We start from the raw sequence: 57,671 nt of genomic DNA on the forward strand, positions 1-57,671 counted from the left end.
CGGCGACTGCGATCCCGGCGCCGATCAGGTCTGTCAGCGCATGTCTGTGAGGAGAGTGTTGAGTTCGGCCTCCTGTTGCGCCGGCGACATCGGCGGGTTCGGGTGGTCGATGCCGAAGGTCTTCAGGACCTGGTCCATCTGGGCGTCGATGAACGTCCAGCCGGTGTTGTCCAGCGGCTGCAACGAGGCCTGGTCGGCATCCCAGAGATCCCGCAGCGACTGGGCAGCTGCGTGGGCCCCGGTCGCGTTCCCCGACCGTGCGTCCTTGAGCGAGGTCGCTGCAAATGCCTTCAGTGCGGCGACCTTCGCGGGCGGGAACTTCTTCACGGCCTGTCCGGGGGCGAGGTGAACGGTGGAGGTGGCGTCGGTCTCCGGCGCCGGGCCGACGTGAGGCTGGCTGTGCGCCCAGACCAGCAGGCCCCCGGTGGCGACCGCGAGGAGACCGAAGCCCGCCAGAGCGATGCGCTCCCTGTGCAGGTTGACGGTGACCTGCGGGGTGTGCGTGGCCTCGTAGGTTTCGGTCACGTCGGAGCGCGTCACCGTCAGGTAGATGACAGTCGCCAGGATCAGGCCGAGGAAGATCAGGCTGGTGGTGAAGGTGCCCAGAGCGAGGCCGGTCGGCTCGCCCGGCTGAGCGACCTTAGGCGAGCCGAGCCAGTCGCCGATGTTGGCACCGAGTGGGCGGGTCAGGATGTAGGCGAGCCAGAAGGACAGCACGGGGTTCGCGCCGAACTTCCACAGCAGCGTGATCGCCGCGATGAGGCCGAGCGGCAGCAGGACCGAGACTCCCGGGCTCCAGCCGGTGAGCTCGAGGGTCCAGTCACCGGTTGCGGTGCCGAGCGCGAAGGTGACGAGGACGGCGAGCCAATAGAACGACTCACGCGGCAGTGTCGTGACCGAGTGGATCGAGAGGGTCCGCTCGCGCAGCCACCACACGCCGAAGACAACGGCTAGCAGGACGGAGAACACGGCGGAGCTGATCCACAGCGGCACGTTGAGCTGGTCGGTCAGGATGTCGGTGTACAGCGTGCCCGTGACACTGACAACGACCACGGTCAGCCAGTACGGGAACGGGACGTACCGCTTCAGCCGCAGCTGGACGCCCAGAACCACCACGAACACCGCGGTGAAGATCCAGGCCGTGTTCACCAGGCCGACGCCCAGCTTCATGTTGATCCAGTCGGCGAAACTCTCACCGACGGTCGTGCACAGGATCTTGATCACCCAGAACCAGATGGTGACCTCGGGAACCTTGTTCAGCATCAGCCGCCCGCTGCGGCGGGTGCGGGCATCGCTTGTCGTTGTCATACGGCGAGGTTGGCCCGGCCAACCTGCACACAACCTGACTACGTGATCGCCTACGGTGTGGGGAAGTTCACCTCGACGCGCCCGTGACCATCCGCGATCGCACGGACTGCCACTCCCGCGGTCGCGGCGAGACGCCTTACCACGGCCAGCCCCAACCCGTGCCCATTGCCGCTGGTCACGCCGGCTTCGAAGACCCGGTCGACCTCCGCCGGGTCGAACCCCGGGCCGTCGTCGAGGACGTCGACCACGACGCCCTGGGGCTGGATGCGCGCCGTGACCCAGACGCGCGAGCTCGCATGGCGCAAGGCGTTCTCCAGCAGGGGTGACAACACAGCCACGACGAGTTCGGTTGCCACGGCGACATCGACGTCGGTCGGGATGGCGAGTTCGATGGAGCGACCGGCTATCGCCCGTCGTGCCGCCGCCCTGAGATCGCAGCGGGTATCGCCGTCGATCCGTGTGCGGGCGGCACTCAGAATCGTCGTGATCGCCGTGTTCAGACGGTCGACCTCGGTCAGAACAGACTCGGGTGCAAGATGGTGACCGGAGAGCTGCGCCAGCTGTGCCTCGCCCCGCAGGGCTGTCAAGGGCGTCCGCAACTCGTGGGCGATCTCTTCGGTGAGCCGGCGCTCGTCGGCGAGCGCGTTGTCTATGCGGTCAAGCAGGCGGTCGAGCGTTCGCCCGAGCTCCCCGAATTCATCGCGGGGAACGCCGAGGTTGAATCGGCGCCCGGGTGCGTGATCGCCCCAGTCGTCGGCAAGAGCGGCCATTTCGTGAACCACCCGCAACGCACGACCCACCACGAGGTACGCGACGACCCCTGCCAGCAGGATCGTGATACCACCCAAGATGAGCGACATCCCCAGGCTGCGCTGCTCTGACGTCTCGTACGGCGTCAGATCCACCCTCACGACCGCCACGACGCGGTGGCCTTCGAGCCGGATCGGCTGGGCATACAGCAGATATCTGCCGATCGTGGTGGTCTGGGACTGCCCGGAGTCGGCAAGCGCCTCGACGCGGCCACGAAGGCTGCCAGGGACGATCCCGTCAATGAGGTGCCCATCGGCATACACCCACGAGACCGTGTCCAGCGCTTCGTTGCCGCTCTCGATCAGCACGACGTGGCCACCGCGTACGGTTACGTTCGCCGCCACTGCCTCTGCACGCGTATGCGCCAGAGCGTTCGCGTCAGCATCGGTCACCCGGCTCAGCAAGACGTGCGAGACCACCACCAGCACCGCGGCCACCGCTGTTGCGATCAGAACTGCGAGCGCGACGACTCTCCCGCGAAAGCCCGTCACTCCCATCGATAGCCCACCCCACGGACCGTCGCTAGGCGATCGGCCACGCCCAGCGCGCCGAGTTTGGTCCGGAGCCGGCGAACGAAGGAGTCGAGGGTGTTGTCGCTGACCTGCGCGCCATGCGGCCAGGCGGCAGCGACGAGGGCGTGGCGGCGTACAGCGTCGCCCTGTGAGGCGATAAGCCTGCCCAACAACCGAAACTCGGTCGGCGTCAGGCTCTCGCTTGCCGAACCGTGGCTTACGACATGTTTCGCCGGATCGAGAACGACGCCCTTCGGTGGGGTCGTCGCGGTTGTTCTGCGTAGCAGGGCGCGGACCCTCACCAGCAACTCCGGGATGTCGAACGGTTTCGTCATGTAGTCGTCGGCTCCCGCCTCGAAGCCGCCCACCTTGTGATGCATGCCATCCAGAGCGGTGAGCATCAGCACCGGGGCATCGAAGCCACGTGCTCGCAGCGCCAAGCAGACATCGCGACCGTCAGCGTCCGGGAGCCCTAGATCGAGGACGACCAGGTGAGGGACCGGATCAAGGTTTCGCAGCAGGCTGTCCGCCGTCGAAGCGACTGCGACCCTGTGGCCGTCGTGCTCGAGTGCGCGCTTGAGCACGTCGCGGACTGCCGCGTCGTCCTCGCACACCACGATAAAAGCCACACTCTGACCCTAGGTTACTCCGGCGAAACTTCTCCATTCTCCCTGGTCAGTGTCCTGCTCGTGTGCGATACCCGTAACGGCTTCGTGTACCTGCACATCGTCATGGCCGTCGACGGCGACCGCGCCATGCCTAACACCGGTACCCATTTCGCCCGCGCCAACATCATCCCAGTCGGCTGACAATCAGCCGGTTCAACACGGTGGTCCGCGGCAGTCATGGGGTCGTTGACTGGACCATCGCCCATCCTGAGATGTAACCGCACTGGGCGGTGGGCACAGTGGGCCGTCCTCGCAACAATGAGCCCGGCCGCCGCATATCGTTCGTCTGGATGCTGTGCGGAAGTCACCCGAGGTCCCCCCGAGGACCAGGAGCCTGGTCAGCGCCGTCGTGTCCCGGCGTAACCCAGGATCGCTGACCAGATCACAGGACGGAATCGGCCGGCCCTCGCCCCGGTCAGGCAGCCGAGGCTCAGCTGCGCCATCGAAACGAAGTTCGATACCGACTCACCCAGCATGGTCGCCACGATTTTGATCATCCAGAACCACGCCTCGATCATCGGTACATCGCTCACGGTAACCATGCCACCGAAACTCCCGCCCGAAGGCTGGCCTCACGTGTCGATCACGCAGGCCTGCAGCGCCTGAAGGCCGCCGATGCAATGGGGCACTCCCAGGAACTGCCGGCCGGACACCCCCGTCTTACCTCGACTGGGTGGCCAGGGCCAAGCGGAGCCGTGCCCCGGCAACTCAGCTCAGGGGCACGCTCATCGAGTGAATCGCTCTTTTGCGGTAGAGGGAGCGCTGCCGGATGCGCCGGCCGGAGGCGTGTCGGGGAGTGCTGCGCCGACCGGTCCGGCAACCTGACTTGTACGATCCAGCCGGCTGCGCTCGGCGATCAACGACGAGAGAGCGAGCGCGGAGACCGCCGAGACGATGCCGCCGAGGAACAGGCAGGAGCGGGCACCGAAGGCGTCGGAGACCAGGCCGACGAGGGGAGCGCCAATGGGTGTGCCGCCGAGGAGGACGAGGAAGTACACGGACAGCACGCGGCCGCGTAGGTGCGGCTCGGCACGCAGTTGCATCACGGCGTTGGCGGTGGTGGTGACGGTGACCGCGGCGTAGCCGGTGGGAATCAGCAGCGCCATGAATGTGCCGTAGCCAGGCATCAGGCCCAGCGCCGCTTCCAGTACTCCGAAGACTGCGGTCGCGGTGACCAGGCGCCGCACGGTGGGAGGCCGACCGCCGTGGGCCGCAAGCGCCGCGCCGAACAGGCTGCCTGCGGCGTAGGCGGCCGAGAGGCAGCCAAAGGCGGCGGCGCCGGAGTGGAAGACCTTGATAGCTACGAGGGAGATGGTCACCTGAAAGTTGAGCCCGAAGGTGCCCACGACGGCGATGAGAGTGAGCGGCAGTAGCAGTTCCGGCGTGGCGGTGATGTGACGGAGCACCTCGGTCAAGCATGGACCAACGCGCTGAGGCCCGCTGGGCTCGCGCGGGGCGCCGGCGGGAACACTGATCAGCCCGTACAGGACCGCCACGTAGGAGACGGCGTTGATGAGGAACACCGGGCCAATGCCCATAGCGGCGACGGTCAGGCCAGCCGTGGCGGGGCCGAGGATGCGGGCGACATTGAACTGGGCGGAGTTCAAACCGACCGCGGCCGGCACTCGCTCCCGGCCGACCAGTTCGGCGACGAAGGCGCCTCGGGCGGGGCTGTCCACGGCGGTGGCGGTGCCGAGAGCCAGGGCCAGCGCATAAACGGACCACAGGTTCACCGCCCCCGTGACGGTCAACAGCCCCAGCAGCAGGGACTGCACCGCCATGGCGGTCTGCGTGATCAGCAGCAGCCGGCGCTTGGGAAACCGGTCAGCGAGGACGCCCCCGGTCAGGCCGAACAGTGTCTGGGGCAGGAACTGCAGCGCGGTCACGACACCGACCGCACTGCCGCTGTTTCCGGTGAGGTGCAGGACCAGTAGATCCTGGGCGGCGCGCTGCATCCAGGTGCCGATGTTGGAGGTCAGCTGGCCGAGCAGATAGCGGCGGAAGGGTCGGATGGTGAGCGTGCCGAGCGCCATGCTCGAAGCCTTGCTTTTCCTCCGTGCTCCGACTTGGTGATCCGTGCTCATGCCGTCTGGAAGGCGTGGGCGTCCTCGACGGGAGCGTCGGGGACGTCGACGTGGTGGAAGGTCGGGTGGGGGTGCATCAGGAACTCCTGGTGGGAGATGTTCCATGCGTAGGCGCCCGCCATCGCGAAGGCGATCCGGTCGCCTACCCGTAGCCGGTTAACCATGGCGCGCCGGGCCAGGACGTCCTTGGGCGTGCACAGCTGCCCGACGAGGGTCACGGGCTCACCGCGGGCCTCGGGGCGGGTCCAGGGCTGGTGCCAGGAGTCGTCGGGAACAACCTCGAAGGGCTGGTTGTGCCGCTTCGCGGCGGGTGTGCGCAGATGGTGTGTGCCTCCGCGCAGGACGGCGAACGCCTCGCCGCGGCTGAACTTGATGTCCAGGACCTGTGTGATGTACCAGCCGCAGTAGGCGGTGACCGAGCGGCCCGGTTCGATTCGCAGCGTCAGGTCGGGGTGGCGCTCCAGGGTCCGGCGCAATCCGATGCCAAAGGCCGGCCAGTCGAAGACGCGGCGGGAGTCAGCGTAGTCGACGTCCATTCCGCCTCCGATGTTGACCTCGGTCAGGGTGATTCCTCGTTGGTGCGCCCAGCGGTCTGCCCAGCCCATGACCTGGTCGACGAGGGCCAGGTGGGCGCGCGCGTCGAGGCCGCTGGCCAGGTGGGCGTGGAGCCCGTGCAGCCGGATACGCCCGTCGGCGGCGATGATGTGCCGGCATCGGTCCAGCTGGGAGGGGTCCAGACCGAAGGGGCTGGGCCGACCGCCCATGGCGAGCGCGACCGAGCGGACCGCCACCGGTACGTTGACGCGCAGGAGGACGTCGGCGGTACGGTCGCCCAGCAGGGTCGTCAGGGTGCGCAGCTCGTGTTCGCTTTCAATGTGGAGGCGTTCCGCCCCGGCGTCCAGAGCCTGGATCAGTTCGGCCGGGGTCTTGCCGGGGCCGCCGAAGGCGATCGGCGCGTCGGGTAGGAGGCTGCGGATGTGGCGGATCTCGCCGCCCGAGGCCACTTCGAACCCGTCGATGTGCTCGGCGAGGGCATGCAGCAGGTGCGGGTCGGAGTTGGCCTTCGCTGCGTACAGCAGCTCGACGCGTCTCGGCAGCGCGGCCCGGATCGCGCGGGCGTGCTCGCGCAGGCCGGGCAGGTCGTAGACGTATGCGGGCAGGTCGTCGTCGGACAGTTGGTGGACGTGGTGCAGCAGGGCGGGTCTCACAGGGAGACCTCGCGGGGGAAGTCCGCGCTGAGCGGGCTGGTCAGGGGGACGTAGGTGGCGTGCCGGTCTGCCTGGCGGGCCCAGCGCAGAAGGAGGTTGGCCTTGGCGGGCAATGGCACTCCGCAGAGCAGGGCACGGAGCCGTGGAGGTTCGGCCGCGGTGCGTGCGTAGGCGTCGAGGTGGTCGCGGACCAGGCCCCACAGGGCCGGCTCGCGTGCCGGCTGGAGGTCGGCGAGGGCGCCGAGCATTTCAGCGACGTGGTTGACCAGGAGGCAGTACGCGACCCGGTTCCAGCCGCGTTCGGCGTCGTAGGTGACAGGCCCGCTTACGTCTTCGGGCAGAGCGGCGAGGGCGCGCTGGTGGTGGCTGGGCAGGAGTTTCGTGCCCTCCAGGTCGCGAAACAGCATCTGAGCGGGCATGCCCGCTGCGTTCACCCCGACGACGACGTTCTGAAGGTGAGGTTCCAGGACGACGCCGTGGTCGAGGTAGGCGGCCAGTACGGGAGGCAGGAGCAGCCGCAGATACGCGTCCCACCAGGCCAGGACGTCTCCGTCACCACGGGCGAGCAGGTGGGAGACGTGGGCCGCGCTGGTGGGGTACTCGTCCGCGACCGCGGCGGCGAGCAGGGGTGTGACGCCGGGACGCAGGTGAGGGCGCAGGCCGGAGCGGACGATGACGCCGAAACCCTCCAGCAGGGCGGTGTCGTCGTCGACGGCGAGCGTGCGATAGCCCGGCTCGGCAAGCAGCGCGCAGCCGGGGAAGCGGTCGGCGATCCGGGCCATGACGGGCTGGATGAGCTGGTTCAGGGCGACGGCACCGGACAGTTCGTAACGGGCGTGCTTACGGACGCAGTTGGTGAGGCGGACGTTCAGGCTGAACTTTAAAAAGGTGTCCGCGTCCGGCTGGTACAGGGTGCGCACCGATGCCGTCGGCACCCACTCCGGCCCGCTCAGGCCGGTGTCCACGACCTCGCCCGCATCCATCGCCGCGCGCAGCAGGTGGTGGTCACTCAGAAGCCGGAACTGCCAGGGGTGCACCGGCAGCGTCACGAAGTCCGGGTCCGCCCCCGGACACAGCGCGTCGAGATCCCTCAGGTCACCCTCCTCCCGCACCAGGTGGCGACGCAGGGCCAGATGGCGAAGCCGGAAGCGGGCGCCGGTTTCTGGCCCGTAGGCCAGCCAGTCCGCTGGGTCCCCGGTGCGGGCTTTGGGCGTGGGGTGGAATCGGTGGCCGAACACCAGGGCCTGTTCCGAAGCGACGTAGAGGTCCGTGTGCGGGGTTGCGCCGGCCCGGTGCTCCAGGGCAGTGAGGATGGTCTCGCGGCTGTCGCAGACCTGGTCCAGGAATTCGTCGTTGGCCGTGCCGGTGCGCTGCTCCAGTTCGTCCTGGACGCAGCCGGCCAGTTCCCGCCAGCCGATGGTGACCCAGCCGTCGCTGTCGAGCCGCTCGGCCGGGCCCTGGAAACGGTGGGCGCCGATCAGCGAGACTCGGCGCAGCCGGGTGCGCAACAGCAGGCCACGTCGGGGCAGGCGCAGCAGGAGGTAACCCTCGTTCACGGTCACCTGGTGCTCAGGAGCGGAGACCTCACGGATCAGGCAGTTGAGCAGTGTGTGAGCGGTGACGACATCGGCCGTCTGCGCGGAGCTGTCGGTGGAGGTGACGGTGGCAGTGGTGGAGGTGGTCATGCGGTGGCTCCAGTACGTCCGAAGTCGTGTGTCGGTCGTCGGCCGGCCGTCGTGCGGCCGTGGAAGGACCGGTTGGACCGGTCGTCGCCGTGGCCGCACCCGGGGCTGCGGGGGTCAGCGGTGCTGCGCGAGAGGATTGGGGACGGGAGTCCACTGCGCCGTGCCGGTGTCCTCGGCCAGGCGCATAGCGATGGTCGCCTTCAGTGGCAGTGTGTCGCCGAAGAAGGCTGCCGCGTCCCCGTCGTCGGGCAGATCGCTGTACACACGGCGGCCGGCCTCGGCCACCGTCTCCCACAGCGTCCCGGGATCGGCGGCCCGGGTGCGGGCGAGGACGTCGACCAGTTCGCTGAAGACCCCGCTGAGCAACCCGCCGAACAGCTTGGTGCGCAGCGCGTCCAGGTCGTCGCCGGCGCGGGTGCCTTCCAGCGGCGGCAGTGTGAACCCGCAGGCGGCCAATCGGCGGGGACTGACCCGTACCCCGTCCAGGTCCCGGTACAGCACCCGCACCGGCCGTCCGTTTCGCAGCACTACCAGCGTGTTCTGGCCGTGAGCCTCCAGGGCCACCCCCATGGACAGCAGCGTCAGCGCGGGAGGCAGCACGAGCGCGGCGAAGTCCGCCAGCCAGCGCACAGGGTCACCTGCCACCAGAGCAGCGCCAGTGGCGTGCACCGCGGTGAGCGGCACGGCGATCTCGCCGTCGTCCACGTGACACTCGGTGGACTCCCTGACCATCGCGGCCAGGCTCGCTGACGCCCGGCCGTCCACCCGTACCGTGCCGCCGCCCAGCTCGCACAGGACCCGCAGGCTGCCACCGAACCCGGCCTTGTCGACGACCGCCGAGACCAGCTCCGACAGGGGCGGGCCGTCGGCGACCTCGACCGGTGAGATGGTGCGGCGGTAGTTGGTGACCTGTACGTCGAGCGCGGTCTTGATGTGGCAGCCCGCGAGATCGGCCAACGGCGCCAGGGTGCGCAGCGACAGCAGCGGCCGGGCCGGCAGGGTGTGCCGCGTCACGGCGAGGTCGCGGTGGCGTACCAGCACGTGGTCCCGCTGCCAGGGATGCACCGGGACCAGGAACGTGTCCCCGTCACGCAGCTCGGCCGGCCACGTGCCGGCCTTCTGCAGGCGGTCGGCCGGGACGGCGAGGAGGGCCAGCTGGATCACCGGATGGTGTTCGGGCGCGTAGGCGAGCACATCGGCGACCGACATGCCGGTGCGGGTGCGGCAGCACGGGTGCTGGGGGTGGCCGTCGACGACCGCCTGCTCCGCGTCGTTGGAATCGCGCAGCGGATGCGGTCCTGCGGCGTTCGCGGCGCGGGCCAGAGCAAGGTTGACGACACTGTTGTCGAGCTCCGCGGCCAGCCGGCTCGCCGCGGCGCTACGCGACTTCAGTTGCGCGAGCAGCTGTGCCGGGTCACAAAGGGGCCCTTCGGGTCCCATGACGGTGAAGTCCTCGGGGATGTGGGCGAACCGCTGGGCATACGCGTCGGGGGCGGTGAGACGGCCGCCGCTGTCCAGAGTGACCACCAGCGCTTCCGCCTCTCGCCGTCGGCCGGTCACTCCGGGAACCGGCTCCCGGGCGAAAGCGCCCCACAGCCGGCCCAGCACGGCGGCGCGCGCCGCCGGGAGCGCGTGCAGGAAGGGCTCGACAAGGTCCGGGCGCACCGTGCGCAGCTCTTCGAGTGCTGCCTGAGACATCAGCACCGTCCCGGAAGAGAAGGAGACGGATGATTCGTAACGGCGTTTGAGTCTGTATTCAACATCCCTATTTCCTGATAATGCGTGGGCGGTTCCTTCGTTCGGCGTGCCTGCGACCCGCCGCACCATCGACGCTACGGGGGAGCGAGTAAGCGAATTCCCAGTGCACATATAGCGAGTGCCGCGAGGAAGGGCACAGTCCGGGAGAACTGCTGCACTCCAGAGCTTTCCTGTCCCGCGTTCGGATCAAGGTGGCCAGCACGCCGCAGCAAAGAACGGACAGTGGAACAGCACGGCTGTTCTACGAGGTCAGGTCCAGTAAGTAGGCGGCGCCCGGCCGGTCGGCAGCTCTTGGTCACGTCCATTCGACGCGACCGAGATCCGGGGTTCTTAACTGTTTGCTGGCCACTTGCTGTCGACTCACTGTATGTCCGCGCACGCGCCTCGCCTCCGACTGCGCCATCCGACGGAATTCCGAAAAGACCATCGGGGGCCTTACCTGCGCCGATGTCCCGGAACCGACTCGGGCAGGATCACCGACCCGGGAATGCACCGGCGATTGGCCCGCACGGTACGCATGCAGTTTGCGAGCCTGACAGCATGCACGTGTTGCTGATCGGACGACGAGCGGGTGGCCGAACCGTTGATGGAAGGGCTGTGCCGCTTCGGGTTCACCGTGGAACACGCGCGAACGGGTGCCGACGGCCTGTCCGCCGGGGAACCGGAGATAGTGCTGCTGGACCTGGGGCTGCCCGACATGGACGGCATTGACGTCTGCCGGGAACTGCGGGCCCGTTCCGCCGTCCCGATCATCATGATCACTGCACGGGATTCCGAAGTCGATCGCGTGCTCGGCCTGGAACTGGGCGCGGACGACTATCTGTCCAAGCCGTTCGGAATCCGGGAGCTGGTGGCCCGGATCCGCGCCGTCACGCGCCGGACCCGCGCTCTGTCCCCGGGCCCGTGCGGTCCCGTGGCGGAGTCTTCCAGCGGCCCGGACCGGGACGGTGTACCGGCTGCCCAGCGGATCGGGCCCCTGATCATCGACCGCCGTACCCGTCAAGTGCACCTACACCAGTCGCCCATCGCCCTGGCTCCCAAGGAGTTCGATCTCCTCGTCTGCCTCGCCGAGGATCCCGGAGCCGTCTTCTCGCGCCAACAGATCCTCGACACCGCCTGGGAGCCGCACTACTTCGGCCCGACCAAGACGCTCGACGTGCACATCGCCGCCCTGCGTCGCAAACTCGGTGATCCCTCCTGGATCGAGAACATCCGCGGCATCGGATTCCGTCTCGTACCGCCGCCGAAAAGGGCCGACGCTACCTCCCAGGCACCGCTCGAACAGCCCCGCAGAGGTGCCCGATGACCCACCGCCTCCTGCTGAGCTACCTCAGCCTCATGGCGCTCGTCCTGCTGGCCCTCGAAGTGCCGTTCGGTTTCGTCTACGCCCGCAGCGAGCTGAACCGCTTCTCCCACACCGCGGAACTGGGCGCGGTGACACTCGCCTCGGTATGCGAGGAGAAGCTTGAGCACGGGCTGGCCTCCGATCTGCCCCAACTCGCCCGCAGCCACGCTCGGCGCACCGGCAGCAGCGTGGTCGTCGCCGACCGGAGGGGCATCGTCCTCACCGACACCACGACCGCCACCACCGTGGGACGGAACATCTCCTCCGAACCGGACATCGCCGCCGCCCTGAGCGACCGGCCCGCCACGGGCATCAGGATCGTCCCGGGCGGCAAAGTCCTGTTCGCCACCGTGCCAGGGGCCTCCAGCGACACGGTGCCCTGCGTCGTGCGGACCCTGTACTCCCTTGGCCCACTCGCCCAGAAGATCCACGCCACCTGGATAGTGCCCGCCCTCGTCGGTCTGGGCGTGCTCGCCGTGGTCGCTCTCATCGGCTTCGCACTGGCCCGCTGGATCACCCGACCCCTACGGGCCCTGGAATGCGCCACCAGGCAACTCGCCGACGGCCGCCTCACCGACCCTCCGGCCACCGACTGCGGGCCGCCGGAACTGCGGCAGCTGGCCACCTCCTTCACGTGTACGGCAAACCGGCTCCAGCACTTGCTCCACGCCCAGGAAGCCTTCGCCTCCGAGGCGTCGCACCAACTGAAGACCCCGCTGACCTCACTGCGCCTGCGCCTTGAGAACTTCGAGCCCCATCTCGCTCCCTGCGCCCAGCACAGTCTCGAGGAAGCGATCAGCGAAGTGGGACGGCTCAGCCGCATGGTGCAGGGGCTACTCGCCCTGGCACGCCTGGAGAACTCGGCGATCACTCCAGAAGTCATCGACCTCGACGCGGTCGTGGCCGACCGCGGAGCCATCTGGACAGCGTTCGCCGGTGAACAGCACGTCGACATCACTGTGGCCGGAACCCCGGCCGGACCGGTGTGGGCGGTCCGGGGAGCGCTGGAGCAGATCATTGACAACTTGCTCTCCAACGCGCTGCAGGCGTCCCCTCCTGGCAGCACCATCACCCTCGTTACCGCACCGGCACCCACCGACTACGGCCGTACACCACCCATGGCCGAGCTGCACGTGGTTGATCAAGGCCCAGGCATGACCGAAACCGAACGGCAACGCGCCTTCGACCGGTTCTGGCGTGCCACCGACGCCCACCATGACGGCACCGGCCTTGGCCTGTCCATGGTCCGACGGCTCACGCAGGCCGGCGGGGGCGACGTCACACTCGACGCCGCACCCCACGGCGGCATCGACGCCTGCATCCGGCTCCGGCCCGCACGAGCCACTCGCATCCGAAGGCATCCCGTCGGCCGCGCCGGGCCACCGCACCTCGCCCGTGCCAGGGCCGCCGGCCAGGAACACGGGCAGGCGCGACTTCTGGGCGATGGCGCGGGCCACCGGGGCCAGACTGACACGTCGTAGGCGTCCGTCCTCGCCGTGGCGTGTCCCGCACCGGCGGGCGGGCGTTGACGCGATCCGGACTCGGCACGCGGTTCGCGACGCCGGTCGGGCGGCCCAGGGCAACAGAGGTACAGCGGTCGCCGGGGGTGGTTCCCGACCGGTACCGGCGCCGGCAGTAGCGACACGCGGCCCCGGCGTAGCACTGCGCCTTCGCCTGCCGGGCGTAGCTCCGATCCGGTACCTTCGGACCATGCCGGATCTGAACGTGGGCTACACCAAGGCCGAACTGCAACAGCTGCGGGAGGCTGCCGCGGCCGCCGGGATGTCCGTGGAGGACTACGTCCGCACCGCCAGCGTCCGCGACGGGCAGCACAGCGTCTTCGTGACCACCGCGCTGAATTTCTACGACGGCAACGTCGCCGCCTTCGACGAGGCTTTCCCCGACGACGCTCCCCACCGGAGCTCAGGCGCCGCAGCCTGATGGAGCTCTACATCGACGTGCGCTGGCTTCTGGAGATCCAGGAAGCCCGCATGACCGACGTGTCGGTCCGTGACTACTCCGCGCTGGTCGCGGCCGTTGCCCGGCATCGCGTGAACACTCCCGCCTTCGGTGCCGAGTAAGACGCGGCCTGGCGGGCTGCCGCGTTGATGCACACGATCATCCAGCTCCGGCCGCTGCCGGCTCGCAACGCTCTGTTCGGTGCCATGGCAGCGGTGGCCTACATGACGGCCAGCGGCCACCCTCTGAATGCGCCCTACGCGCCGGTGGACCTGGCCCGCGACATCGTCAGCGGCAAGGCCGATGTGTTCGCCGCCGCCGAGCGCATCCGCTCCTGGCGAGCCTGAAAGCAGCCACCGAGATCACTCCGCCGAGGTACTGCCGGCGTCGTTACAAAGATCGTGACCTCGAAAGATACCGCCGCGGCAGACCTGCACGACAAGCTGACCGACAAGGTGCTGTCGGCTCACCTGACCACGCTCGGGCTGACGGGCCGCGGCGGCGCCCCGGTCAGCCCTTCCACGCTGCGCCGCTACCTCCCGGTGTTCCGGATCTACGCCGTGTGGAACGAGCACCTGGAGGGCCACGGGGTCGCCCCCGACGAGTTCGTGCTCGCGAAGCTGCTTGCCGAGCGGGGCATTGTCGGCCAGTGCAACGCCGTCTACACCCCGGGTAAGTTGGCGCCGTTCGTGGAAGACTTCCCGCGCCGCCGCGCTGCACTCGCGGCCGACCAGATGCTGAGCGACGCCTGAGCGTCGAACACGTATTTGGCGGGTGTGGTGCCGGTCACTTACAAATGACCCAAGGGTCACATAAGAGACGCATCGGAGGAAGCACCCCATGACAAACGGGGCACGCCCCGCTCCCCGCGCCAATACCGCCTTGGCCCGCGACTGCGAACACTGCCGCGGATGGGGAACCATCGTCACCGACCTCGGCCACCACGAACTGTGCCCGCGCTGCCAGCTTGCGGACGAACAGCAGGCCGTCCTGGCACCACCGCAAGCCCCGGCCCGGCCCCCGGCCGGAGCCCGCTACGCATCACCGGGCCCCTGGGCCCACTGCAGGCAGCGGGGACGCGTCGGCTGACGATTCCCGTGAAGCCGAAGGGGGCCCCTGCCGCCAACGTGTGGTGGCAGGAGCCCCCTTCGTCGGTGCTGGCTACCAGCCCATGTCGAAGCCCCAGGTGCTGTCAGGTGGGCACACGCTATGTCGATCATGGCAGTCTTGTCATTGTCCGATCGGACGAGGAATCGAACCCCGGCCTGCTGCGGCGCGGCCGATGACGGTGGCGCCCAGGAGTTGCGCCCGCGCTTGGGCTTCTCCCTCCGGCGGGCAGTCCACCCACCCAGTAAGCACCCGGGACGTGGCTTCGCACACGGACTGGACTTGTCCTGCGAGGTCGTCGTTGAGGTCATCGCATCCGCCGTTGCCGAGGTTCGGGCCGGTCACGACCGCTGTCCCATACAGCCCGTACGGCAACTCGGCGCCGCGCCAGGTGCTGGCGAGCGCCCACGCCGCGGCGTTGAGGTCGCGGCCCACGCTGAGGGCGCCTTCGCCGTGGACGTGGATGAGGGCGCGCCGGTGGTAGACCGCGCCGTCGACGTGGCCACCCAACAGGGCGCGCAGGACCTGCCGTTGTCTCGTGTAGTCCTCGGGCAGGTCGAATGCCTCGAATACACCGTCTGGTTCGAGTCGCACCGCGGCAACCACCTGGTGTCCCCTGTTCCTGTGCGTAGGCTGGTCGGAGTGGTTGCCGGACCGTGCATCCCCCGTCGCGGTCCGGTAATCGCGTTCTTGCCTCAGATTCCGTGGTTGGAGGCGGATGCCAGGTCCCCGGTTTCCTCCAGCACCGCGGCCACGGCGTGCTCGGTGCGCGTGTCCATGGAGATGTCGTAGGCGCGGGTCACCTCGGTGACACGGGCCACCGCCTTCCGGGCCCCCGAATGATTCCCGGAGGCCTGCTCGATGGCCATCCAGTCGCGATAGAGGACCTCGGCGGTCTCATCGATGTCCAGGCCCCGCAGCACCGCTCCCCGGGCCGCGTCCCAGTCCGGCGTGTCACCGGCGGTGTGCCAGGTCGCGAGGGTGTGTACGACGTCGACGATGCGGGACAGCATCTCCTGCTGCACGGACACCGCCCAGGGGTACTCCTGCCCGTCGAACGGCCGGCCGCGGACCAGAGCGAGCGCGGCTTCCAGGTCCGCCATGCCCGCGACCGGGCCGGCGGCCAGGCCCCGGGTCGCGAGGTCCTGGAAGGTCGCCCAGTCCGAGCGGATCGACGGGTGGAAGGCGTATCCGTCCTTGGGCCGGGGCAGGTACGGCTGTCCGTCCGGGGTGGATCCGAGCCGGGCCCGGATCTCGGAGAGCCGGGACTGCAGGGTGCGCGTCGTCCATGGCGAGGCCGGATCCATGGCCGTGCACAGCGCGTCGGCGTTCCGCCCCGGCTTGAGGTAGATCAGGGCCGCGAGTGTCTCCAGCCGCGGGCCGTGCCCGGAGCCGGTGATGCCGGACACCTGCAGCGAGCCGAGCACATTGATCTGCGGAGTCTGCGGCACGGGCGGCGCTTCCGGTCGTGCCGTCGCCACATCGATGTCCGCGATCTTCCCGTCGTCTTGAGTGCTGGCACCAGCCTGGTCATCGGCCCCCGCACGCGAGCCGGCCGAAGGTGTGGTCGCTTTGACCAGGTGGATCCGGCCCGGGTCGGCGGTGGCGAGCAGCGCCGGGAACGGACTGCCCGCCTCGCTGTCCGCACCCGCACCAGCGCCCGCACCTGCGGTGGCGTGGGCCTGGGCGATGGGGTGCAGCAGCACCGGATGCGTCGGCCGGGGGGCTGCGGCCGTGTGGTCGTGGTCCTCGGCGAGCTGCCACGCGCCCGTCGCGCGGTCCGCGGGCTGATCGGCGACGTCGAGAGCGTGGACCAGTTCCCGGTACTGCTCGTCCGACAACCGCTGCAACTCCACCGGCCCAGGAACCAGCTGGGGGAAGACCGCCGTCGTGCCGGGGGCGACGGGAACGGTGCCGGCGTCGGGGAAGGCCTGCCGGGTCGCGGGAGTCTCGGGCAGGACCACGGTGACCGGCAGGTGCCGGGCCGCGGCGATCGCGTCGGCGAGCTGCCAGACCTGCGCGGGTTCGACGTCGGCTGCGCAGACCAGGATCCACGGCAGCGGCTCCACCGCCTGGTCCTCGCCGTGCTGATACACCTCCACCAGCAGCGCCCCGAGGTCGGAGACCACCGACGACAGATGCGGCATCGCCCTCAGCCGGCCCTTCGGCAACAGTCCCGCCAGACGGCTTCCCAGGCCCACGGTGAGGACTTCGGTGTGGTCGCTCCACGCGCTGGTTCCTGCCTCCAACGCCAGCGCCCGGGCCACGGCCAGGACATCTTCTGGTGCGCCGTCCAGGAGTAGCCCACCGGTGTGGAAGAGGTCGACCAGCACCAGGTCACCGGATTCGGCCGCGCCGAGCGTGACCAGCCCCGGATACGGCGCCTGGACCTCCGGCGCCTGCTCCGCCGGCAGCAGCGGCAGAGCGCCGTCCAGCACCCACACCCCGGCCGCGGGACCTGCGGTGAACGGCGGGACCGGGTCGGCCTCGGGGTCGTCGACGACCAGATGCACCGCGCCGGAAGCGGTGACCCGGGCACCGGCCACCACGGGCACCGGGTGGCCGGAGCTGGCCGCACGGTGGGCCAGGGTGCGCAGCACGGTGTCCAGCACCGCGACGCCGGCCGGCTCGCCGGTGGCCTGCAGGACCTGCTCGGTCCGGGTCGGGTCGTCGTCGATCGCGATGGTCTCGCCTGCCCGGCGCCGCCGCTGCTGCAGAATCCGTCGTACTCCCAAGGCACCGGTCAGCAACGCGGCCAGTAGCGCGCCGATCCCGGCAGTCAACACGACCTGCCGCTCACCCCCGGAGTCCGGCGCGGCATTAACGCGCCCTGCCGACGTCAGGGGCGTGGACGGCAAGGACGACGGAGTGGACGGCGGCGAGGCGGCGGGTGTTGCGGCCGCGGACGGTTCGGCGGATCGCGGTGATCCATGTTCTTCCGCCCTGGGTGGCGTCATCGGTATCTGCGTCGTCGAAGGTGCGGCAGCCGACGGCGTGACCGCCGTTGGAGAGGGCGCCGCCGGCGGTGCCATGGAGGGACTCGCCGTGCGGTCGAGCTCGCTGGGAACGTCGGCGTTGCCTCGCGGCGGCATCCGGTCGCGGGATTGCTCGGGGCCATTGCGCTGCGGGCCAGCCGCAGCAGCGTGCTCGTGGCGACCGGGGAGGTCGAGGTGCTGGCCGGGGTAGATGCGGTCGGGGTCGGTGAAGTGACGGCCGCCGGGCTGGGCTTCGCCCCGGTTGAGACGGAAGATCGCTGGGTAGCGGTCGGCGTCGCCGAGTTCGTCTTCTGCGATCTGCGACAGGGTGTCGCCCGGCCGCACCGTGTACTGGGAAGGCTCATTTTCCTCGAGGGCGCTCCCGCGGCCGCTCTCAGCATGAGGCCCAGCGGGTGCGGCGTGGTCGGGCAGGAGCAGTACCCAGCCGGGCCGGATCGGGTCCTCCGCTCGGAAGACGCTGCCGTCGGACATGGTGCGTCCGTTGTTGAGGGCGGCGATCTCCTCCCACCGCTCGCCGTCACCGAGCCGGTCTTCGGCGATCGACCACAAGCTCTCCGCCGGCCGGACCGCCCGCACCGTATGCGTGACCGCACCGTCCCGATCTGCCAACGCGGCGGCGGGAGTCGACGGTCCATTCCCGCCGTTCGTACCGGCCTGCGTGGCGACCGCCGTGGCCGTTGCGGTTGTGGCGGCGTGGGCGGGTGTGGGGGAGGCCAGGGCGGTGCTGGTGGGCAGCGCGACCAGGATGGCGCCGACCAGCGCGGCGGCCGCGCGCTGGCCAACCAGGAGCCGAAGCCTCGGTGCGGTGCGGCCGCGCAGCTGAGCCGGGATCTCGACAGCGACGGCGGCCGCGAAGCCTGCCCACCCGGCCCAGCCGGCCACTGCGAGAGCGAGCAGGAAGACCTGCCCGGAGTCCTGTGTGCTCAACAGGTTGCCCAGGGCCTGAACTCCGGCCGGGGCGATGATCGCGGTGCCCCACCACAACACCAGAGGCAAGCCGAGCAGCAGAGCGGCCAGCAGCGTCAGGCTTGCCGCCGCGCGCACGACCGCGCGGACAGCAGCGCCGCGGGTTCGGGCTCGGTTGGAAGGCGGCTTGCGGGGAGGACGGACAACGACGGGCTGTGGCATGGCGGCTGGCCCTTCTCGTGGGCTATTCGGGCTGGTTGACGCCGTGCAGCAGCGTCGCGGTGCCGTGCCCGGTGACATCCATGGAGGCGATGCCGATCACGGGCAGAAACCGGGTGGCATACGTGGTGTCGACGACGACGGTGAGTTGGCTGCGGTCCGGGGAGAGGGTCACGGTCCCGTGGACACCGGCCTGGCGCAGGTACTCGGTGGCGGCGGTCTGCGCGGCGGCGGGGTCGACGCGGATCGCCGTACCGGTGATGGCCCCGGCGGGGTCGAGGGCCTGTCCGCCGGCGCGGGCAGCTTCCACCGCGAGGGCATCGGCGCGTTCGGTGGCTCGCAGTTTGCCGCCGCCGTCCAGGACCAGCCCGGCGATCGCGAGCAGCGCCATCGTGCAGATGGCGACGAACACCGCGACGCCGCCCCGGTCGTCTCGCGCTGGCCGGCGCCCCGCCGGTCCCATGGTGGTGGTCGTCATGTGTCCTGCCGGGCGCGGAAGGCGTCGACAACGCTGGTGAAGGTGCTGGTCAGAGTCCGGGATCCGGGAGCTCCCGGCAGTAGAAGGTCCGAGAGGTCCACGGTGCAGCGGACGGTGACGGTGACGTAGCCGACCTGGCCGACCGGCACCGTGAAGCCAGAGGCGTCGACGTTCACGTCGGTACTGGCGCAGCGCACGCCCTGGTCAGCGAAGGACCGGGTGGCGGCGTCGGCGGCCGCGGACTCGGCGGCGAGCTGGGTGCGTTGGAGCGATGCCGCGCGCGCGGCATCCTCAGCTGCCGCGTCGGCTTTCCCGCCGGCGACCGCGAGGCGTCCGGCGGCGATGGCCAGGCACAAGAACGCGATCAGCAACGGGGTGACGATCGCTGCCTGGATCGCCTCACTGCCCTGATCGCCGTGCAGCCGCGGCTCCCGCGGTGCCGGGGTCATGGTGTCGTCCAAACTTCGCGTGGAGCAGCAGCGGACTGGTTGATGCGCAGGCCTGCGATGCCGGGAAGCAGCGACGGGGCGGTCCCGGTCACCGTGACCCGCACGGACTCGGCGCCGCTTCCTGCCGTGCTGACGGCCGGGTCACGGAGGCTGTCCCCACCGATCCGGTCCAGGACCTCGCGCGCTCGGGCGGCACCGTCCGCGTCGGCGGACTGGTAGGTGCGGGCGGCGGTGACGCCTTCGCGGGCGGCCGCGAGGGCGATGTTGCGGGCGTGGAACCACATGCCGGCCTGCACCACGGCGAGCGTGAGCAGGATGACGAACGGGAACACGATCGCCATCTGGATCGACGTATCGCCCCGGTCACCACGGCACCGGGTCTGGGCCGCCACCTGGCGGGCGGCCCGTACCGCGGTTCTGCGCTTCCCCGTTGTCCTGGCCATCGGCTCCTCAGATCCCGGTGAGCAGGCCGTTGTACTTGGTGACGATGATGCTGATGGTGCCGGCGATGGCGATCGCGCCGCCGACGGCGGCGGCCCAGATGATGACGGTGGTGATGGAGATGTCGCCGCGGTCGCTGCCACGGGCACGGCCTTCTTCGAGGCGGCCGCGGACCCACAGGACGGCGGCGGTCGCGGCGCGGGTGAGGTGGTGCATCGTCGGGTGCTCCTTCGGCGTGGACGTCAGGTCGTGAGGATGCGGATGACCGCGGGGAACGCGATGAGAAGCATCACCAAAACGGCGAGCAGAGCGCCGGGGGCGGTCATCTTCTCGCTGTCGGCGTTGGCCTCCGTGGCTTGCGCGGCCAGGAGTTCGGTGCGCAGGTTGAGGGCGCGGGCGCGAAGTGTGGAGTAGACGGCGGCGCCGTCGTCGGTGGACTGCCGCATGATCGCGGCGAGGTCCTCCAGCACTGGCAGGTCCAGGTCGCCGGTCAGCCGGGTCAGGCTCTCCCAGTGCGGGACCTTGTCCACCCGGGACTGCATCAGGGCCTGCTGGATGCGGACGAACGCCCAGCCTTCGCCGATCTGTGCGGCCTGTTCCAGGGCCTGTTCGGCGGAGACGTTCCCGGCCCGGCGCAGCGCGACCAGGTCCAGATAGGCGGCCATGGCGTGCGCGAACTCCTCCCGCGCCCGCTTCGCTTGGTCGCGTAGGGCGAGGTCCGGGGCGAACCACAGCACTGTCGCGAACAACAGGCCCACCAAGGCCGGTAGGTACACCGGGAGGCCGAGGAGAAGCAGGGGGATCCCGGCGAGTGGCGGCACCAGCAGCCCGGCGGCCGCGAGAGCGGTCTTGGTCAGCAGGAACTTCCCCGGCGACGTGCCCACCAGGGCGAGGTTCTTCCGGGGTATCCGCACCCCTGGCAGGTTGCCGAGGTGATCGACCAGCCATGCCCCCCACCGCTCGTCCCGGTCCGGGCTGGCCAAATCAGGGGCCGGGGGAGCGGGGTGATTGAGCCGCTGTAGGGCCGGGCCCAATGCGGGTGCGGGTCGCAGGAGTTCCTTGACCAGTAGCGCCATCCCTGTGCCGACCGTGGCGCCGGCCAGCAGTGCACCGACCGGGATCACTGCGCCTCCCCTGTGCCGGCGGCAACCTGAACCTGAGACGTGGCTCCGGAGACGGACACATTCCGAGGCGTCATGACTGGCGTGGCGGTGACGCGGCTGCGCGGGTCGGCGATGAGGAACCGCGGCACCGGGTGGTGGTCGGCGAGCTGCCGCATCCACACCAGCACCGCCACGAACCCGGCGGCGAGCAGTGCCAGGACCAGCTGTCCGAGCAGCGTGCCGTACGGGGCGGTGTAGCCGGGGATGAGGAACCCGAAGGCGACGACGCCCAGCGTGATCAGGGTCATCCAGCGCACGGTGGTGCGGGGCTTGGCCCGGTCCGCCTCGATCTGCCGCCGCTTGCCGACTTCCTCGTGCACCGACGCCGCCAGGTCGTCCAGCGCCTGCGCCAGGCCCGGGCCGCGATCGGCGGCGGACAGGATGAGCGCGGCGACGACCTTGTCCGCGGTCACGTCGTCCAGCGCGTCACCGAACTCCCGGAGGGCATCTGCCGGCCGCCATCCGACGGTGAGACGGTCGACCAGGTCGGCGACCTCGACTGCGATCGGCTCCGGCACACCCTTGCGGGACAGCGCGAGGGCTTCGTCCAGGCCGCGGCCGAGCCGCAACACGTTCGACAGGCGGTGCGTCCAGTCCCCGAGCGCCTCCAACCGGGCAATCCGCATGTGGGTGCCCTTCGTCGGCGCCAGCAGCCACGGCACGCCGGGCACCGCCAGCAGCACCAGCACCGCGGCCACGAACACGCCCGTGACCGCCCACACCACGGCACCCGCTACGCCTCCGACGGCCAGACGCGTTCTTCCACGCTGCAGCGCCCGGCCGCCCACGCCGCCGATCCGCCTGGACCGAAACCGTGCCACCAGCGAAGGACGTTGGGGGGCTTCGGTGCCGGTCACGCCGACGACGATGCCGACCAGCCCGGCGACCAATGCGGCGCCGGTGACAACCCACAGCAGCAGACCCGTCCCGCCCGTCATGAGGCCTCCCGGATGAGCAGCGGCAGCGGCGCAGACCACGTGCCGTGCAGAGTGTTGAGGAGGTCGGGGTCGAAGCCGGCCCGCCGCAGGTCGGGGGTGCAGCGGGGGTGCATCAGCGGCATCGCCCTGGGCTCGTCCCATTCCGGGCGCGGCCCGAAGACCAGGTTCGTGTCCGGGCGGCCGCCCTCGCCGATCCCGGTGACCTCCAGCACGTGGGAGACGAAGCGGTGCCGATGCCCGCCGATGCGGGTCTCATCGATGGAGCTGACGAACACGATGAAGTCCAGGCCGTTCGCGGCCTGCCGATACGCCAGCGCCTCGCTCATGTTCGCCTGAGCAAGCAGATACAGCTCGGCGATCCGGTCGAACACCACCGACGGGTGAATCGCGTGCAGCGTGGACAGGTTGCCGCCCTGCCCGTTCGTCATCGCCTGCAGCATCGCCACGATCTCCGGACCGCGGACCTCACCGACCACGATCCGCGCCAGCGACATCCGCAGCGCCCGGTACATCAGGTCCATCAGCGTGATCTCGCCCGCGGACCGGCCGCCGACCCGTTCGCCGTTGGACTCCCGTGCCTCCATCGGGACGACCTGCTGGTGGTAGCCGTTCTCGTGGGCGAACAGCTCGTACTCCGTCTCCAATGTGGCGAACCGCTCGGCCGGGTCGATCTCGCGCAGCAGCGCGCGGAGCAGGGTGGTCTTCCCGGCGGCCTGGCCGCCCACGACCATGACGTTCTTCTCCGCCCGCACGCACGCGGACAGGAACGCCTGAAGCGTGGTGTCGAGCATGCCCTTGGCCACCAGATCGGCAAGGTCAGCGTGGCGCATGGAGTGCCGGCGGATCGTCACATACGTCCCCGGCGTGACGTCGATGACCGCCTGCAACCGCGTCCCGTCGGCCAGGCGCAGCGCCAGGAACGGGTCAGCGGTCGACAAGCTCCGCTCGCTCTGCCCAGTCGTGCGGCGCGCGAGATCGCGGAGCAGTTCGCGGAGTTCGTCGTCGGAGTCCGCGACAGGGCCGACCTGGGCACGCCGGCCGTCGGTGAAGTCCAGCACGACGTTGCGGTAGCCGTTGATGAAGACGTTCTCCACCAGCGGGTTGTCCAGGTGCTGCTGGAGCCGGCCGGCACGGAACTGAAGATCGAACACCGCCTGCGCGACAGCCGCGTCCTCCGCCGTCGACGTCGCCACACCCCTCTTGACGGCCTCGGCGTCCGACCAGATCGCGACCTGCTCATTGATCAGCGCCCGGCCCTGCTGCTCTTGCGCGGCCGCGCTCATCCCCGGCCGGGAGCGCAGGAGCTCACCGAGCCGGTCGCCGACCTCCTTCTTGATCAGCCGCACCGTGGCGTAGTCGACGAAGGCCTGCGGCACGCCCGGGTCACCCACCGGCGCCCTCGCGTTCGGGGCCGCCCGCAACGGCCGCGCCTGTCCGGGAGAGGTCCGGGCCGGGACCGGCTGGGTGTGCAAAGGCTCAGCGCGCACCGGTCACCGTCCTTTCCTCGAGGGAACCGCGCGCCGGGACTGACAGACGGGCCCGCCGTGTGGCGACCAGTTGCCGGATCCGCGTGGTCGCCGACCGGGCAGCGCGCATCAGCTCCGACAACTCGAACTTCCGCGGCTGCTCCGCGCCGTCGGACAGCACCGCGGCCTCCCGCGGCCGCCACGGCAGCACCGCCACCACCTCCGCCTGGAGCTGCCGCTGGACCTCGGCGGCGGGGAACGGGCCACCGTCGACCAGCAGCAGCCGGACCTCGGTGGCGGTGCCGAGCTGCTCCCGCAGCGCCGCGAGGCGGACCTCGGCGCTCTGCAGGCCGCGCAGGCTGTTCCGGGCGACCAGCAGCACCACGTCGGCGCTCTGGGCGAGGACCTGGGACGGGCCGAACGCGCCCCGTCGGCCGAGGTCGACCAGCACGTCGTGCGCGTGCGCTTCGATCCCGGCGAACATCGCCGACAGCGGCTTCCACACCGGGCTCATCGAGGACGCGTGCGCCGGGTCGTACAGTCCCGGCAGAACCAGGCGGTCGCGGGTGCCGGCGTCGGTGACGTCGACCAGCTGCCGCCAGAACGCCTCACCGAGCTGCCCCTGCCGTGCCGCGAGGGCCAGGTTCCGCAGTCCGTGTGTGCCACCGAGGGTTCCCTGCAGCGCTCCGGGCAGGATCGCCCCGCCGTCCGGGTCGCACTCGGCCAGCACCACCCGATGGCCTGCCTCCAGCGGCCAGGTCAGCAGCAGCGCCATCGCCGTGGTGGTTGCTCCGGGCGCGCCGAGGCCTCCGGCCAGCGCGATGACCGCCATCACGAACCGTCCCGGGCGACGACGACCAGGGCGACGTTCCCGGTCGCTGCCCGGGCGGCCAGCGCGGGCCCATCCGCGGCCGGTACGGCGACGTCGACCACCACGGCACCTGTGGCAGCCGCGGGCCGGCCGACCGCGACGACCTTCGCCGACAGAGTCACCGGCGACGTGCCGCCTCCCGCCGGGGCGTCGGAACTGCCGCTTCCGGGCCTGACAACGCCGGCGTCCGGGTCTGGAGTGGACACGATCAGCACCTTCTCCCCGGGCACCAGCGGCGTCGCCGGAAGCTGGGACGGCTTCACGCTCACCCCGACCAGCTGCTCACCGGGCCCCATCAGCGACTGGCCGGTGACCTGGGACGGTGCGAGCAGGGATCCCGCCTTCAAGTCGGTCGCAGCACGTTGCCCCACCAGACTGTCGGCGAGTGAGGCCTTCACCGACTGCACGGCCGGATCCAGTGCTAGGGAGGCCGTGGTGAGGTCCTGGTGGGTGATGTGCGCGCCGACCGGCACATCGCGTGAGACGACCACCACCGCGGTGCGTTGCCCGGAGCTGGAGTACAAGACGGCTCCGGACAGGCCCCCGGCGGCGATCAGCGCGACCGATAGGGCGATCAGTCCGGGGCGGCGTCGGCGTTGCCGGACCATCCGCGGCGGCGCGACCGGGCCGGCCGGTGGCCCCGCCGGGGCTGTCGGCGTGCCAGCGGGGGAAGGTGATGGCGTGGTGGTGGGGTTCACGAGGGGTGGTGCCTCCTGTGTGGGGAGGTCAGCGGGTCATTGGCCGAGGACCTGGACTTCGCCGACGCGCAACTGGACCTGGGAAGAGCGGGTCGTGGTCAGGTCGCCGCGCTGTCCGCCGCCGGCCCAGTGCACGTCCCACGTGGCGGTCGCGGTCACCCAGAACACCTCGCCCTCACCACCGTTGGACGTCGTGGTGTAGCGGTATCCGCAGTCCGGGGACTCCTTCCCCCCGTACGAGGCCTTGTACGGGGTGCCTGCGCCGCAGGTGACGGTGTGGCCGTCGCCCATGTCCCACTGGATCCGCCACACATGGGCGGTCGCCGTGACCGTGACCCCGCCGGCACTGGCCGACGCCAGGGTCGGGCCCCAGGTCCGCGGCGAGGTCCGGTTCCACAACCACACCGGCATCCCGACGACCCCGGTGTTGCCGGGGCTCGGGGCGACCCCGATGTCCGGGCCGTCGATCGGCAGCCTCTTCACGGCCTCGGCCGCGAGCTGGGCCGGATCGACGCCGCCGTCCGCTCCCGGCGGCGGGGTCGCCCGCCACTGCACCGGGAGGCCCTCATCCGGGCAGTACGCGTCGTAGACGGCGCCGTCGCCGGGCTTGTGGCCCTCCCACGCCGGGTCCCCGGCCGGCGGCTGCGGGGCCATGGCCTTGTAGTAGCAGTTCGGGCTCCACCACCCCAGATCCTGCAGGTAACAGGGCACCTTGACGTTCTGCAGCGTGTCCACGCACTCCCGTGCCCCGGGGTTCCTGCCGTCGCCGCCGGGGTGGTCGCCGCCCGGTTGCCCGGGCACGGTGACCACGACTTGGCAGTCCCCGCCCCCGTCGGGCGGGCAGACCACCTTGCCGTCAGCGACGGCCGGGGACACCGCACTCAGCACGAGTGCTCCCGTCGCAGCGGCCGCGGTCACCAGGCGCCTCAGCACGTCTGATCCCGCTGCGCGGTGCTGTCAGTGACGACCCAACGCGGCCCGATCGTGCGGAGCTTGGACGTCACCGGGTACTGCTCGCTCTGACCCGGGACCGCGACGCTCTTGCCGGACGCCTTGTTCACCGGTGTCCAGTCGGTGTCATCCCAGCACACCGTCAGCGTGCCGCGGTGCGGGGTCACCGACATGTCCACGCTGGTGGTGGTGACGGTGAAGGCCGGCTGCCCCTTGGTGACGATGTTGTTGGCCCGGTTGATCAGCAACGTCTGCTTCGCGTCGGCCAGCACCTGGCCGGAGGCGTACCGCTCGATATCCGTGCCGGTGAAAGTGGCCTTTGCCAACCCGGCCGTGCGCGCTTTGGTCAACCCGCGGAACGCGGCGACGACCGACGCCCTCGCCTCCGCCTTCGGGTCCGGAACTGTTGCTGCGGACGTGGCCGTTGTTGTCGGTGCATTGGGCGACGATGCAGCTCGCTCAGCGATTGCTTCGTTACCGCTGCTACAGGCGGACAGAGTTAGCGCCGTGGCGGCCATCGCGGTAAGTACGACGCTGGCGCGGGGCCTGTTGTTGTGACGGCGGTGGTGCTTGGTCCTGGACACGGAGTGCCTCCCCCAGACAGCGGCTGACGCGGCGTCGCCATCAGTCCAGCAAGACGTGTGTGGTGTGTTGCGGTGTGATGCACGGCGACCCTACGGCGACAACTCACCGGATTCCCATGGCGACCACGCAGGCGCTGACCCAGTTCGTAGACTTTTGATCGCGTATGGGAGTCGGTGGGATTTCACTTCGGCTTGCACTCGATTCCGCTCAGTGAAATACCTCGCGGTCGCTGCGTTCTTCCGGTCCTGCACGGGCACATGCGGACGCGGCCGTGCTGGCCGGTGATCCACCCGTTGTCGCAGCTTCGCCAGACTGTCGTCGCCACGCTGCCGGACGTTACGGCCGAGAGCGGTGACTGCTCCGGGATCGCCCCGGCGCCGGCAGCCTGATCCGCCATCAGGTCGCTGTCGTTGCGGCTGCCGAGCGCCCGGTCACTGATGGCACCTTCCAGTGACGTCGAGCGCATCTCGCCATCACTGAGCTCTTTCAACTGCGGCCCATGCGGGTGAAGTCGTCTCGGACGTTGACAGGGCCGGGAGCAGGGCGAGGAACACCATGCCGCGCCGAGCCGCTGTCTGAGACGTCACCCGATCGGTGGCCACTCTGAAAGAGCTCACTGGTTGGAAGGGTCCGTGGCGCGCCTGCGGCGGGGCTGGATACGTGTCAGGCATATGTCAAGGGGTCATGCATCCATGCACGCGAAGCGGACATATTTTCATAGATGCCTACATATCGTTCATTGACCTGATAACGGAATTGAGTGGATCGAGGTTAGGGGAGCTTTGATGAATGAATGCCCGTTATCGGGCCGCTCTGCCGCCAGTGCAGATTCACCTGATGGTCGTTTGACCAGGTCGTGAACCCGTTGTGTGATTGCGAGGTACAAGTTTTAAAGATCGTGTAAGGAATTTGGGGTGGGGTCGGTGGGGTGGGGTGCTTTGCGCTGCCTGAATGACGGGCGGGGTAGGTTCAGGGCCCGGTTCGTTGCGATGGCTGCGGTGTCGGCCCTGCTCGCGCCGGTGCCCGTTCTGGGCTTGTCTGCGGGGGCTGAAGCCGCCGCGCCGAAGACTCCGGCGGCCTCGGCTGAGTCCCGTGAGGCTGCTGCTTCGGGGGAGCGGGTGGAGGTCGTCGGTGAGCGCACCGAGTACTCCACGACGTACGCCAACCCTGACGGTTTCACCAGGACGTTGGAGCAGTCGGCTGTTCCGGTGCGTGTGGCGCGTCCGGACGGGTCGTGGGCGGTTCCGGATCCGACGCTGGAGCGCCGTTCTGACGGGTCGATTTCCCCGAAGGCGGCCGTGACGGGCATCGAACTGTCCCCCGGTGGTGACGACGATCCTTTGGTCACGCTGGCCAAGGGGAAGGAGTCGCTGAGCCTGGGCTGGCCTGGGGCACTGCCTGAGCCGGTTCTGGACGGTGTCTCCGCGACCTACCCGGAGGTTCTGCCCGGGGTCGATCTGCGGATGACAGCGACGGTCGAGGGTGTCCGCCAGGTCCTGATCGTCAAGTCCGCTCAGGCCGCGGCGAACCCGGACCTGAAGAAGATCGAGTTCTCCCTCACGACGGACGGTCTCACAGTTCAGAGCCGTGCCGGCGGCGGGCTCGAGGCGAGCGACGCGGACGGCAACACCGTCTTCCGCTCTCCGGCCGCGATGATGTGGGACTCCTCCGGCGACACCGCTACACCGGCCCTCAATCGCGCCGCGGCCGACGGTAGTGCTGCTGCCGCGGGCGGCGACGGCGAGTCCTCACCTGACCAGGCGGCCGGCCCCAGCGACGGAGACGCCTCGGCTATCGTGCCGGTCTCCGTCGACCAGGACACCGTCTCCGTCCAGCCCGATACGGACCTGCTCGGCGGCGAGGACACCACCTTCCCCCTCTACATCGACCCCGACACGTCGTGGAGCGAGTCGGAGCGCACCGTTCTGTCCTCCGACGGTGACGCGTTCTACAACTTCGACGGCGGCGACGACGGCATGGGCGTCGGCCTGTGCGGCACCTACGTCACCGGCGGCGTCTCGTACTACTGCGGCTCGGGCTACAAGAACCGGATGTACTTCGAGTTCGCGCCGTCGCAGTTGGCGGGCAAGCAGGTCCTGGACGCCACGTTCCGGGTGACCGAGCGCTGGTCGATGTCGTGCACGAAGTCGGTCGTCGACCTGGTGCGCACCGCGAACATCTCCTCCGCGACGCGGTGGCCGGGGCCGACGGCGAACTGGGACGTGATGGGGGACCGCACCGTCTCTGCGGGTCGGGGCACGGCGTGCGATCCTGACCAGCCGGACGCGCCGATCGAGTTCAACGACGACCCGACGCAGAACTACGAGAACCTGACGGCGACGGTGAAGAGCTTCGCCGACGGCAACATCTCGCGTCTTACGTTGATGCTGAAGGCGCATGACGAGGCCGACCCCAACGGCTGGAAGCGTTTCGACGACGACGCCGTCCTGTCGGTGAACTATGTTGGGAAGCCCGCCGCGCCGACCAGCGCCGGTCTTGTCCACGGGGACGGCGTGATCTGCGCGCCGGCCAACGCCCCGGACATCATCGCGGACCCCACCCCGACGATGAGCGCCCGGCCGCAGACCGTCGCCGGCGGAGAGCACGATGCCCATCTGCGCGCCCGCTTCTACCTTCAGAAGCAGTCGGGCAGCACCTGGGTGGACGTACCGAGTGGGAATCCGGTCTACCCGTCATCGGGGTACGTGGGTGACAACAATGTCGTGCAATACCCCACGCCTGTCGCGCTGACTGATGGAGCAACGTACCGGCTCGGCGTCTACACGCGCTCCTACTACGAGGGCGGCGTGCTGGAGGCGCGCAGTACGTCCGCGTCGCAGTTCCCGTGCTACTTCAAGATCGACTCGACGGCTCCGAAGGGTGTGAACATTACCTGGGGCTCTCCCTACAAGGAGTGCACGGCCAACGACTGCGCCGCGACTGGCGGTCCGGGGCAGAAGGCACAGTTCACCTTCGCTCCGCTGACCGAGGACAAGGGAACGGTCACCGGCTACACGTACCGGCTGTCCGACAAGGACCCGTGGTCTCAGATGATTCCCGGTGAGACGGTCCATCCGTGGATCACCCCCACCAGGCCGGGTGAGGTCATCCTGGCCGTGATGGTGTACGACATCAATGGCTCCAGCACGGAAGTCGACACAAGGTTCAAGGTCGCCGAGGGCCAAGGGGCGATAGGGCGCTGGCACTTCGACGACTCGCTCACCCAGCCAGGTGCGACGGCGGCCGCGGATTCCGCGACCGAAGGCACCCGGCACCCCGCCACCCTCTCTGCCGCAGGTGCCGGCTGGTCCCCGTTGGGCCGCCGCGGCAGTGCGGACGGGTCACTGGGTCTGACGGGCAGCGGCTACGCCGCTACGTCGCAGTGGGTGATCAACACCAGTTCCTCCTTCACGTTGTCGGCGTGGGCCTATCTGGAGGAGTCCTCGAAGTTCCAGACGATCGTGTCGCAGACCGGCAGCGACAGCTCTGGTTTCTCGCTGTACTACTCGCCGACCACGAAGAAGTACACGGTGCGCTGGAGCTGGACCGATGCGAGCGGTGTCCGGCAGTTCATCGCGCAGCCCGCAACCGCGAACGCGTCGTTGAAGGTGTGGTCGCAGGTTGCCGCCACCTATGACGCGGACGCCAAGACGATCCAGCTGTTCGTGAACGGCATCCCGCAGGGCGCTCCGAAGCAGGTTCCCTCGGGCGGAGAAAAACAGCGCTCGGATGCGCCGCTGCAGTTCGGCCGGGCGAGCTACGTCTACGGAACCTTCACCGACTACTGGCAGGGCACGGTGGACGAGGTCGCCGTGTGGCAGCGCAAGCTGGAGAACGACGAGGTCGCGACCGAGTCCAGCCTGCTGGAGCCGGACGGGACGGCGGATCTGGAGCTGGTCGCGAACTGGGACCCGGCCGGTGCGAGCGGCACCACTCTCGCGGACAAGTCGACCGGCTACGGGCGCAGTCTCACGCTGGCCGGCGGCGCGACGCTCGACGGCGAGGCCATGGTTCTCCCCGGCAAGACAGGGGACGCGGCCACTACGGGCGGTCCGATCGTTGACGAGAGCGGCTCGTTCACCGTCACGACGGGGGTGGAGCTGGACCCCGCGGCCGTCGCTGCGATGGACGACGGCGAGGTGGCCCAGGTGGCCGGTCAGCAGGGTGCGGACGGAGGAGCTTCGTGGGGCGTGTGGATCGAGAAGCAAAGCGGCGAATTCGACCCGGACACTGAAACGTCCTACCCGCAGGTGAAGTGGCGCTTCGGCCAGATGACGGCCGACGGGATATGGAACGTGGCAGTCTCCAACGACTGGGCGACGGTGACGGCGAACAGCATCACCCAGGTCACCGGTGTGTTTGACGCCTACAGCCGCTCGCTGACCCTGTATGTCGGCGTCAACCGCAGTGGCACGGACGCCGTGGTGGACACCGTCAGCACCAGCTCTGGGGAGTTCGCGGTCGGCAAGCCCTTCGCGAACCCGCCCGCCGTCAACTGGCTTACTGCCCGCATTACCGATGTCCGGATCTGGGCCGGAGCCGCCCAATCCAGGGAGCAGGTCGGCGACATCACCGGGGCCACCGGTGCCTGACCGTCTGCCTCGCCGGTTGTTCCACCGTTCGTTCTTCACTCGTAGCGATGACTCGGGGAGTCGTGTCATGAAGTCCGGCAGCTGGGGCCGCAAGGTCCGCCGCTCCGTCGGGAGACGTATCGTCCCGGCCCTGGTGCTGGCACTGATCGTGCCCACCGCGGGCCAGGTTCAGGTGGCCGAGGCGAAGGGGCTCGGTCGCCCGGATCTGCCGAAGCAGGAAGTCACCAAGGTCAAGCCGATGACCGGCCTCGGCGCGAAGGCGGCCCGGGACCGGGTGGCCGCCGCCCGGACCGCTAACGCCGGGCAGGCCGACACCGCCCGCGCGCAGCAGAGGGCGTCCTGGCCGAAGCAGGCCTCGGCCACCGCACGCATAGCCGAAGCCGAGGGCAAGGCCGCCCGTGTCGACGTCGGCGGCCTGCCTGTCACCATCACCGCGGCCGCCGGCCACACGGCCCCCGGCACTACCCGGTTTGCCGTGCAGAGCCGCGCCAAGACCCAGGCCGCGGGCATCAAGGGCGTGCTGCTGGCCGCGACCGGTGACCAGCCGGGAACGGCGAAGGTCGGCATTGACTACGCGCAGTTCGCGTCCGCCTACGGCGGCGGCTGGTCCGGCCGGCTGCGCCTGTTCCAGCTGCCGGCCTGCGTGCTGACCACGCCAGAGCAGGCGGCGTGCCGCACGCGCACGCCGCTTGCCTCCCACAACGACATCGGCGCCCACACCGTCACCGCGAACACCCTGGTCGGGTCGACGGCGACGACCGTGCTGGCTCTGGCCGCGACCAGCGGTGCCTCCGCGTCCGGCTCCGGCGACTACACCGCCAGCCCCCTGACGCCCTCCTCCACCTGGAACGCCGGCAGCTCATCCGGCGCCTTCACGTGGTCCTCGGACCTGACGATGCCGCCCGCGGCCGCCGGCCCCGCGCCCAAGATCTCCCTGTCGTACGACTCGGGAAGCATCGACGGCCGCACCGCCTCCACCAACAACCAGACAAGCCAGGTCGGTGAGGGCTTCGACATCTCCGCCTTCTCCTACATCGAACGCTCCTACGGCTCCTGCGACAAGGACGGCCAGAAGGACAAGTTCGACCTGTGCTGGAAGTACGACAACGCCTCCCTCGTCCTCAACGGCAGCTCCACGGAACTCGTCAAGGACGACACCACCGGCACCTGGCGCCTGAAGAACGACGACGCCTCCACCGTCACGCACTCCACCGGCGCCGACAACGGCGACGACGGCGCCGACGGCGGCAACGACAAGGGCGAGTACTGGACCATCACCACCGGCGACGGCACCCAGTACGTCTTCGGCAAGAACAAGCTCCCCGGAGCCGGCGCCACGGACGCCACCAACTCGACCTGGACCGTCCCGGTCTACGGCGACGACTCCGGCGAACCCGGCTACAGCCAGGGCGACGCCTTCTCCGACCGCTCCGTCACCCAGGCCTGGCGCTGGAACCTCGACTACGTCGTCGACCTCCACGGCAACGCCATGTCCTACTGGTACACCCCGGAGACCAACTACTACGCCAAGAACGGCGCTACCACCGCCACCGCCAAGTACACCCGCGGCGGCTACCTCAACAAGATCCTCTACGGTCAGCAGAAGGACACCCTCTTCACCGGTGCCCCGCCCTCCGACCAGGTCATCTTCACCTACGCCGAGCGGTGCACCGCCGCGGACTGCACCGAACTCAAGGACTCCACCGCCGACCACTGGCCCGACGTCCCCTTCGACTCCATCTGCGCCTCCGGCGCGGACTGCGACGCGACCGGGCCGGCCTTCTTCACCCGCAAGCGCCTGACCAACGTCACCACCCAGGCCTGGTTCGAATCCGGCCTCAACAGCACGTTCACCGACGTCGACAGCTGGGACCTGACCCAGGAATTCCTCGACGGCGGCGACATCGGCGACACCACGGACCAGACGCTGACCCTGAAGTCACTGCGCCACACCGGCAAGAACGGCACCGCGATCGCTCTCGACCCGGTGACCTTCACCTACGAGATGCGCCCGAACCGTGTGGACGCCCCCACCGACGACATCCTGCCGCTGACCCGTCCGCGGATGAGGACGGTCACGTCCGAGACGGGTGCGATCACGAACGTGACGATGTCCCAGCCGGAGTGCGTGCGCGGGTCGAACATGCCGGCCGCCGAGGACGACAACAACAAGGCCTGCTACCCGCAGTTCTGGAACATCAACGGTGCCCAGGACGCCTCGCTGGACTGGTTCAACAAGTACCGGGTGGTTGCGGTCAACACTGGCGACCCCAGCGGCTTCGGCGAGAACACCGAGAGCGCCTACAGCTACTCCGATCCGGCCTGGCACTACAACGACAATCCGCTGGTGCCCGAGGACGAGCGGACCTGGTCCGAGTGGCGCGGCTACGGCAAGGTCACCGTCACCAAGGGCGTCTCCGGCGCCACCCAGTCCAAGACGGTCTCCTTGTATCTGCAGGGCATGGACGGCGACAAGCTCAAGGGGACCACGGCCACGCGGCCGGTGAGTGTCAAGGGCATCGACTTCACCGGCCTGGACGTCGCCGACCAGACCGACAGCGAGCAGTACGCAGGATCACTGCGCGAGCGGATCACCTACAACGGCTCAACCCCGGTCACGGTCACGGTCAACGACCCCTGGTCCCGGCGGACCGCCACCCAGCACAAGTCCTACGCGGACACCGAGGCCTACTTCGTCAACACGCAGAAGACCTTCACCCACACCTACCTGACCGCCAAGAACACGTGGCGCACCCGCGCAACCTCGACGCCTGAGTTCGACGAGTACGGCAAGCCGGTCAAGGAGTACGACGAGGGCGACACCGCCGTCACCGGCGACGAAACCTGCACCCGCACCTGGTACGCCGCTAACACCACGCTGGGCATCCACTCCCTGACCACCCGCACCCGCACCGTCGGCCGCGCCTGCAGCACCGCAGAGACCGACCTGTCCCTGCCCACCGACTTCAAGACCCGCGGCGACGTCCTGTCCGACGCCGCCACCGTCTACGACGGCCCGGCGACCACCACCGCCTGGACCGCCGCCCAGACCCCCACGCTCGGCGAGGCCACCTGGACCGGCCGAGCCTCCGCCTACCCCGCTTCGGCCACGGGAGGCGAACGCAACCCCACCACCTGGCAGACCACCAGCCACACCGACTACGACGACATGGGGCGGATCGTCGACGTCTCCGACACGGCAGGCAACAAAACCACCACGGCCTACACGCCCACCAACGCCGGCCCACTGACCAAGACCAAGGTCACCAACGCCAAAACCCAGAGCACCTTCACCTACACCGACTACGCCCGCGGGCTGCCGGTCAAGGTCTACGACGCCAACAACAAGGTCACCGAGACCACGTACGACGCCCTCGGCCGCACCACCGCCACCTGGCTGCCCAACCGCTCCCACTCCGCTAACGACGCTGCCACCTACACCTACGCCTACTCCGTCACCAACACGGCCGCACCCTGGTCCTCGGTCTCGGTACTCAAGGCCGACGGCACCACCTACAACACCTCGTACACCATCTACGACTCGCTGCTGCGGACACTGCAGACCCAGACGCCCACCCCAGCGGGCGGCCGCCTGCTGACCGACACCCGCTACAACTCCCGCGGACTCGCCTACGAGACCTTCGCCGACCTGTTCGACACCACGAAGACCCCGAACGGCACCTACACCCGCGCCGAATACGGCCACACGCCCAAGCAGAGCGAAATCGTCTTCGACGGCGCCGAACGCCCCACCAGCAGCACCTTCCTCGTCAGCGGCGTGACCAAATGGAGCACCACCACCACCTACACCGGTGACTCAACCGCTGTCAGCGCAGTCGACGGCGGCTCCGCCACCCGCACCATCGTCGACGCCCTCGGCCGCACCACCGAGACCCGCGAATACACCGGTACCAGCCCCGCCGACACCGGCTACGGCGCCACCGTCGGCGCCGCCTACACCTCCGTCAAGTACACCTACACCCGCGACGGCAAGCAGAACACCGTCACCGGCCCGGACAGCACCGCATGGTCCTACACCTACGACCTGTTCGGCCGACAGATCTCCGCGACCGACCCGGACAAGGGCACCACGAGCACCGGCTACACCAGCCTGGACCAGGTCTCCTGGACCAAAGACACCTTCGGCCGCGTGAACATCAGCGCCTACGACGTCCTCGGACGCCCGACCGGCACCTGGTGGGCCCAAGGCACCGCCATCGCAGACCTGGACTCCACCGAGGAAGAAAAGGTCGACGCGAACAAGCTCACCGCCTACACCTACGACACCGCAGCCAAGGGCCAACTGGACACCGCCACCCGCTACGTCGGCGGAGTGTCCGGCAGCGCCTACACCCGCAAAGTCACCGCCTACGACAGCCTGTACCACCCGACCAGCACCCAGCTGGTGCTGCCTTCCAGCGACCCGCTGGTGACCTCCAAGGCAGTCCCCGCGACGCTGACAACGACCGCGTACTACAACATCGACGGAACCCAGCAGGCTTACGGCGAGCCCGCCGCCGGCGGCCTGCCGTCCGAACAGGTCGAAACCAAGTACAACGGCCTCGGGCTGCCGAACAGCATCTCCGGCACCAGCGGCTACCTGCAGTCCGTCAGCTACTCCGCTCAGGCGCAACCGCAGCTGCTCACCCTGGGAACCTCCGCAGCCGCCGGCACCAAGAACGCGTATCTCACCAACCTGTACGAGGGCGGAACCGACCGCCTGATCCAGGCATCGGTCGTCGACGACGTCCACTCCTACGAGCTGCAGGAGCTCAACTACAAATACGACGACGCCGGCAACGTCACCTCCATCACCGACCCGACCGTCCGGGGCGGCACCGGCAAGGTGGACAACCAGTGCTTCACCTACGACGGCCACAGCCGCCTGACCGACGCCTGGACCCCGGCCACCCCTGACTGCGCCACCAGCGGCCGCACCACGGCCAACCTCGGCGGAGCCGGCCCGTACTGGACCTCCTACACCTACAAGGACTCCGGACTCCGGGCGACGGAGACCGCGCACACCGCCAGCACGACGACGACCAAGACGTACTGCTACGACAGCTCGAAGATCCACCGGCTCATCGCCACCACCACCGGCTCCACCTGCACCGGCGCCACCTCGGCCTACGTCTACGACAGCACCGGCAACACCACCACCCGCCCCGACGGGTCCGCGACCCAGACCCTGACCTGGTCCCAAGAAGGCCGACTGGACACCCTCAAGGAAGGCACCAGCACCACCGGCTACATCTACGACGCCGACGGAAACCTCCTCATCCGCCGCAACACCACAGGCGAAACCGTCCTCTACCTGGGCACCACCGAGGTCCACCTCGACACCTCAGGAACCACCGCCAAGTACTGGGCCCAGCGCTACTACACCGGCGCCGGCTCCACCATCGCCCTGCGCAGCAACAAAACCGGCACCAACACCCTGACCTGGCTCGGCGCCGACCACCACGGCACCAGCAGCATCGCCATCGACGCAACCACCCAGGCCACCACCAAGCGCTACACCACCCCCTTCGGCGCCCCCCGCGCCGGCGGCACCGGAACCTGGCCCGACGACAAAGCCTTCCTCGGCGCCACCGCAGACCCAGCAAGCGGCCTCACCCACCTCGGCGTCCGCGAATACGACCCCACCACCGGCCGATTCATCAGCGTCGACCCCCTCCTCACCCTCAACCAGCACCAATCCCTCAACGGCTACACCTACGCCAACAACAACCCCGCCACCCTCTCCGACCCCACCGGCGAGAAGGTCGACAACTGCGCCTACTACAGGGACTGCACCGCCAACGGCGGCGACCGCGACGACCGCACCGGAAGATCGGACGGCAAGCCCAAGGGCGACAATGACGGCACGGCCGACACCGACAGCACCGGTCATGATGACAGCAGCACGGGGGGTGACGACGGTGACTGGCTCAGTGATTTCGGCAGCGCCCTATCCGGAAAGACCATTCAGGCCGTGACAGGACTGGTTGAGACCCCCGTGCAGGCGTTCACTTCCGGCTGGGAATGTGTGTTCGCAAACGAGCGCTGCGGAGAATCCCTCATGTCTGGGATCGCAACCAGCCCAAGCGGACAGTCGATGGCCATGGCCCAGGAGTCGATTACTATCTATGGCGACTATCGCGATGGCAAAAGCGCAGAAGCGACCGCAGGGGTAGTGTTCAACCTGGCCCTACTTGCGACGACGAGAGGTGAGGGGGCTGGGGTAGGCTCCGCTGGATTGGAGGCTAGCCTCTTCCGGCGCGGCGCGAATACGGGGGCTTTCGCAGACCTTAAAGTGCCGATGCAGAAACGAGTAGTAAAGCAGGTGGCTAAGAAGGCCGGCGTTGGGCTCGATGGTGTCCCTGTCAAGATCAACCGCGACATGGACCTGATTGGGCGCGACCTGTACGGCCATACGACACCCGATGGGCGAATTACGCTGTACCCGGACGCGTTCAGTTCCATGGAGAATCTCGTGAAGACGCTTGGGCATGAGCGGATGCACGTTATGCAGACGCGAGTTTATGGGCCAGCCTCGTCGTTGGAGCAGGAAGGCGCTTGGGAGCGAGCTGCCTATGGTTCTGAGGGCCAGTTCTGGAACTTCTACAACGGGAAGACTGGCTGATGTCGAACCGGGAAGCCTGGCTAAAAGTACTAGCGCTCATTGTTGACGGCCAGAGTGCAGCAAGTGGCGGACCGTGTCCGCACTGCAGTCAGATTCAATTGGAGGTCCGTTACATCGTGGATCTCAGTACTCGAATCGGCTACGCCCTCCTTTGGTGTAACGCGTGCCGCCACGGCATTACGGTCTCGCGTGTGCGTGCTCCGGAAGGTATGCCAACGCGATCAATGGATGATCCGTCGGCTACTGTGGACGTCCCGACTTTTGTCCGCGTTGAATGATGCGCGAACTCGGAGCCAAAATAGCTGGCATCGTGCGGTAAGAAATAAGGGTAGCTGCACTGCTGAGGCCTGAACCAGGCAAATTACCGAAAAGTCGGGTCGGCTTTTCGGTAGTTTGTTTTGGTGAGGGGTTCCGCGGTGAATGAAGATGTAAGGACTACGGGCGTAGTCCACGCACCTTGTCGACGAGCCGGGAGACCGTCGGGTCTGAAGTGACCGGCCCCGAACACGCCGGGCTCGGCCCGCAGCATGGCGACATCGGCGAGACAGTCACCGCCGAGTGCGACCGCGAGCGCCACACTCAGCAGGACCTTGCCCGGATCGTGTACCGAGCGGGACTTCCGCCAAGGTGCCAGTGCCGTCGATATCGCCTGCCAACGCATTGCCTGAGGAGTGAGGTTGAACGAAAAGATTGCCGCGCTACAGTTTCCTGCCGCCAATGGCGTGGTCTTCGTCGAGGATGCAGAGAGACCCCTGAGCGTGGAACTCGGTCCATCGGGGGAACCTGTGGATCCAGACCCCACTAGGTCTGTGACTATCGGGGTTGTCCATGCGATGGATGGCCTCGTATCGATCGAGATTCAGGCGGGTGAGGAAAAGCCAGAGGGGCTGTCGGAATTCTTTGATGGAACTTTGACAGTCAAACACGGTCGACTTAGGGTCCGGGACGTCTCCGGGGATAATCTAGTGACAATTGGATTGTCGCCAGGAGTTTCGCGCGTGCGCGTCTATTCGGAAGCTGCGGAGATTCCAGAATCCCTGGTTGTGCTCGTCCCCCCGATCGAATAGTTACGTGGTAACGACTATCGCCCATAGTAGTCACGTTGCACCTTTCGAGCTGGCATGCGTCTCCGAAGGCCAATCTGAGAAAAACCTCGGCAATGTCAAACAGGCTCGGGGCCAGGGCATACGTCCTGGTCCCGAGCCTGCCCGCGTCCGAGTCTTGATCTTCAACTTCAGGATGTAGCCGCACGCCACGAGATTCCGCATCGCCTTGGTCAGCGCTTCCCGGCCCGGCCGGCGTTAACGCGCCAGGGCCGCGACGGTGAAGTCCGCGCCGTCCGGAGCCCGCAGCGCCATTGCGAGAAGGCCGACTTCCAGGACACTGAGCCGGACGTCGTCGACGGCTCGGTTGTCCAGGGCGACGAAGCGGGGTGGGCGGCTGCGCAGCTTCTTCATCGATCAGAGTTCCATCCACGAACGCCGGTCGGCAGGGCCTGACAGCGGTGTCCACACGGGCCCCGACGCCCCGTGCTGTTCGAGGTCCTCCAGCAGTGCGGCCCCCAACGAGACCTGGGAGGCGAGCTGTGTCACCAGGGCGTGGACGTCGACCATCGCGCGCAGGTCGTTGATCCGTCGTTGCAGGGCCTCGGGGCCGGCGCCGGTGAGGACGAACAGGACACGTGGGAACCGTGGGTAGAACCGCTGCCAGGCGAGCATGGCCTCCTGGTCGGCGACGGTGCCCCGCCGGCCGGGAGGCTGCGGGGTGTAGTCGTGGAAACGGGCGTAGGAGATCAGCTTCCGCGACAGTCGCTCGCTGCTCATGGTGGCCCGGTCGACCTCCACGAACGCCCGGTACTGCAGACGCCTCGGCGCAGAGGCGGTGTAATGCAGCACGGCGTCGGCGATCAACTTCTCCTCGCCGCCAGTGTCCGGCAGCCGGTGCGCGACCTCCGGAACCCAGTCCAGCGGCCCGTACTCGTCGCCGCGAGCCCGTGCATCAGCGAGGAAAGCCAGGTGCGTCCGCAGAACGGTGAGGGTGTGCGGTGCCCGTAGGGAGGCTTCGGTCCCCCCGGTCAACGGCTGCACCAGCCTGCCCCGCAGTTCCGGCCAGCCGGAAGCCATCCGGCTTCCACGATGGGTGAGATACCAGATACGCGTCATGCGGCTGCGGGGCAGAACCGTGAACGAGATGAGCTTGTCCTCCCGCAATGCGTTCAGGACCAGGGACGCGGCCTGCCGGGTCACGTCGGGCATCACGAGTTGGTGCAGCTGCGTGGTGGTGGCCAGGCGGTGCTGGGCCAGCAGAGCCAGAGTCCGGTGGGCCTGGGACTCCTCCGCGCTTGGCTGAATGTCCACCTCCGCTTCTTCCGGGAGCGGCTGGGCGGCGTAAATCTGGTCGGGGTCGGTGTTCATGCGAACTGTCCCTTTCGGGTCGTGCCGGTAGAGGGCTCAGAGGAGGAGGACGACTCGGTGTCCGTTGTCGGCCCGGGGTCCTTGCCGGGAACACCGAGGAATTTGCGGACGGCGATTTCGTGGGTCGATGCGACGGCGATGAGTTCGGCCAGTGGCTTGGCCGCGGTATTGGTGTCGGCGGCGTTCTGCAGGTCAGTGGTCTTGTTGTCACGGGCCAGGTCGCCGAAGACTTCGCTGAGTTCGGGTCCGCGGATCCGTAGCGGGCCGACGCGTGCGCCGCCGACGGTGAAGGAAGCCCAGTGCTGGTAGCGGCCGAGCTCGGCGGCGTCGGCCGGGCTGACCTGGTCGCGCCACTCGTCGGTGATGTAGCGGACGGCTTCCATCGATCCGGCGGTGGTCGATAGCGAGGATGCGTTCTGCAGGAGGGCTGTGCGCACGTCGGGGCTGATGCGGTGGAGGAGTTGGGTCATGCCGTGCATCCGGATCCCGAACTTGCGAAGTTGCTCGGTGATCTCCGCCAGGGAGGTGGAGGCGGAGCCGTCCAGGGAGATCAGCTCGTCCAAATACAGCCGGAACGGGGTGCGCTTCTTCTCTGGCAGGTCACGGCGGGACAGGCCGGCCCGGAGCATGTCGCGGACGATCATGGAGGTCAGGAGCCGGTCGGTGGGACCTGTGCCGGCAGGGCAGATCCACACGACTTTGGATTGGTCCATGGCGTGCCGCATGTCGCAGCTGCCGGTGGGGGAGCCGAGGAAGGCCTTGATGACGGGGGAGGCAGCAAGGCGGTCGATGGGGTTCAGGACGGTGGGCAGGGCATCAGCAGGGATCGCCGGGAACGAGGTGGCCCACCACCGCTGCGCGTCGCCGTCGAGCCGGTCGATCGCGCGGGCCCGGAAGGCGGCATCTGTCAGCAGCGTGCGGATCTGGAACACGGTGGTCTGGCAGGCCGACTTGCTTTCGGAGACGGCCTTGGCGTTGATCATGACCAGTGCTTCGACAGCCTTGGTCAAGATGGTGATGGCGCGAGGTGCGTTGGCGTCGCCCCACCCGAGGCTGGTGGCGAAGGCGTCAACGACGGCTGCCGTCACTTCGTGCGCAGCAGCGCCACTGGTCATGCTGAGGGGATTCCAGGACGCCAGCCGGTCGGTGGTGTCGCGGACGGTCAGGTCGAACAGCCACGCCCGTTCCATGATCTCGTCGTGGGCGAGGTAGGGGGCGACGGTGGCCCAGGAGTCCCGGTGTGGGTCGACGAACGCCAGCCCGCCCCCGTTGTGGGCAACGGCGACGGCCTGGACCAGGGCCCGGGTGGTCTTGCCCCAGCCGGCCTTGCCGACCTGCACCTCGAACAGCGTGTCCGACTCCCGGGTGGCCAGAAGCCGAGCGGTGCCGTCCGGGCCCCGGTGCCAGCCCTGCGGCAGCAGCGACGACTTCCGCTGGTAGGTGGGGATGTCGTTGGCCATCAGGGGCAGCCGGGCATGGATCGTCGGAGGCTTGAGGAGACCGGACAACTCCTGAATGCGCGCCCACGAGTCCCGGCCCGGCCGTATCAGGCCGCTGGCCCAGCGGCGGTCGAAACGAGGCCGCCACGGCCACGCGTCCGGACCGATCCGCAGCGGCCCCCACGACCAGCCCACCGACGACAACCTGGTCCGCGCGGCGAAAACATCCAGCGCGGCCTCGATGTGCCGCAGCCGCCGCTCGGCACGCCCCGTATGGTCCGAGGAACACCTCACCAGCAATTGCACCCGGACCAGGCCGGTGTCCTCCATCAGCTTGCCCAGCGCCTTCTCCCGGTCGATCCGCGGAGGCTGCGGCATTCGCATCAGCCGCCGATTACCGCGCTGCTCCGGCGGCGTCAGCAACTGCGTCAGCTGCCAGCCCCACGAGTCCTCCAAAGCAGCGGAGTCCTGTGCCATCCAACGCGCCTCGCGCTGGGCTTCCTGGCGTGCGCGCTGCCTGGAGGCGTGGACCACATGCCACCGACGGCTCTTGATCCCCCACTTGGAGGCGGGGGACAGGTCCAGGCACACCTCGGCGATGTCCCCGAGGTCGGACCGCAGGTCGGCCACGGCGTCGATCAGTGGCTGCAGTGGGTCCGGCTGGAGCGGGACCTCCCGCAGCTGCGAGCTGGCCGTGCCGTGCAGAGCGAATACCGCCCGTACGGTGTGCTTACTCTTCTTATGGGTCACCGGCCGCGCCGGCTCGGTCTGCACCCGGGCGTACGGGGTTTGCTGCAGCAGGTGCTGGGCGGAGGCCGGGCCCTCCACGCGGTAGGTGAGGGGTTTGCTGCCGTCGGCCCGCAGCCGGATCCGTACGGTGCGGGCCTCACGGGGCGCCCACCATTTGCCGGCAGAAGCAGCCCGGATCAGCTGGGCGCCGAACCGCAGGATCTCCTCCTCGTTCGTCTCGAACTGCCCCGAGGGCACCAGCTCGACGAACATCCGCTGCTTGAGCGCGGCTTTGGCCAAGTGATTCCGGCCCGCCTCCCACCCGGCCCACGCCAGGGCGGCGATCAGCGCGAGCCACCAGGCGTTGCCCATCAGCCACACCCCGGTGTGCCAGCCCCAGACGATCAGGCCGAAGGCGACGCTCCACCAAGGGCTGGAGGCGAGATCTACTGTGCTGGGGTCCATGACGTTCCCTTTCTGACGAGGCGGACGGTGGCGGTGCGCTGTTCGAGGAAGGTTCCGGCCGGGTCGGCGCCGGCCCACACCAGCCGCACCACGACGCCCTGGGGTCGGTTCGGGTCGCGGCTGGCGACGGCGGCCTGGATGCGGAAGCGGGTGTAGGCGGCGGCCGGTGCGGGGCCGGTGAAGTAGTGCGGCCACCGGCCGCGGCCGGTGCCGGTGGCATCAGCGGTCCACACGGCTCGGCCGATCGCGACCACACGGCGCGCGGTTGCGTCGGTCAGGCCGGAGCGGGCGGCCTGGTCGAGGGCTTGTTGCACCAACTGGTCCGCGCCGGGTCCCGCGTCAGGCGGTGGCAGTGCGTCCACCGTGGTGGTGGGCGTCGCAGTCACCGGCCCACCGGCCGGTACCTGCGGCGGCGACGCGGCCGCGGCGGAGGTGGCCAGACGGATCGGGCTGGGACCAGTGCTTCCGTGACTGCCCACAACGGGAGCAGGGGGCGGTGCGGGGCGCGACGTCGCGGCTGGCGCCGTGCCGTGGGGCAGGGCGGCCGTGACCATCCAGACGCCCGCAGCACCCAGGACCGCGGCGGCGGCGAGCAGCGCGGATCCCGAAATCCGGGAAAGTGAGGAAGCGTTCACAGGATTCTGGCTCCTCCGGCGTAGTCGGGAAGGGCGGTGACCGGGTCGATCCGGACCCGGGTCCCTGGTTTTGGCGCGTTGATCATCTGGCCGTTCCCGAGGTAGATCCCGACGTGATGAATGCCGGCAGTGCTGGTGGGGTCGGGGCCGTAGAAGACCAGATCGCCCGGTCGCAGGGCGGCATATCCGGAGGAGGCGGGGATGCGGCGCCCGACAGCCGCCTGGGGTTCGGTGGTCCGCGGCAGGCGAACACCGACCTGCGCGTACGCGTACAACGCCAGCCCGGAGCAGTCGAAGCCGACGATGGTGCGGCCGTCCTGGTGCTGGCCAGGGGAGCAGCAGATCCCGGGGGAGGGGCCGCTGGCGTTGCCGCCGCCCCAGGAGTAGGGGACGCCCAGCTGGCCCAGGGCGGCGGCGACCACGGTCCGGGCGTCCCCGGTCGACCCGACCCCGGGGCCGGTGCCGGCCGTGGTACCGGTGGCGTCGTAGCGGTGGATCGCGTTCAGGACGTCGGTGACGTAGGCGGTGGAGTGGTTGTAGGAGAACACCGCGGCCCGCAACTGGTCCTGGTCGGCGAGGTCGCGCCCCTTCCCGCACAGAAAGCTCGCGGCAGCGAGCGAGGCATCGTCGGCGTTGTGCGGGTCGATACGGCCGTCGCCGTTCGCGTCCCGGCCGTACGTGGCGAAGGTCGCGGGAAGGAACTGGAACGGGCCGACCGCCCGGTCGAATGCGGCGTCGCCGTCCCAGCGGCCGTGGTCGGTGTCGCGGATCGCGGTGGTGTTGCCGCCCGCACCGGAGCCGTCCAGGCGAGGCCCGAGGATCCGGGGAGTGATGTCTCCGCCCGGGCTGATGGCGTGCCCGGCGGCGTTGTCCGACTCGATGGCGGCGACCCCGGCCAGGACCTGCCAGCGCATCCCCCGGCACGTGGGCGACACCGTGCTGACCGCTTGAGCCTGGTGGGTGATGGCGGTGAGGACCCGGGCCGGGATGCCCGTGACCGCGGCGATGCCACCGGTCACTGCCGTCTGACTGATACCGGCAGCCAGGATCGCACCGACCGGCCCGGCGCAGCACACCGCGGCCGCCACCATCAACGCGATCAGCCAGCAGCCCCGCCGTAGGCCGTTCACGACTCACCGCCGTGGTCGCGGTCCCATTGCCAGTCGGTGCGCTGAGCTTCCATCAGGGCGTCGAACACCCGGCGCCGGTCCGCTCCCGGCCCATGGTCCGGGTGGGACGCGGTCGGCCTCCGGTCCCGTGGATCCGCCACTCGGCCCTCGCTGCCGGCGCCGAGCAGCCAGCCGCCGACCGCGGCGTCGCGGACGAAGGCCCGGGCTTGTGTTGCCGGGTCGTGGACGTCGATGGCGGTGGCCAGGCGCTGTCCGACGTGGGCGGTTCCCCGTTGGACGTCGCGTTTCACGGCCGCCCAGTCGTCGATGCTTTCGCCGACCCGTCCCCGGGTCGCCTGCAGCTGGTGCATCGCGTCGCGTGTGAAGTCGGTGGCGTGCCGGCGGCCCTCTGAAACACTGCGCGGGAGGCCGAGGGTCGCTCCGTGGGCGATGAGCGCGCCGCGGCGGGCGATGCGGTAACCGCGGAAGCGGACCGCCCGGTTGTGGACGCGGGTGCTCAGCAGCGTCCTGTCCTTGTCCGGGTCGTGGAAGAGCTCGCCGGTGTGCCGGTTGACCACCGGGGCTTCGCCCGGCTGGATCATGTTCCCTTCGCCGTCCCGCTCTCCGGGGCCGACCGGGCGCCGCATCCGCTGCAGCGCTTCGTCGTCGGGGCGACGGCCGACCAGGGTGGCGTAGGCGCCGCGCGCCCCGAGCGTGGCCGCGGTGACGGCCATGCCGATCGGGGCCAGCCCGCGGCGCGCCTCGGCAACGAAGTCGGCGGTCATCCGGCTGCCATCCATGGGCGTGCCCGTGGTGTCCGTCAGCGCCAGGGCGTTGGACAGGAACCGTTGGCGCAGCAGCAGGGCACCGTGCGCGCCGGACAGCCCGCCACCGGTCCCAAGGCGTAGCCCGCTCCCGCCGTTGTTGGACATGTGGGCACCGATGGCGGCGCCGAGCTCGGAGCTGTCGCCGGGCAGGTGGGTGCCGCCGACCTTGGAGTACCGCATCCGCATCGCGAGGCGCTGACCGAACTGGGCAGTAGCGGCCTGCAATCGGCGGTGGAAGACCAGCGCAGCGATGGCGAACGCGTCGAGCAGCAGGAGCCGTTCGATCATGGAGTGGCTGTCGGTGGAGGTGAGCAGGGCGTCGATGCCGATGCCGAACATGGGGATGGTCATGGCGGTGGTGAACATGACCATCACCGAGGCCAGGAAGGTGCCGATCCACCGCCACACGGCCATGCGGGAGGGCCCGGGCAGCATGCCCCAGATGAACGTGACCGCACCGGCGGCGGCTGCGGCGACATCGGCGGCCTGGGTGCCCAGCAGGATCAGTGCGAGCGAGGTCGCCATGGCCGTGACGACCACCGCGGCGACGCCCAGCAGCAGCACCCCGCCGATCCGGTCCCAGGACGGGGCACGGGCATAGTCCGCGGCCTGCTTCCCGACGTCACCGGCGTTGTCCAGGTCGTCCAGCAGCGCGGCGAACTGCGGATCCGAGGGGCCCTGGTCCAGCGGGGAGGTCGCGGTGCCGTCGCAGTAGTCCTTCGCCGGCCCCGGGATCGTGTCGCAGGGGCTGGTCTCGTTCTTCTCGGCCTCGCCGGCACCTTTGACCATCGTCAGGTGGGCGGCGTAGGCCGCCTTGTTCTCGGGCTTGCCGTCGTCGAGGAGCCGCCCGTACTGCAGCAACTGGAACGGCTTGACGACCAGGGCGTTCGTCAGCGCGTCCTGCACCGACTTCGCCACGTCATCTCCGCCGCCTACCGTCGGGCTGGCACAACTGGCTGGTGCAGGGCGGTCCGCGCGGTCGCACGCGGGGTTACCTGGCCCGCTGGTGGGGGTGTTGCCGAAGTAGGAGTTGCTGGTGATGGCAGCGAGTTCGACGGCGGCCTGGTGGGTCTGGTCCAGCGGGCCGTCCTTGGCCAGGAGGTAGTCCGGCCGGACGAACGCGGATGCGGCCAGCGCGGCGATGACCAGCGTGAGGAGGATTTCACCGAGGCCCCGGCCGACTTTGCCGCGGGCGACCAGGATCAGCCCGAACACGAACGCCCAGGAAAGCAGCACGCCCTTCAGGCCGATCGCTCCGACCACGTGGGTGGTGTAGGCGTCGGAGACGGCCTGGGCGGGACGGAGCATCGCGGTCAGCAGCGGGAACTGGAACGCGACGCCGATCAGCCAGCACGCCAGTCCCACCAACAGCCTCACCAGGGAGAACAGCCCACCCAGAATCAGGGTCTGGAACTGACTGGTGACGTCGGTGATGTCACCGCCATCAGCCCGCAGCTCGTACCCGCTCAATGGCGCGCCCTCGGAGGTCGTCACGTTCAGCGGCGCCAGGAGCCCACCGCCGGCACTCGCCGCGTGGTCGGCGGCCGCGGCGACGGAGGTGTTCACCGTCAGGAACACCACGACCAGCAGGGCCACGAATCCGGCGGAACGGAGCGTGCCGCGGTCCATGCGCCTCATCGTCCCCTCCCGCCGGCGGTGACGATCAGACCGATAGCGGCCGTGAGCGCGGCTGTGGAGAATCCGACCAGCCACAACCCTTGAGACGGACTCGGCACCCGGCCGGACAACGCAGCGGGATCGGCGGCTCCCTGCCCAGGAGTAGCGCAGTAGGCGCGGGCCGGTCCGACGATCTGGTCGCACGGGCTGCTGTGGGCGGCCACCGCGGTCGTGGATGTCGGCCTCGGCGCCAGACCTGTTGCCGGTGTCGTCACCGACCGGGGCAGCAGCCAGGTGACTGCGCTGCAGAGCACGAGGGCGAGTCCCGTCACGGCGCACAGTGCCAGGCGCAGTTCCCCGCGGGGGCGGGGGCTCATACGAACTCTCCCTTGAACGTGGGCGCACTTCCGGCGCGTGCTGTCTCGCCCGGATGCGCTCCGGGGGTGGTGAAGATGGCACTTTCGATTCGCGGTACGGGCGGGACGTGGACCTTGATCCGGCCGACGCTCATGCGCGGGTCGCGCAGGAGCATCTCGCCCTCCCGTCCGGGCTGTCCGACCGGCGACAGGCCGGTGGTGACAAGCCGGATCAGGTCTTCGGACTCGTGGTCCAGGCCGAGGAACGTCAGACCCTTGGCGGCGCGGGCGTGGTCTCCGGTGCGGGCGAGGAGTTTGTAGGCGAGCAGCCCTGCGTCCGGACCGAGTTCGTCGACGTCGTGGGCGCCGAGGATGACGCCCGCGCCGTGCTTGCGGCCGTCGTGGAGGATCTCGGAGACCAGCGCGGAGCCTTCCGCGCTCGAGGTGAGCCAGTAGCACTCGTCGAGGGCGACGGCACAAAACCGGCTCGGGTCGGTGAACGCGGCCTGTCGGGCCAGCGCGGCAATCAGGTACAGCACCGCCCGGCCGATCAGCGCCTCCAGCGGCTGCTGCCGCAGCACGTCGATGCTGCCGAAGGCCTCTTTCGGGGGGAGAGTGAGGCCTGCGGTGGTGACTACGACCATGTCGGCGCCGAGGTCGCCCTCGAGGGAGACCGGCGGCAGGCTCGGATCGAACACCATCGCGGCGAGGGGGTTTCCCGCGACGATGCCGACCAGGTCGGCCATGGTGGCGGCCGCGTCCCGTCGAGTGCCCGGGACCTGGTCGTCCGCGGCCAGGTCGGTGAGGACGTCCAGGACCTTAGCCATCGACGGCTGCCGGTGGGCAGCGGCCTGCTCGACGGCGTGGTGGAGGACGGCGCCGGCCGCGGTCATCGGACCCACCCCCAACTGCAGGGTGAGATAGCTGAGGGCGTAGTGGGCGCCGGTGCGACCGCCGAACACCCGCAGCGGGTCGATCGACAACTCCGCCTTCGCGGCGTCGATGACCTGGCAGCGGTCCCCAGCGGCGGACCGGCCGAAGCCGGCCCACTCCTTGACCGGAGTCCGGTCGATGACGATTGCACGCCCGCCCCGGTCCACGACGGATGAGGTGAGCAGCTTTTCCACGACGCTCTTGCCGGCACCGAGGTCGCCGACGATGCCCACCGATGCCGACGCGTTGCGCTGCGGTGCATCGGCGATGTTGAGCAGGACCGGCCGGATCGTTCCGCAGTCCAGGTCGACGCCGACCAACAGTCCTGTGGGGTCGCCCACGGACATCGAGGTGAAGGCACCGGTCGCAGCCCAGTCCTGCGACAGCTGGTGCTGGGTGAACTCCCGCACCACGCCCGGCCGGACGGCGCCGGGCAGACCGAGCGCGAAGAGCTGCTCCTGCATGCCGTGCGGCCGGATCGCCCGGTAGTCCGCCCCCGACAGCACCGCCTCCAACGTGCGGGCCCGGGCGTCGCACACCACCGGGTCTTCGCTCCACACGGTCAACACCGTGACCGACTGGACCTCGACCTCGACGCCGCTGCGTGAGAGCCGGGCGTCCTCCTCTGCCAGGTCCCCGGCCGCGTGGGGCAGGGAGTGCGGCATCCCGGTCGGTTGAGCGCCGTACTGCTCGGCCTGGTCCAAGAGTTCACGCTTCTTGCGCTGCACCTGTTGCCGGGCCCTCTCCGCAGGCACGATCTGCAGGTCCACGGTGAAGTCGACGGGGAAGTCCAGGCCCTCCAACTGGGCGAGCACATCGGAGGTGTCGATTGCGCGGGAGGGCGGGAGCTCGGCGAGCGCGAGGTGCGCCTGGTAGCCGGTGCCGGCCGCACACTCGACCTGCAGCCACCGCCGAACCAGCGGGGACGTACCCTCGTCACGCTTCCACCAGGGGCGTCCCCCGTTCCCAGCCTTCCGCCGAGCAGCCTTGTTCGCGCCGTCGCCGCCGTCGTCGGACGTGCTCGGTGAGGGGCGGCCGCCTTCGGCGAGGCGTACCTGTCCGAGGTCGGCGTAGGACGGGGAACGAAGCCGCCCGTCCCGCACCGAACCGCCGTACAGTACGGAGGCCTCGGCGTCGGCGAGTAGCGGCTCGTCCAGGCCGCGGTGCAGGGCGTGCTGGACCATCCACACGATCTCCGCCGGAGACGCGGGCCGCAGCGACAGACCCCCGCCGAGGGCGGCCTGCACCCGGTCGGCCTGTTTGGTGTACTCGGTGACCTCAGCTTCCGGAACCGGCGTCGGAGGCAGACCGGTCACGGTCGCGAGCTCCGACCACATCGCCTGGACCGTGGCCGACAGGTGGTACGAGCCACCCGGCGTCGTCAGCGGGACCGCCAGCCACAAAGTGCGGCGGTGCATCTCCTGCCCGGCCAGCATCTGGAGCGACGCGGCCGCCGTCTCCCGCCACGCCGGCAGGCGCTGCCAGTCCAGGCCGGTCACCATCTGCTCGGCGATCTCCCCGGGATCCACCTGTGCAGCCAGGCCGAACAACCGCGGTGCCCCCGCCAACGAGCGCACCAAGCCCGTCACCCGCCCGAGCAGCTCGTCCCGTACACGAGCGGGCACGTACCGGGCACCCATCGGCCCCACCCGCCAGACGGCCCAGACCGTGCCGGAGGACGACCACACCAGATGCCCGGCGATGTGCCGGAACGGAATCCTCATCGCATGCCTCCGAGCGTCGGGTTGGTGTCGTGGAGCAGCTGGGACAGGCCACTGACCGGACGGACCGGGGCGGGGCGTTCAGAAGCGGCGGCTCGGCGGTCGCGCTTCGCCGGGCGGCGCCGCCGGGACGACGGCGTGGGCGCGGCTTCGATGACAAACGCGCCATGGAAGGTGCGGGGGCGTCGGTCGCGGACGGCGCGGCCGCCGATCCGTCCAGCCCCAGGCGCGGCCATCAGCATCACCCAACCCACGGCGGCCGCCATCGGAGACCGACCCGCGATCTTCGTCCCGCGGGCCGCCCAGATCGCCACCCCCCACGCCACGACAGGCAACGGCCCGAGCCACGACCACCAGGAGAACGTCCTGATCAGCACCAGCGCGCCACCGGCCATGACCATCAGCTGAGCGGGTGTGTAGGGGCCGAACGGCAACGTGAAGTCGCCCAACTTGCCCAGCACCCACGGATGCCGCCGCGCCGAGGTATAGACACGGGCGACCCGGTCCCGCTCCGCCACGGCGCTCACAGCACACCGCCCGCCGTACCCGCTACCCCGGAGGGCAGCGGTGCGGGTAGGTCGGTGATGGTCCGCTCTATGACGCCGGACCCCTTGGACGGGTTGTTGATCTCGTCGGTGAACGCATCGGACAGCACGTCACGAGAGGCATACAGGCCCATGCACAACGCCAGCCCGATCAACGCGCCGACCGCGGCCTTCACGGAGAACTTCCGGGCGGCGGTGACCACCACGATGACAGTGAGCACGATCGGCAGCGACCGCTCCGCCCAACTGCCCACCAGACTGATCAGTGAGTTACCGACGTCGGCGAACTTTCCCGCCATCAGCGGCCCGGTGGTGTTCATCGGCCCTCACCCCCGGTCGCGGTCACACCTGCGCTGGAGGCCGTCGGGACGCGCGTCGTCTCCGGTGGGGCTCCGGCCTCCAGGGCTGTGACCTCCCACCGCCCGTCCCGGGCAGTCAGGGACAGCACGTACGACAGCGGCCACTGGTCTCCGGCCGGATCCGTCGCGGTGACCTGCGCCCGTACCGTCACGCGTCGGCCGTCTCTCGGGACAGCGCCGTCGGCGATGTCGCTGTCCGCGTCGACCTGGTCGACGCCCACCGACCGATATCCGGTGCCGCGCACGGCGGCCAGCGCGGTCCCCGGTGACAGGTACCGGTCGACCTCGCCGACGCCAGTCAGGTAGGCGGCGAAGAACTCCTGCAGCGACCGTGCGACCGGCCCGCTGGACGGCAGCGGACGGGATAGCCCGGACTCTGGCACTGGAGCCGACGCAGGCCCGGCAACTTCCGCTGGCGGCGCCGTCACCGTGAACGCGCCCGCCCCGTCGCTGTGGTTAGACGACAGAACTGGCACGGCGAAATACCGGACCGAACTCAGCCGTGCAGTCGGCGTTGTCGAAGCCCCCTGCGCACCAGAGGAGGCAAACTGAGCTGCGACGACCACGGACCAGGTGTCGCGGCCGAGTTCGACACTGCGCACCGCAACCGTGCGCTGCAGCGCTTGCCCGGCCGGCTTGCCAGACCGCTGCGGCAGAGCAACGGTCGGCGCGAGCGCGCGCACCGCCTGCGCAGTGCCGCTCTGGTCGTCGGTGCTGCCGCTGCGCAGCCACAGATCGGTGAACAGGGCGGCCACGCCGGCCGGATCGGCGATGCGCACCGCAGCCGCGGCGGGGGCCTTCGGCTGCGCAACCGCTGTGCTCGTACGTGGCGTTGCGCAATTCGCCAGCAGCGCCAGCGGACCGGCCGCCAAGGCCGCCCACACCCCGATCCGGGCCAGCGACACCCCCCTGCGGGTTGTGCGCAATGCGTGCAAGGACGGACGTGGAGCGTGCAGGGCTGCGGACGTGGCCGTCGGTGGTGGCGATTGGTTTACGTGTGTGGTCATGCGAGGGCTCCCAGGGTGGAGACGCGGGGGGACGTCCTCCATCAAGCCCGACACCACTCACCGATTCGCTCACCGATTTAGGGGGGCAAAAATCACAGTTCGGCATCAGTCATGTCGGTGAGTAGCCGGTGAGTAGCTGCGAATCCCCGGTGAGCTGCGGCGACATCACTCACCAGCGCAGGTCACAAGGGGCGCCACCACTCACCGTGTTCCTACGGCCCGACAGTTGTGGATCCGGTGGGTGCCTGACCATCTGCCGTCGCCTGCAGGCTGAGGCCTTCCTCGAGCGCTGGACGAGCCTGGAGTAACGCTGTTGAGCCGGCAGCAGGTCTTCCGTGCGGAAGCGCTGGGAGTGTCGAGCCGTTCGGCGGGTCGTCGGTGCGCAGACGCTGCGCACCGACGACGCACGGCACACTTACCGAGTGATTGCGCATGGCCCGGACGCGCAGGTCCCGCTGTGGGCATCGGACGAGGGGACGGCGCTGCGCATGGACCACTGCGCACGGAGCACACCGGGCGCTGCGCAGCTGCGCATCCAGTTCCCTGGGGTGCACAAAGGCGGGAGATTTCGGGGGCGTGTGAAAAGAGCAGTGGCCCGCAGGCAGTCTGCGGACCACTGGATGAGAGATCGGACCGTCGGCACGCGGGCCGGAGCCGATCAACGCTGACCCTGAGGCGTCCTGGTGACGCCGTGCGGGATCAGGACTCGGCGCCGGACTCCAGGCGCTCACGGGCTTCCTTGACGATGCGCTCCCACTTCCAGGCCGGCTCACCGTGGATGACAGCAAGCTTGGCCCCTACGCCGCGCTGATAGCCGTGTTCCCGCAGGTAGGCCACGGCGGTCTCGACGCGCTCCAAGGTCTCGGGCTTGCGCTCGCGCGGCTGCGGCCCGACGGGGCGGCCGGCGGCGCCGGTGCCGTCGCCGGTCCGGCGGCGGTCGAAGTCCTGCAGGTCGCCGCGGCGGAAGGCAGCGATCTGCCGGCGGCCGCTGGGACTGACGACTGTCCCGACGGGCTGGGGGAAGTACCCGGTGTCCATGCTCAGGTACTTGCGGATGACGCCGCCATCGGTGAAGCCGAGGAGCTCGGCGGCCTGGTTGATGGAGAGCACGTCGTCGACGTCGCCCTCGTACAGGGCCGGGTCGCTGGGTAGCACCTTCGCCTTCTTGCGCTCCTGGTGTGCCGCGTAGAACCGCTCGAACTCCTCCTGGTCGTAGAAGTCGACGCGCTCGATCGTGACGGCCTTCTCCGGGTGTCGCGCGTCCTCGGGCTGCTCGGCGCGCTTGGTGTACCAGAGATTGACCGAGGCACGGCTGGCACCGGTTTGCTCGGCCATCCAGTCGCGGTTGACCACGGCGCGGCCGTTGAAGATGCGGGACTCGGGGTTGGGCTGCTTGGCCATGTCGTGGGACCTCCGCAGAGTCTGGTGGGACGGGCTGCTGGCACGGGTCGGGGGCCCGTACACTGGAGGTACTCCTTCCTTTGGTGGGCTGGAGTACCGATGGTCGGTAGGACGTTCGGTCGGGGTTGCCGCCCGCGGCCGACACCTCTTGAGGTGTTCCTGCCGGCCATCATTCTGTCTGCCGCTCCCGCGACCGACACTTACAATGATGCACACTTCCGGAGTGGATGTCAACTTCGGAACTCGAGCCGGCCAACGTGGACCCCCGGCCGCGGTCACCCGCTGCTGCCGTCGCAGTCGACCGTGAAGTCTGGATCTGCGCACCGCACCGCCAGCTGCGATCCGCTCCAGTCGGTGAGCAGCACAGACTGGACCAGGTGGCCGGCCGGGCACAGCACCAGGACGCGGCCGTAACCGGTGTGCCGGATCAGGGGGCGCCCGCTGTGAGGCGTTGCCGCGGGGCGTCCGGAAACCTGGGCAGGCTGGCGGACAGCGAAGGCCACCGCTTCGAATTCCGTGACGAGCCAGGTGACGTCATCCGGCTCGGCGGAATGGATGATCCCACTACCCCACTCGGGGCGCGGCACCGTGAACTTCCCGGTCAGCGTGCGTGCGGCCGCGGCTCGGGAGATGGTCCGCCACCCGAAGGCCTGCAAGACCTCCTCGATGTCGCTGGGGGTGCGGGGTGACCAGGGATCCTCCCGCCGGTAGGGCAGCGAGTGCGTTGCCTCCATCAGGCGCTCGCCATGCGCTGCCGTGGGCCAGCCCTGGGGGAGTCGCCGGATGTGGGAGACGCCAGCGGCACCGGTTGGCCGGTGCAGCCAGACGTGCACGATCAGCGGGGCGTGCGGGACGAGGAACGAGCGTCGGGGGAAGGGGCTGCACGGGCCGGGGTGGCCGGTGTCGAGCTGGCAGTCCGAGGGCGGAAGGGTGCAGCGGTGGGGCATGTCGCCTCCTTGGTAGTGAGGGTCGGCATAGGCGGATGTGTGGTCGTCGGGCTGAGGTGCGGGCGGGGCGCCGCGGCGCATTGCAAGCAGCGCGCCCTGTGCCGCCGGGTCGGCAGGTGGCTGCGGGGGATGGGTGAACGGACTGCAGGGTCCGCGGTGGCTGACACCGCGGCGGCACGTGAAGGGGATCGGCCGCGAGCGGCTGCGGCGGCACTCTCGCTGGGGCATTGGGCGCCTCCTTACTGGGGTCATGCCTGTGTGTCGAGGGGCTCGGTGAGGGCGAGTTGGCGCCAACCGGGGTCAGTGGTGACGATCCGGCTGCGCCACCGGAGGGCGTAGCGCGGGCAGTTCTGGCATTTCGCGGCCCGGTGGGTGCAGCCGGGCAGTCGTTTGCCGTACCGAGCTCCGGTGCTCCACGCGAGTGAGTCCGAGGAAACGAGCAGGTGCCCGTACGCGGCGATGCCGTGGGCTTTGACGCCGTAGCCATGGAGCCTCAGTCCGCGATCGGCGAGGGTGGTCATGATGGCGCCGACTTCGGCGGTGGCCTGCCGCCGGCAGACCGAGCCGACGCCGACGATGGGCTCACCGGCGAGGTCGATGCCGGCACGCGCGTACAGGCGCAGGCAGTGCTCGTAGTCGGCGAGCGTCCACCCTTGGATCACCGGCATAATCGGCAGGTCCGGGGCGATCCGCTTCAGTTCCAGGAAGTTCGCGATGGTCTGCTCCTGGTGGAATCGCACAGCCTCGGTGAGGTCCTGCTCTGGGTCGTCCGGTTCGAGGCCGCGCGCCAGGCGCGTGCCCTCGAACCGGTCGCGGTGCCCGCGCGGCAGGTGGATGTTCTTCCCGAAGATCACCCACGGTTCGCACATCCAGTCCTGGGGGCCAGCCCACACCAGTTGGCCGATGGCGTCGCGATAGCGGCGCACTTCGGCGGCGTACTCGGCCGCGGTGATGCGCCACCGGCCGTGCTCCTTCAACTCGGTAAAGGCACCGCTGTCCAGCGCCCACGGGGCGCGGGCCCGCGGGAAAGTCTTGCGTTTGACCAGCCGGTTGCGGTTGATGCACAGCGACACGTCCAGCTCACCGAGCCAGTGCGGCATGTGGCTGCCCAGGAAGAACCTCACTGGACCGTGAAGGCCTCGGCGTGGGGTTTCGGGTACGGGAGCACGGTGCCGTGGATCCGGGGCCGTTGGGAGCGCGGGCCGATGGCCAGGGCGTAGCGGTGGTTGCCCGAGTGCCGCAGCCGGGTCGCGCCGATGGTGGCCAGGGCCTCGGATATCCACTGCCTGCCGGGCTCGCGGGGAGCTCGTGCGCGGGCGCCGAGTTGGACCAGGCGGCGCTCGACGCCGCCGTGTCCGGGTTCCAGGGCGCGGACCTTGGAGATTGACCGGTCGTACAGGATCGTCCCGTCCGGCAGCATGACGAGTGTGCGGGGCCGGGTCTTGCCCAGGTACGACATGTTGCTGGCCTGGTAGCAGCCACCCCAGTGGCCGGGCAGGTACTGCTCGGTGCCGGTGGGGGTGGTGCGCTGCCGGACGTGCGGGTCGCTGTGTGCCAAGACTCCGCGGATGCCGACGGCGGCCGCCATGTGCAGAGCTTTCGCAACGAAAAAGCTCTCCGAGTTGGCCTCACAGGAGTCGAGCAGGACCAGCCTGGACAGTTCCAGCGCGCTCCTGTAGGGCGTCACGTCCGGGAACACGCCGGAAAGGACCGTGGCGTGCATCGGGACGCCCAGGGCGAGGACGCCGACCAGCGCACCGCCCCGTGGGCTGGCCGCGCGATCGTACAAGCCGTAGGAAAGTCGGATGGCGGGCCACGAACTACTGTAATGATGCTCGGTCACGAACGCGCGGGCCGGAGCGGAGGGCAGGGGGCGGGTCTGGTAGCGGGCGGGGTCGAAGCCGCCTTCGGAGGTGTGCCGCCAGCTGTGTCGGCGCTGCCTCCAACGTTGGGATAGGCCGTCCAGGCTGAGCTGTTCGAACGTGTGGGACATGAGCGGTCCTTCCGGTGCGGTGTGGCCGCGGCGGGGTCGGTGGGCTGGGCCGGCGGTCCGTAGTTGCCGCTACGGGCCGGAGGTCATCAGGCCGGACGGAGTCCGGTCAGGTGAGGGCCGTCGACGGCGCTGGGGGGCTCCGGGTCGTAGACGGCGCGGAGTTCGGCGGGCGTTAGCAGCCAGGGCCCGTGGGCGGGGTAGTGCACGCGGGCGTTGAACCCGGGCAGCCACGACCTGCCGTTGTCGTGGCTGGACATTGTGGGTCCGAGGTAGGTGACCGGCAGGCCACTGGAGTCCCGCACCGTATCGCCGGGTGGGATCTCGGCACCGGTGTGCGCGTGTCGTAGCCGCCGGAGGGGTTCGGCCGGGTCGTGGAGCTCACCCTTCAGCGGATTGCGGGTCACGACGGACGGCTGGGCGGTGAGCTCGGCGAGGTGGCGGTCGTAGGCGCCAAGTGCGCGGCGGCCGGCGGCGGTGAGCGCCAGCCGCTCGCCCCTGTAGACCAGCCATCCGTTGTCGAGCAGGGCAGCGGGGGCCGGCCCGAGGTATGAGGGGATCCGGTCGGAGGTGTCGACGAAGCCGCGCACGGCTTCGAACTCGGTGAGGACGTTCAAGTGGCCGCGGTGAGCTGCGCGGAGATACCGGACGTCCCGGTAGGAGACGTAGGGATGCATGGGTGGTGAGTCCTCCCGCGCGCGGCCGGTGCCGCGCGGTGAGCGGATGCTGGCGGTCCGCCGGTCCGCCGGTCCGGAGCGCGGGCTCCGGACCGGCGTCGGTGACTTCAGGAGCGGCGGATACCGCGGCGGACCGTCGCGGCCTGGGTGAGGGTGTCGTCGGCCTTTGCCGACTTGCGGATCTTGGTGACCCAGGTCCTCACCTCACCGGCGAGAGAGTGCAACCGCGTGGCGTCCTCGTCACCACCCCGCGCGAGGTCGGCCAGGTGCTGTTGCTCGGCGGTGATCTCCAGCAGCGCGTACGAGACGACGCCGAGGTAGCCGCGCCGGCGCTGGACGCGGCCCCAGGTGTTCGGTCCGTCGGCGTCCTGTTCCAGGACCACCAGGGACACCCCCGGCCAGCCGGTGGTGCCCGCGCCCGGGGTGAAGGCGAGATCGATCAGGCAGGTGACGCGGCGGTCGTGCAGGGGGGCGTAGGAGTAGGGGGTGACGGCCGCCGGGACGGCTGCGGTGGCGCGGCCGGTGAGGTATTTGGTGAAGGACTCCACGTCTGCCGGGGTGGAGTCGCGGCGCAGGCTTGCGATGTACCCGGCCACCAGGGACAGCTGCCACGGCGCGCGGGCGAACGGAGTGTTCGGCCCGTCGACGCTGGTGCTGAAGGCGATCAGGCTTGCGCCC

General features: G+C 69.4%; 45 protein-coding genes and 2 pseudogenes (1 of these 47 only partly in view). 8 read left to right on the forward strand and 39 right to left on the reverse strand.

What is annotated here, in order from left to right; all coding sequences use genetic code 11:
• Positions 1-33: 33 nt before the first annotated feature.
• The 8 genes from PV364_RS26430 to PV364_RS26465 all read right to left on the reverse strand — a co-directional run bounded on the left by PV364_RS26430 (position 34) and on the right by PV364_RS26465 (position 9,973).
• Positions 34-1,308, reverse strand: a complete 1,275-nt coding sequence (locus PV364_RS26430) for a hypothetical protein (RefSeq protein WP_319662813.1) — start codon at positions 1,306-1,308, stop codon at positions 34-36.
• A gap of 50 nt (positions 1,309-1,358) precedes the next feature.
• On the reverse strand, positions 1,359-2,555 hold the full coding sequence (locus PV364_RS26435; RefSeq protein ID WP_319662814.1) for a HAMP domain-containing sensor histidine kinase: 1,197 nt from the start codon (positions 2,553-2,555) through the stop codon (positions 1,359-1,361).
• A 50-nt stretch (positions 2,556-2,605) separates the two neighbouring features.
• Positions 2,606-3,259, reverse strand: coding sequence for a response regulator transcription factor (locus tag PV364_RS26440; protein WP_319662815.1), 654 nt, complete (start codon positions 3,257-3,259; stop codon positions 2,606-2,608).
• Between the two features lie 377 nt (positions 3,260-3,636).
• The gene (locus PV364_RS26445; protein ID WP_319662816.1) at positions 3,637-3,831 is read right to left on the reverse strand and encodes a hypothetical protein; all 195 of its coding nucleotides are present in this window, start codon (positions 3,829-3,831) and stop codon (positions 3,637-3,639) included.
• 192 nt (positions 3,832-4,023) lie between these two features.
• A complete protein-coding gene (locus PV364_RS26450; protein WP_319662817.1) occupies positions 4,024-5,331 on the reverse strand; it encodes an MFS transporter in 1,308 nt (435 codons plus the stop codon).
• A gap of 47 nt (positions 5,332-5,378) precedes the next feature.
• On the reverse strand, positions 5,379-6,590 hold the full coding sequence (locus tag PV364_RS26455; RefSeq protein WP_319662818.1) for a type III PLP-dependent enzyme: 1,212 nt from the start codon (positions 6,588-6,590) through the stop codon (positions 5,379-5,381).
• The gene (locus tag PV364_RS26460) at positions 6,587-8,275 is read right to left on the reverse strand and encodes an IucA/IucC family protein (protein ID WP_319662819.1); all 1,689 of its coding nucleotides are present in this window, start codon (positions 8,273-8,275) and stop codon (positions 6,587-6,589) included. The genes PV364_RS26455 and PV364_RS26460 overlap by 4 nt, the downstream gene beginning before the upstream one ends.
• Before the next feature lie 114 nt (positions 8,276-8,389).
• Positions 8,390-9,973, reverse strand: coding sequence for an IucA/IucC family protein (locus PV364_RS26465; RefSeq protein ID WP_319662820.1), 1,584 nt, complete (start codon positions 9,971-9,973; stop codon positions 8,390-8,392).
• A 631-nt stretch (positions 9,974-10,604) separates the two neighbouring features.
• On the opposite strand from PV364_RS26465, the gene PV364_RS26470 reads away from it, so the two are divergent.
• The 5 genes and pseudogenes from PV364_RS26470 to PV364_RS26490 all read left to right on the forward strand — a co-directional run bounded on the left by PV364_RS26470 (position 10,605) and on the right by PV364_RS26490 (position 14,089).
• Positions 10,605-11,339 (forward strand): response regulator transcription factor, encoded by a 735-nt coding sequence (locus tag PV364_RS26470; RefSeq protein ID WP_415924607.1) that lies wholly within the window; start codon positions 10,605-10,607, stop codon positions 11,337-11,339.
• Positions 11,336-12,859, forward strand: a complete 1,524-nt coding sequence (locus PV364_RS26475; protein WP_319662821.1) for a HAMP domain-containing sensor histidine kinase — start codon at positions 11,336-11,338, stop codon at positions 12,857-12,859. Before PV364_RS26470 ends, PV364_RS26475 begins: the two co-directional genes overlap by 4 nt.
• Before the next feature lie 229 nt (positions 12,860-13,088).
• On the forward strand, positions 13,089-13,319 hold the full coding sequence (locus tag PV364_RS26480; RefSeq protein WP_319662822.1) for a plasmid mobilization protein: 231 nt from the start codon (positions 13,089-13,091) through the stop codon (positions 13,317-13,319).
• Positions 13,319-13,684 (forward strand): annotated as a pseudogene (locus PV364_RS26485) (toxin Doc). Before PV364_RS26480 ends, PV364_RS26485 begins: the two are co-directional and overlap by 1 nt.
• A 54-nt stretch (positions 13,685-13,738) precedes the next feature.
• Positions 13,739-14,089 (forward strand): hypothetical protein, encoded by a 351-nt coding sequence (locus tag PV364_RS26490; protein WP_319662823.1) that lies wholly within the window; start codon positions 13,739-13,741, stop codon positions 14,087-14,089.
• A 478-nt stretch (positions 14,090-14,567) separates the two neighbouring features.
• Here the strand turns inward: PV364_RS26490 and PV364_RS26495 are convergent, their stop codons facing one another.
• The 14 genes from PV364_RS26495 to PV364_RS26560 form a co-directional block, all read right to left on the reverse strand.
• Entirely contained in the window at positions 14,568-15,038 is a 471-nt protein-coding gene (locus PV364_RS26495; protein ID WP_319662824.1) for a hypothetical protein, read from the reverse strand.
• A 101-nt stretch (positions 15,039-15,139) separates the two neighbouring features.
• A complete protein-coding gene (locus PV364_RS26500) occupies positions 15,140-18,484 on the reverse strand; it encodes a LysM peptidoglycan-binding domain-containing protein (protein WP_319662825.1) in 3,345 nt (1,114 codons plus the stop codon).
• Between the two features lie 106 nt (positions 18,485-18,590).
• On the reverse strand, positions 18,591-19,043 hold the full coding sequence (locus PV364_RS26505; protein ID WP_319662826.1) for a hypothetical protein: 453 nt from the start codon (positions 19,041-19,043) through the stop codon (positions 18,591-18,593).
• A complete protein-coding gene (locus tag PV364_RS26510) occupies positions 19,040-19,492 on the reverse strand; it encodes a TadE/TadG family type IV pilus assembly protein (protein ID WP_319662827.1) in 453 nt (150 codons plus the stop codon). Before PV364_RS26510 ends, PV364_RS26505 begins: the two co-directional genes overlap by 4 nt.
• The gene (locus PV364_RS26515) at positions 19,489-19,935 is read right to left on the reverse strand and encodes a TadE family protein (RefSeq protein ID WP_319662828.1); all 447 of its coding nucleotides are present in this window, start codon (positions 19,933-19,935) and stop codon (positions 19,489-19,491) included. The genes PV364_RS26510 and PV364_RS26515 overlap by 4 nt, the downstream gene beginning before the upstream one ends.
• 7 nt (positions 19,936-19,942) lie before the next feature.
• Positions 19,943-20,149: a hypothetical protein gene (locus PV364_RS26520; RefSeq protein WP_319662829.1), complete on the reverse strand. Its 207-nt coding sequence runs from the start codon at positions 20,147-20,149 to the stop codon at positions 19,943-19,945.
• A 26-nt stretch (positions 20,150-20,175) separates the two neighbouring features.
• Positions 20,176-21,057 (reverse strand): hypothetical protein, encoded by an 882-nt coding sequence (locus PV364_RS26525; protein ID WP_319662830.1) that lies wholly within the window; start codon positions 21,055-21,057, stop codon positions 20,176-20,178.
• Positions 21,054-22,034, reverse strand: coding sequence for a type II secretion system F family protein (locus PV364_RS26530; protein ID WP_319662831.1), 981 nt, complete (start codon positions 22,032-22,034; stop codon positions 21,054-21,056). Before PV364_RS26530 ends, PV364_RS26525 begins: the two co-directional genes overlap by 4 nt.
• The gene (locus PV364_RS26535) at positions 22,031-23,410 is read right to left on the reverse strand and encodes a CpaF/VirB11 family protein (protein ID WP_319662832.1); all 1,380 of its coding nucleotides are present in this window, start codon (positions 23,408-23,410) and stop codon (positions 22,031-22,033) included. Before PV364_RS26535 ends, PV364_RS26530 begins: the two co-directional genes overlap by 4 nt.
• Before the next feature lie 100 nt (positions 23,411-23,510).
• Entirely contained in the window at positions 23,511-24,332 is an 822-nt protein-coding gene (locus tag PV364_RS26540) for a hypothetical protein (RefSeq protein ID WP_319662833.1), read from the reverse strand.
• The gene (locus PV364_RS26545) at positions 24,332-24,895 is read right to left on the reverse strand and encodes an SAF domain-containing protein (RefSeq protein ID WP_319662834.1); all 564 of its coding nucleotides are present in this window, start codon (positions 24,893-24,895) and stop codon (positions 24,332-24,334) included. Before PV364_RS26545 ends, PV364_RS26540 begins: the two co-directional genes overlap by 1 nt.
• Positions 24,896-25,105: 210 nt before the next feature.
• Positions 25,106-25,957, reverse strand: coding sequence for an ATP/GTP-binding protein (locus PV364_RS26550; RefSeq protein ID WP_319662835.1), 852 nt, complete (start codon positions 25,955-25,957; stop codon positions 25,106-25,108).
• 38 nt (positions 25,958-25,995) lie between these two features.
• Complete coding sequence (locus PV364_RS26555) at positions 25,996-26,604, reverse strand: hypothetical protein (protein ID WP_319662836.1); 609 nt, start codon at positions 26,602-26,604, stop codon at positions 25,996-25,998.
• 182 nt (positions 26,605-26,786) lie between these two features.
• Positions 26,787-27,095 carry a hypothetical protein gene (locus PV364_RS26560; RefSeq protein ID WP_319662837.1) on the reverse strand — a complete coding sequence of 103 codons (309 nt, stop codon included), beginning with the start codon at positions 27,093-27,095 and terminating at the stop codon, positions 26,787-26,789.
• A 508-nt stretch (positions 27,096-27,603) separates the two neighbouring features.
• Between PV364_RS26560 and PV364_RS26565 the strand changes: the two genes are divergently transcribed.
• Both PV364_RS26565 and PV364_RS26570 read left to right on the forward strand, forming a co-directional pair.
• Positions 27,604-31,197: a LamG domain-containing protein gene (locus tag PV364_RS26565; protein ID WP_319662838.1), complete on the forward strand. Its 3,594-nt coding sequence runs from the start codon at positions 27,604-27,606 to the stop codon at positions 31,195-31,197.
• Between the two features lie 67 nt (positions 31,198-31,264).
• On the forward strand, positions 31,265-37,822 hold the full coding sequence (locus PV364_RS26570; RefSeq protein WP_319662839.1) for an RHS repeat-associated core domain-containing protein: 6,558 nt from the start codon (positions 31,265-31,267) through the stop codon (positions 37,820-37,822).
• 459 nt (positions 37,823-38,281) lie between these two features.
• Here PV364_RS26570 and PV364_RS26575 read toward each other — a convergent pair.
• Positions 38,282-38,474: pseudogene (locus PV364_RS26575) on the reverse strand (IS1380 family transposase); the annotation flags it as partial.
• Between the two features lie 25 nt (positions 38,475-38,499).
• On the opposite strand from PV364_RS26575, the gene PV364_RS26580 reads away from it, so the two are divergent.
• Complete coding sequence (locus tag PV364_RS26580) at positions 38,500-38,889, forward strand: hypothetical protein (protein WP_319662840.1); 390 nt, start codon at positions 38,500-38,502, stop codon at positions 38,887-38,889.
• A 234-nt stretch (positions 38,890-39,123) separates the two neighbouring features.
• On the opposite strand, the gene PV364_RS26585 is transcribed toward PV364_RS26580, so the two are convergent.
• From PV364_RS26585 to PV364_RS26660, 16 genes are all read right to left on the reverse strand, one after another.
• Positions 39,124-39,279, reverse strand: a complete 156-nt coding sequence (locus PV364_RS26585) for a hypothetical protein (RefSeq protein ID WP_319662841.1) — start codon at positions 39,277-39,279, stop codon at positions 39,124-39,126.
• 3 nt (positions 39,280-39,282) lie between these two features.
• A complete protein-coding gene (locus PV364_RS26590; protein WP_319662842.1) occupies positions 39,283-40,236 on the reverse strand; it encodes a replication-relaxation family protein in 954 nt (317 codons plus the stop codon).
• Positions 40,233-42,869, reverse strand: coding sequence for an ATP/GTP-binding protein (locus PV364_RS26595; RefSeq protein WP_319662843.1), 2,637 nt, complete (start codon positions 42,867-42,869; stop codon positions 40,233-40,235). The genes PV364_RS26590 and PV364_RS26595 overlap by 4 nt, the downstream gene beginning before the upstream one ends.
• Positions 42,851-43,255, reverse strand: coding sequence for a hypothetical protein (locus PV364_RS26600; protein ID WP_319662844.1), 405 nt, complete (start codon positions 43,253-43,255; stop codon positions 42,851-42,853). The genes PV364_RS26595 and PV364_RS26600 overlap by 19 nt, the downstream gene beginning before the upstream one ends.
• 245 nt (positions 43,256-43,500) lie before the next feature.
• Positions 43,501-44,634: an NlpC/P60 family protein gene (locus tag PV364_RS26605; RefSeq protein ID WP_319662845.1), complete on the reverse strand. Its 1,134-nt coding sequence runs from the start codon at positions 44,632-44,634 to the stop codon at positions 43,501-43,503.
• A complete protein-coding gene (locus PV364_RS26610) occupies positions 44,631-47,069 on the reverse strand; it encodes a hypothetical protein (protein ID WP_319662846.1) in 2,439 nt (812 codons plus the stop codon). The genes PV364_RS26605 and PV364_RS26610 overlap by 4 nt, the downstream gene beginning before the upstream one ends.
• A 361-nt stretch (positions 47,070-47,430) precedes the next feature.
• A complete protein-coding gene (locus tag PV364_RS26615) occupies positions 47,431-50,070 on the reverse strand; it encodes an ATP-binding protein (RefSeq protein WP_319662847.1) in 2,640 nt (879 codons plus the stop codon).
• Positions 50,067-50,585: a hypothetical protein gene (locus PV364_RS26620; RefSeq protein WP_319662849.1), complete on the reverse strand. Its 519-nt coding sequence runs from the start codon at positions 50,583-50,585 to the stop codon at positions 50,067-50,069. The genes PV364_RS26615 and PV364_RS26620 overlap by 4 nt, the downstream gene beginning before the upstream one ends.
• A 5-nt stretch (positions 50,586-50,590) precedes the next feature.
• Positions 50,591-50,932: a hypothetical protein gene (locus PV364_RS26625; protein ID WP_319662850.1), complete on the reverse strand. Its 342-nt coding sequence runs from the start codon at positions 50,930-50,932 to the stop codon at positions 50,591-50,593.
• On the reverse strand, positions 50,929-51,876 hold the full coding sequence (locus PV364_RS26630) for a conjugal transfer protein (protein WP_319662851.1): 948 nt from the start codon (positions 51,874-51,876) through the stop codon (positions 50,929-50,931). Before PV364_RS26630 ends, PV364_RS26625 begins: the two co-directional genes overlap by 4 nt.
• An 801-nt stretch (positions 51,877-52,677) precedes the next feature.
• Positions 52,678-53,379 carry a hypothetical protein gene (locus tag PV364_RS26635; RefSeq protein ID WP_319662852.1) on the reverse strand — a complete coding sequence of 234 codons (702 nt, stop codon included), beginning with the start codon at positions 53,377-53,379 and terminating at the stop codon, positions 52,678-52,680.
• A 275-nt stretch (positions 53,380-53,654) separates the two neighbouring features.
• A complete protein-coding gene (locus PV364_RS26640) occupies positions 53,655-54,326 on the reverse strand; it encodes a hypothetical protein (RefSeq protein WP_319662853.1) in 672 nt (223 codons plus the stop codon).
• Positions 54,327-54,574: 248 nt separating this feature from the next.
• A complete protein-coding gene (locus PV364_RS26645; RefSeq protein WP_319662854.1) occupies positions 54,575-55,450 on the reverse strand; it encodes a hypothetical protein in 876 nt (291 codons plus the stop codon).
• Positions 55,447-56,319: a hypothetical protein gene (locus tag PV364_RS26650; RefSeq protein ID WP_319662855.1), complete on the reverse strand. Its 873-nt coding sequence runs from the start codon at positions 56,317-56,319 to the stop codon at positions 55,447-55,449. Before PV364_RS26650 ends, PV364_RS26645 begins: the two co-directional genes overlap by 4 nt.
• Positions 56,320-56,405: 86 nt before the next feature.
• Positions 56,406-56,993 carry a hypothetical protein gene (locus tag PV364_RS26655; RefSeq protein WP_319662856.1) on the reverse strand — a complete coding sequence of 196 codons (588 nt, stop codon included), beginning with the start codon at positions 56,991-56,993 and terminating at the stop codon, positions 56,406-56,408.
• Between the two features lie 107 nt (positions 56,994-57,100).
• Positions 57,101-57,671 carry the 3' portion of a hypothetical protein gene (locus tag PV364_RS26660; protein WP_319662857.1) on the reverse strand. It continues 68 nt past the right edge of the window, so the window shows 571 of its 639 coding nt (coding positions 69-639); the start codon falls outside the window, past its right edge; it ends in the stop codon at positions 57,101-57,103.

Source organism: Streptomyces sp. MI02-7b, assembly GCF_033793585.1.
Lineage (GTDB): Bacteria > Actinomycetota > Actinomycetes > Streptomycetales > Streptomycetaceae > Actinacidiphila.

Coding starts and splice junctions, on each gene's coding strand:
- PV364_RS26430 (WP_319662813.1), bottom strand. CDS start 1,308: ATGACAACGACAAGCGATGCCCGCACCCGCCGCAGCGGGCGGCTGATG.
- PV364_RS26450 (WP_319662817.1), bottom strand. CDS start 5,331: ATGGCGCTCGGCACGCTCACCATCCGACCCTTCCGCCGCTATCTGCTC.
- PV364_RS26460 (WP_319662819.1), bottom strand. CDS start 8,275: ATGACCACCTCCACCACTGCCACCGTCACCTCCACCGACAGCTCCGCG.
- PV364_RS26465 (WP_319662820.1), bottom strand. CDS start 9,973: ATGTCTCAGGCAGCACTCGAAGAGCTGCGCACGGTGCGCCCGGACCTT.
- PV364_RS26475 (WP_319662821.1), top strand. CDS start 11,336: ATGACCCACCGCCTCCTGCTGAGCTACCTCAGCCTCATGGCGCTCGTC.
- PV364_RS26480 (WP_319662822.1), top strand. CDS start 13,089: ATGCCGGATCTGAACGTGGGCTACACCAAGGCCGAACTGCAACAGCTG.
- PV364_RS26505 (WP_319662826.1), bottom strand. CDS start 19,043: ATGACGACCACCACCATGGGACCGGCGGGGCGCCGGCCAGCGCGAGAC.
- PV364_RS26510 (WP_319662827.1), bottom strand. CDS start 19,492: ATGACCCCGGCACCGCGGGAGCCGCGGCTGCACGGCGATCAGGGCAGT.
- PV364_RS26515 (WP_319662828.1), bottom strand. CDS start 19,935: ATGGCCAGGACAACGGGGAAGCGCAGAACCGCGGTACGGGCCGCCCGC.
- PV364_RS26520 (WP_319662829.1), bottom strand. CDS start 20,149: ATGCACCACCTCACCCGCGCCGCGACCGCCGCCGTCCTGTGGGTCCGC.
- PV364_RS26530 (WP_319662831.1), bottom strand. CDS start 22,034: ATGACGGGCGGGACGGGTCTGCTGCTGTGGGTTGTCACCGGCGCCGCA.
- PV364_RS26540 (WP_319662833.1), bottom strand. CDS start 24,332: ATGGCGGTCATCGCGCTGGCCGGAGGCCTCGGCGCGCCCGGAGCAACC.
- PV364_RS26570 (WP_319662839.1), top strand. CDS start 31,265: ATGAAGTCCGGCAGCTGGGGCCGCAAGGTCCGCCGCTCCGTCGGGAGA.
- PV364_RS26585 (WP_319662841.1), bottom strand. CDS start 39,279: ATGAAGAAGCTGCGCAGCCGCCCACCCCGCTTCGTCGCCCTGGACAAC.
- PV364_RS26590 (WP_319662842.1), bottom strand. CDS start 40,236: ATGAACACCGACCCCGACCAGATTTACGCCGCCCAGCCGCTCCCGGAA.
- PV364_RS26595 (WP_319662843.1), bottom strand. CDS start 42,869: ATGGACCCCAGCACAGTAGATCTCGCCTCCAGCCCTTGGTGGAGCGTC.
- PV364_RS26610 (WP_319662846.1), bottom strand. CDS start 47,069: ATGGACCGCGGCACGCTCCGTTCCGCCGGATTCGTGGCCCTGCTGGTC.
- PV364_RS26615 (WP_319662847.1), bottom strand. CDS start 50,070: ATGAGGATTCCGTTCCGGCACATCGCCGGGCATCTGGTGTGGTCGTCC.
- PV364_RS26625 (WP_319662850.1), bottom strand. CDS start 50,932: ATGAACACCACCGGGCCGCTGATGGCGGGAAAGTTCGCCGACGTCGGT.
- PV364_RS26635 (WP_319662852.1), bottom strand. CDS start 53,379: ATGGCCAAGCAGCCCAACCCCGAGTCCCGCATCTTCAACGGCCGCGCC.
- PV364_RS26640 (WP_319662853.1), bottom strand. CDS start 54,326: ATGCCCCACCGCTGCACCCTTCCGCCCTCGGACTGCCAGCTCGACACC.
- PV364_RS26650 (WP_319662855.1), bottom strand. CDS start 56,319: ATGTCCCACACGTTCGAACAGCTCAGCCTGGACGGCCTATCCCAACGT.
- PV364_RS26655 (WP_319662856.1), bottom strand. CDS start 56,993: ATGCATCCCTACGTCTCCTACCGGGACGTCCGGTATCTCCGCGCAGCT.